The sequence below is a fragment of the Shewanella sp. cp20 genome (assembly GCF_000832025.1).
In the GTDB taxonomy this organism is placed as follows: domain Bacteria; phylum Pseudomonadota; class Gammaproteobacteria; order Enterobacterales; family Shewanellaceae; genus Shewanella.
The window spans coordinates 1-57671 of sequence record NZ_JPII01000009.1; the positions used below are offsets into that span (position 1 = coordinate 1).

Genomic DNA, 57671 nt, shown 5'->3' on the forward strand with positions numbered 1-57671 from the left:
ATCCCATCCCGAACTCAGAAGTGAAACGCAATCGCGCCGATGGTAGTGTGGGGTCTCCCCATGTGAGAGTAGGTCATTTCCAGGCGCCTAATTTGGGCCTAGCCCAAAGGAGCGGTAGTTCAGTTGGTTAGAATACCGGCCTGTCACGCCGGGGGTCGCGGGTTCGAGTCCCGTCCGCTCCGCCAACATTAAGACGAAAGCCCTAGCAGCAATGCTAGGGCTTTTTTCGTTTGTTCTCGTTTGTTTTCGTTTGGCATCGTGGGTTATTTTGTTTTAGTAGGAGAAAGCTGCTGCAATTAAAGGAGAGGCATTTCAGTTGGTTAGACTCTTACAGGAAGCGGCCTGTCTCGCGTGCCGAAGGCACACGGGCCAATGCCGGACCGTCGGTCCCGTCCTCCCCGGCTCGTTTCACTTCGCGCGCATGAGCACATCGCTTCGCGATATGCGCCCACCAACATTAAGATGAAAGCCCTAGCAGCAATGCTAGGGCTTTTTTCGTTTTGGCCGTTCTCAATTTGGATGTAGGCATTCGAGATAGTCCCTCGTCAGCATGGCCCTGCACTCGTCGTCCTAGCTAATCTCTATATGCTTATAGCTAAATGCAATAATGTTTAGCCACTAAGTAACTTAAATGTGGCATAATCGGCACAAACACACGCAGTAGATCCTGTATTGATAAGATGTGTTACGTCTGACGACCCTTTTCTTTAGGTGTAGTGACTTTGCTGAAATTTGTCTCGCGTCCCTCGCTCATGCTCTTCGCACCTCTGGTGTGTGTCTTGTTGTTCGCGTTTTTCATAACCAGTAGTTATTTTGTCGAGCGACAGCAGCGTCGAGACCAAGTATCCACCTCCCAGGTCGAGTTTCTGTCTCAGGAGCTGATGCGGATGAATCATCTGGTGGCGATGGCCGCTAAGGCGCAAGACTTCACCCGGGTAGAAGAGGAGCTTGCCTTGCTTGGCAGCGACATTCGGCTATCTGTGTATACGCTTATCGATGGCAAAGGAGACATACGCTTTGCCAATCATGGTGTATGGCGTGACAGCTCGGCACAGTTAGTGATCGATGGTTATGATAGTCAGGCGCATCGAGACAGGGTCGCCGAGGGTAAGTCTAGGATTTACTTCAATGACAAGCGTCAGTCGATACAGGCCTACTATCCCATTACACCTCTACTCTCATCTCTGTCGGTGGAACGTCCCGAGCTTATTTATCTCGAATATGACATGGCGCCCATGCTGGCCGCCAGCGATGAAACCGTATTCGTCGGCCTGATGAGAATGGGGGCAATCGCCTTGGCGACCACCTTTGTCTTGCTCGGCCTGTTTTACTACTTTGTGTTGTCGCCGATTCGTCATCTGAGCCGCCAGGCGGCGGCTTTGGGTCAGTCAGAGCCTGAGCCAGGGAATAAGAGGATCGAGTCCCCCTTCATCGAACTGCATAGTTTAGAGCAGAATCTCCAGCGCTTTAAGGATAGATTCCAACAAGGGGCGAAACAGCTTAAGGATAGTGAGCAGAGATGGCTGTTTGCCGTAGAGGTCTCTCGCTATGGCATCTGGGACTGGAACCTAGAGGATGACAGTGTATTTCTCTCGGATCGTTGGAAAGATATGTTGGGCTACGGGCCCGAAGAGCTGATGCCCGAGTTAGAAACCTGGGAGAGTCGGTTACATCCTGAGGACAAGGAAGGAATCCTCAAGAGCCTCAACGCCTACCTCAATGGCGAAACCGAGGAGTTTGAGAGCGTTCATCGACTCCGTCATCAGCAGGGCCATTATATCTGGGTGCTGGATCGCGGCATGACGGTTGCGTGGAATGAGAAGGGTAAGCCGCTACGCATGATAGGCACACTATCCGATGTGACCGAGGATATTCGCAATCAGAAGGCGGCGATGCATCAGGCCAAGCATGACCCTCTCACGGATCTGGCTAATCGTCGCGCCTTGATGGATGGACTCTATAAGCAGCAGGATGAGTCGGGAAGCTGTGCCGCCCTGTTTATGCTGGATCTGGATAACTTCAAGGTGGTTAATGATGCCCTGGGGCATCATGGTGGTGACAGGCTGCTGATTCAGATAGCGGCTAGGCTATCTAGTTATTTCTCTTCTAATTCACTTATCGCACGTGTGGCGGCCGACGAGTTTGTGGTTTTGGTGAAGAAGCTGCCGGAAGATCTTCTCAGTGCTCGACGTCGTGCTCAGGCGTTGGCAAGCCAGATGCGTCAGCTCATCGCTCGCAGCTTTCATATCAGCGGTCATACTTTTAATCTCTCCGCGAGCGTTGGAATTGCCATCATAGATCCGAGTGAGGCCACACCACCGGAACAGCAACTAAAACGGGTTAACATGGCCTTGGCTCAGGCGAAGGAGAGTGGCCGCGATGCCTGTGTGGTCTACAGCAGTGAGATGGATAAGCGTGCGGCGCAAAACCTGATGATCCGAACCGAGCTGGTGCATGCCGCCTCTCGCCATCAGTTGTCTCTCTTCTACCAGCCCTTGTTAAATGCCAAGGGCGAGATCGCCTCGGTCGAGGCCTTGCTGCGTTGGCATCATCCACAGCATGGGGCGATCTCTCCGGCTGACTTTATTCCGGTTGCCGAGGGTAGCGCCCTGATTATCGAGTTGGGTGAGTGGGTGCTGCTGGAGGCTTGTCGCTTTATTCGTGAGTTGAAGGCACAGAATATCTGTCCGCCCATGGTATCTATTAACGTCAGCGCCCGTCAGTTCCATCAGGATGAGTTTGCGCCTAAGTTACTGGCCACGCTGCAGGAGCAAGGGATCAGTCCTGCCCATATTGAGCTGGAACTGACCGAGCATGTGTTATTGACCGATCTTCAACAGGTGCGTCAAACCATGACTCTGCTGAGGGAGGCAGGGATCAGTATCGCGGTGGATGATTTCGGTACCGGTTACAGCTCGCTGAGCTATCTGCAGGAGCTGCCGCTAAATCGCCTTAAATTAGATGCCAGCTTTATCAGAGACATGGGCAATGGTGAGGCGTCCGCCTCGATCGTTAAGGCCATGATCGATATGTCTCATAGCCTGAACCTGGAGTTTGTTGCCGAGGGAGTCGAGATCCAGTCTCAGTTCGAGCAGCTTAAGGTCTATCGCTGTGACCTATATCAAGGCTATCTGTTCCACCGGCCTATGCCGGGAGAAGAGCTGAGCCGCCTGCTGGTTAGGCTGGATGAATCACCCGTGATATCAAGCGTGTAGGCTGAGAAAGTCTGCCAGTTGATTCAGTGCCTGGTTTCGGGCGCTATCTCTTTCCATAAAGATCTCATGACGGGCATGGGCGACCCTAAAGAGGTGGCAATGCTCCCCCTTGGCGGCATCTTGGGCGCGATTATCGACGATGGAGTCTTCTTCTGCCTGCAAGATCAATATCGGTGTCTGTGCGTGTTTCGCGGCCTGGACGGCTTGCTCACAGGCATCGAGAGACTCGGTTAACCAGCGATTGGTTGGCGAGCCTAGCTTCAGCTGCGGATAGGTCTCATATAGCTTACGATAGTCTTGATAGCGAGTAGCGCTATGGGTTAGGTCGTTCTCCTCAAAAGGGGCGGCAATATAATCTTTTCCACCTAAGACATAGTTGGGCTTATTGTTCGAGCCATTGTCCAGGTGTCCCGCCAACCAACGCACGAAGGGCTTAGGCATAGGCAGGCAGATGCCGTACATGGGAGCCGAGAGCACGGCCGCATCGAATACTTCTGGCGCCTGTTGCAGATACAAAGTGGCTATGGTCCCGCCCATGGAATGCGCCACTAGATATAGTCGGTCATGTTGCTTGGGGGTGACAATCGTATCGATGAAGTGACTAAAGTCACTCACATAGTCGGCAAACTTTTCTACGTGCCCCTGGTGCGGATTATCGGTCAGCCTGGTTGAAAGTCCCTGGCCTCTGTGGTCCAAGGCATAGACGCTATATCCTAACTGATAGAGATCGAAGATCAGTTCTTGGTATTTTAGATAGGCCTCTACGCGACCACTGCTGATCACAATCGCCCGGGTCGAGTCGGGGTGTGTGGCCATACAGTAGGCCAGCTTGAGCCCATCGCTACTTGTCAGATAGCCTTGCTCCACGCCCTGCCAGAAAATATCTAGCTGCTGTCGATTGTCTTCTAATTCGCTGGAAAAAACCGGTAGTGTTGTGGCGATGATGCCACTGCTTGTAGAGACTGGGGCTGCGGACATGGGCAATCTGAATTAGGAACAAGATGCCTGAGTGTAGCACGATATGTTATCGCGATTAATGGCTTAAGAGGGGCTAAGTGTCTCTGGCGCCACTATCGTGAGACTTGGACGCCAGAGGAGGATTACTACTTAGCGGCCGCCTGTGCGGCGATGAAGTCGTCTATCTGCTGTTCGAGCAGCGCCATGGGCACTGAGCCATTGGCTAAGACGGCGTCGTGGAAGGCGCGGATATCGAACTTCTCCCCCAGGGCCTTCTCCGCCTTGGCGCGCAAACGCTTGATGGTGAGTTCGCCTATCTTGTAAGACAGGGCTTGACCCGGCCAGGAGATATATCTGTCTATCTCAGTGGTGACATTGTGTAGCGACAGTGCCGTGTTACTGGCCATATAGTCGATGGCCTGCTGCCTAGTCCAACCCTTGGCGTGCATGCCGGTGTCGACAACCAGACGGGCGGCGCGCCACATTTCATAGGTCAGGCGGCCGAAGTTGCTGTAGAGATCTCGATAGAAACCACCTTCCAGCCCGAGATATTCTGAGTAGAGTCCCCAGCCTTCTCCGAATGCCGAGATGTAGCTGTAACGGCGGAAGTTAGGCAGGGAGGTCAGCTCAGTGTTGAGGGAGATCTGCAGGTGGTGACCCGGCACGGCCTCGTGTAGGGTCAGGGCCTCCAACTCATACAGAGGACGTTTATCCAGGGCATAGGTGTTTACCCAGTAATAGCCGGGTTGGTCGTCACCACTGGCGCCGGAGTAACGCCCAGTGGTGTATTTAGGGGCGATCTCAGCGGGCACTTCCTGGATGCCATAGGGCGTGCGTGGCAGTTTGCCGAAGAATTTCGGTAGCATGGCATCGGCCTTCTTGGCGATAAAGGCAGCCTCTTTCAGGAGCTGCTCTGGAGTCTTGGCGTAGAACTGAGGATCCGTGCGCAGGAAGTGTAAGAAATCGGCGAAGCTGCCCTGGTAGCCTAACTTATCTATGATCGCCTGCATCTCGGCGCGAATGCGTTTGACCTCTTTGAGCCCGAGTTGATGCACCTCGTCGGCCGTCATCGGCAGCGTAGTGTAGTGGCGCACGCGATTCTCATAGAAGGCCTCACCGTCGGGGAGATCGTAGGCGGCAATACTTTGGCGTGCACCTGGGATATATTCCTGGGTCATGAAGTTATAGAAGGCCTGGTAGCTAGGCAAGACATTCTGTTCAATCAGGGCCTTGCCTTGCGCCGTTAACTCGTTTTTCTGAGCCTCGGTGAAGTGCTTGGGAAAGTGTGTGAAGGGCTTGAAGTAACCGCTCTGCTCAACCGGCACTATGTAGGCGCTGATACTCTCCTCGAAGCCGTTTAAGACTACCTTGGCGGGCGTGATGCCCTTAGCGAGTCCCTGCTTTAGCCAATAGGTTTGCTGGGCAAAATAGTGAGGTAGCGCCTCAAGCTTGCTCAGGTAGTGCTGATAATCGGCTTGGTTGTTGAAGTTACCCTTGGCGATGGAGGCGATATAGGCGTGAAAGCCACTCTCGGCTGTGATGGGTAAGTAACGGTCGTGAAATCGGTACTGGTCGACGCTGTTTTGTAGCTGATAGGCGAGTATCTGGGCGTTTATGCGATCGGCCTTGTCGAGCGATGCCATGTCTAGTGCTTTGAGGCGAGCCAACAGGGCATTTTCAGCCTGATTGTGACTAGCCAGTGCCTCAGGGGAGAGATCGTCCAGTTTACCCGCCGCCGTCTCGTCGCCCTGTGAGTAGGCCATTTCTGGACTAGACTCTAATCTAAGTTGCCAGGCATCGTCTATGATGCGCTGCAATTGCTGATGACTCTGGCTGACAGTGGTTTGCGGTGTCGTGCCGACATCTGCCGTGGGTGCCATTTGGCAGGCCGTGAGGCTGAGTATGAGTAGGCAAGGGGCTAAGGGTTTATGCATGGGTGATCCTGTTGTCATTATTATGGGCCTAGGTATAAGCTCAATGATTATGCAATATTCAATTTGGTGGGTCACCCATGGCACAAGATAAATTGTCAGCAGGTATTGCAACGGACTTTGGTCGAAAGCTGAACATAAGTCATGCATATCGTTAAAAAATGCGTGTTATAGTTGCAACAACTTCAGACCAGATAAAAAACAATATTGGCTGAGGGGTTCAAATAGGGGTTAAATATGATTGATACATCCATTCCGTTGGTGGATCTGCATCGTCATCTTGATGGTAACGTCAGGGTGGAAACGATTTGGGACCTGGGCCACCAACACAATATTGCTTTACCTGCCGACACCTTGGAAGGTTTAGCGCCTTTCGTTCAAATTCAGGGGAAAGAATCCAGCCTGGTCGCTTTTTTGAAGAAGCTAGACTGGATGGTTGCCGTACTGGCGGATCTTGATGCGGTAAAACGTGTGGCTTACGAGAATGTTGCCGATGCGGCGATCTCTGGCCTGGATTACGCCGAGCTGAGATTCAGTCCTTACTATATGGCGATGAACCATAAGCTGTCGATCGAGGGGGTTGTCGAAGCCGTCATCGATGGTGTTAAGGCCGGCCTCAAGGATCATCAGGTGAAGATCAACCTTATCGGCATCATGTCGCGCTCCTTCGGTCAGGACGCCTGCATGCAGGAGCTAGATGCCTTGCTGGCACACAAGCAGCACCTGGTGGCGATGGACTTGGCGGGGGATGAGCTAGGCTTCCCAGGCGCCCTGTTTAACGATCACTTTAAGAAGGTGCGTGACGCCGGACTGGCGATTACGGCGCATGCCGGTGAGGCGGCTGGTGCCGAGAGCATGTGGCAGGCTATTCAGGAGCTCGGTGCGACCCGTATCGGCCATGGGGTCAATGCCATCCACGATCCTAAGCTGATGGAGTATCTGGCTGTCAATAAGATAGGCATAGAGTCTTGTCCAACCAGTAACCTGCATACGTCTACAGTGACCAGTTATCAGGAGCATCCGCTGCGTACCTTCATGGAGGCCGGGGTGTTGATCGGCCTCAACACAGATGATCCTGGCGTGAGCGCCATCGACATCAAGCATGAGTACGACACTGTGAAGCAGGAGATGGGCTTTAGCGATGCCGAGTTGGCGCAGCTGCAACGCAACGGCGTGGAGATGGCCTTTATCTCCGACAGCGAGCGCAAGGCGCTCTATGCCGCCAAGGCTTAAAGCGCAAACTTAAAGCACTAACTCAAAGCACTATCTTAAAGTGCTATGGCGTAAAGTATTAGCCACAAAAAAGCCGATGATAATTCATCGGCTTTTTTATGTTTAGGGTTTAGATAACCCGTGAGAACTGCTGCTGACGAGCCTTGTCACGATAATAAACATCGAAACAGATACAGATATTACGGATCAGCAGACGGCCTGTTTCGCCTACGGTGATCTTTCTGTCTTTCACTTCGACCAGCTTGTCGTCGATAAAGGTTTGTAGCAGTTTGAGATCTTCGGCGAAGTATTCTTCAAACTTGATACCTAGCTGCTTATCTATCTTGTCCATATCCAGGTCGAAGTGACAGATCAGCTGCTTAATCACGACACGGCGGATCTCGTCGTCACGATTGAGCTTACAGCCTTTCCACAGGGCGTGCCCTTTCTCGTCCACCGACTCGTAGTAGGGGCGGATATCTTTCTGGTTCTGGGCGTAGCAGTCGCCAATCTGGCTGATAGAGGAGACACCTAGGCCCAGCAGGTCACACTCTTCCTGGGTGGTGTAACCCTGGAAGTTACGGTGCAGGCGTCCTTCGTTCTGTAAGATGGCGAGTTCGTCATCTGGCTTGGCGAAGTGATCCATGCCTATGTACTGATAGCCGGCGCCCGTCAGCGTCTCGATGGTCTGGTGCAGCATCTCCAACTTCTGTTGTGGGGTCGGCAGGTGCTCGTCTTTAATCTTACGCTGGGCGGCGAAACGTGCCGGCAGGTGAGCGTAGTTAAACACAGAGAGTCTGTCGGGAGACAGATCCAGTACGCGTTGCATGGTTTCGGCGAAGCTTTCTGGCGTCTGGTGTGGCAGGCCGTAGATCAGGTCGATGTTGGTCGACACGAAGCCCATCTCTTTCGCCTTGGCAATCAGGTCGAAGATAAACTGCTCGTCCTGTTCGCGGTTAACGGCAATCTGCACCTCTTTGTTGAAGTCCTGTACGCCAACCGAGATACGGTTGAAGCCGGCTTCTTTAAGGGTGTCTAGCATAGAGAGTTCGATCTCGCGTGGATCGACCTCAATAGAGTATTCGCCCTCGTCTGCAATATTAAAGTGCTCTCTTAGCAGCGCCGACAGCCTGAGGATCTGCTCTGGGCTGAGGAAGGTTGGCGTGCCGCCACCCCAGTGGATCTGGGTTACCTGGTAATGCTTAAACAGCGGTGCACGTTTGACGATCTCTGCCGCGAGATATTCGATATATTGGTCGGCCTTGTGCTGGTGACGGGTGATCACCTTGTTGCAGCCGCAGTAGTAGCAGAGCTTGGCGCAGAAAGGAATGTGTAAATACAGCGATAGTTTATTGCTCTTACTGTTGGCAATAGAGGTGAGCAGGTCTTCTTCGGTGAAGGAGGCGTCAAATTCTAGTGCGGTCGGGTAAGAGGTATAACGAGGACCGCTGTAATTATATTTTTCGATCATTGACTGATCCCAACTAATTTGGGTGGGCTGCTTCAAGGCGTGTCCTCCGAGGGTGGTAAATTAGCAACTAGCGAAGTATGCAATGTTATTGAGCGAATAACATTGATCCAGGTTGCAAATTAGCACTGCAATTTATGTTAGCTGATGAATATCCTTGTTTTCGACTTAAATGTCTTGGTGTTAAGCCGTTTTTGTGCACCGACTCACGTCAATGGCTGAGGTGGGCATAGGCCTTGGCAAGCACAGCTACCTCGGCCATGATCTCGGCTTCGAGCGCTGATTCGGACTTCATTCTCTCTAAGTCTAGCTTCATCCGTTGCTGTTTCGCCAGTGCCTTACGCTGCTCCATAATGGGGTGAGATTCTATGACCTCAAAATGCTTAAAGAGCGCCGGATACTGGTGCTTTACCTGTTCGTCGTGGCCGAGGATATTAAATAGTTTTCCGATACGCATCACCCCCTCTGAGAGTTCGCAGCGCTCCTCGAGCATGGCGGCGGCGATATAGTGGATATTGCCCAGCAGCTCCAGCTCTTTGGCATCTTTGGCTGCCTGTTGGGCCTCGCGCTGGGCCTTTTGTTGGGCGGTTTGCTGTTTTAGCTTGAGTAGCAGGCTGGCGGCGTAGGCGGCCAGGCTTAAGATGATGATGGCGCCTAGGATGAGGAGTGTCGTGGTCATAATCATTCCGAGGTTTTGGGTTGCTAGTTGTGTGCTTTCGCTGGGTGTTTGCTTTCGCTAGGTGATAGTGGCTAGGTATTGGTTACCTGGCGTAGATAGCGAAATGGCATCGAATCGATGCCATTTGGGTTAGCCGCGGGGCTAGTCTTTATCCTGGTAATCTTTGAGCAGATCGGCGCCAGATTCAAACTTCTCCAGGAGATCGTCGTCTGAGCCGACCGTGGTCTTCATGACATGCTCGAGATCGTCCTCTTCCGTGATGCCCAGGCGATCCATCAGGCGCTCTATCTCTGTCAGTTGCTTCTCTAACCAGGCCTGGTCCGCCTCGTTGAGATCGCGACCCTCTTCGAGCATATCCAGCAGCTTGTTGAGTCTAGGATCTTCCTCTAGCTTCAGCAGCTTCTGTTCATCGCTCATCTTAGGTGCCTTGGGCTGCTTGGCTACAGGCGCCTGAGTCGGCAACTCCAGCGCGATAGGCTTCTTGCTGCCGTGGCGAGGATCTTTCGCCTGGGCCGTGCCCGATTGCTTCTGTTGGATCTGTTTTTCGTTATGACGACTGCCCGCTTTATTGCCTGACTTCTGCTTCTTGCCCGTGAGGGCACGGTCTTCTTTCTTGGTTCTAGGCGGACGTTTTGGCGCATTCTCATTGATCTTGCGCGTTTTCTTACGTGTCATAGCGTTAATCTCAACTACAAAAAATCGTGAACCTACCTAACCCTGAGTCAGATAAGTGAACTTGGGTCGCGTGTTATACCAGATCCTGTTGGTTTTTGCACCAAAATGAGATCTTTCGAGGCGAATAATAGCCTAAAGTCAGCCTGGGCTGCCAAATATTGGAAGGTGGCCTCCTGATAAAAGCTGACATGGGTCAGATTGTTCTTATGATGCCACTTGGGAAAGCCCTGAAGTTCGGTGAGCAGCTGGGTGCTGATTGCCATCCAGCCACCGGGTTTGAGCAGAGAACAGAGCAGCTGCCACTCTTTACCTGGAAAGCGAAAGTGTTCGAAGACACGATAGCAACAGATGAAGTCGTACTTGAGCCTTAGCAGGGTATGATCCGGAGCGAAGTGTGGATCATATTGGTTGAGCTGGTGACCTCGGGCCATGATGGCGTCGATGGCCGGTTGGCCTAGCAGTCGCCCGAAGTTGAGTCCTAGCAGTGGTCCCTGAACCTGTTGTTCACACTGAGTGATCAGGCTCGACAAGAATTGTTGCAGCGGTTTGTCTTTACTATTGGCCGAGCGGTAGCGTTTTACCTCGGCGCTGGGGGGCAGATGAGAGCTGGCATCGGCAAAAAGCAGCATGCAGCGTTTACAGCGATAGATTGCTCGTTTTCTATCTTGATAGAAGGGGGCGGTAGCTTCGCTGGTGCACAGGGGGCATCTTCGCATGGCTTGGGCATGACTCTCAAAGGCTGGGTTAATTGCAGTTGCCTGTTTAATTTACTGTAGGCCAGGTGGAAACAGAAGCGTATTTTTTGTTGGGTATAAAAAAAGGCGACAGTATCACTGTCGCCTTCCAAAAAGTACCAAAGGTACTCAATTCTGATTCCAAGTTTCCTTACTTGCTATGCGACTCTCCCAGTCGGATTCCATCTTATTTTTTAATCTGCTTTCCATGCATAGTTATTTTCGTTTTCGGTCTTCCAGACGCTTTTTTTCTTTCCCTGTCGCCTTCCTGACCACAGCTTCCGTAGATGGTCTTCTTGACACATCACAATCCATATCGTCATCTTTGACGCCTAATAAACCATCCCTGTTAGGTTTACGTTATAGTTCAGCAGTAAGCAGTTCAACTGTTTCCTGAACCGTAAGGAGAATGCTAATTAGCGCATTGGCCTTCCTAACCAATATCCTTACTAAGTTATTACGACCCGACTTCAGATGCGAAGTACTACTCTTATTATTTTTAGTGAGTGGTCAAAAAATTATTATTATTTTTACTTAACTTTATTCTTATATCTTAAATGTAATCACATACCGAAATCTGTTTATTGTTATTAGATAGATTTTATACAAACAGTTGGGTTTACCTCGGTACGGGCACAATTAAAACGAAATCTGTGATCTATGTCAAGCATCAATTTTCAACAGTTTACGTAAACGTAAATTTTAGGTGGTAAAAAAGGGTGGTATTGACCACCCTTTCGCTTTCCAGCGATTAATTACTTAATGCTTGAAATATATTTAGATAGTGCTTCGATATCTTCGCTGGTCAGCTTCTTGGCAACGTCTTGCATCATGCCGTTTAAGTCGTTGTTACGACTTGTATCATGAAACTTATTCAGCTGGATCTTGATATAGTTAGCGTGTTGACCCGCGATGGCTGGGAAGCCGGCTGCTTCTGAGCCTTGACCACTTGGACCGTGACAGGCGATACATGCGGTCACGCCACGTACGGCGTCGCCACCCTTGTATAGCTGCTCGCCTAGCTCAGGCACATCTTTCACTTCGCTCATTGCAAGTTTTTGTGAAGAGAAGTAAGCCGCCAAATCTTCGATATCCTGATCTGATAATGCTGCCGCCATTGGGCTCATCATTGGATCGTTACGGCCTTCTTTGCCACCTGTATGCGCCGCTTGGCGCAGCTCGGTTAGCTGCTTCTTCAGATAAGTTTCTTGTTGACCCGCAAGCTTGGGGTACATGTCGATCATGCTGTTACCATCAACACCGTGACAGGCAGAACAAATGATTGCTTTAGTTTTTCCCGCTTCAGCATCACCTGCTGCTAGAGCCGGAGTTGATAGAGTGGCTAACATTGATAGCGCAATAGCGAACTTTTTCATGGCGTTCCAACTTTTAAGTTAAATTTTTTGTCCTGAGCTTACGAGAGTGACCTGCAAGCGTGATAAAATATGATTTATGTGATCGGGGTAATATTTTACACGAAATTGTGCAAATGTAAGCAAGTCTTCGATATTTAAACTGAAGAAATAACAAATTTTGGGGTGGGTAGTGACTGATTCTCGTATCGATTTTCGACAGGCCAAGTTTTTGATCAGTGCGCCGGATATTGCGCATCTGGATGAGCACTTGCCCGGTGATGTAGGCGTCGAAATTGCCTTTGCCGGTCGTTCTAATGCCGGAAAGTCGAGCGCATTAAACCAATTAACCGAACAGAAGAACCTGGCAAGAACCAGTAAGACACCTGGGCGTACCCAGCTGATCAACGTGTTTGCGCTCGATGAGCACAGACGCCTGGTGGACTTGCCCGGTTATGGTTTTGCGCAGGTGCCCTTGGCCATGAAGAAGAAATGGCAGCAGGCACTGGGGCAATATCTGCAAGAGCGTACCTGCTTGAGTGGCCTGGTTGTATTGATGGATATTCGCCATCCACTCAAAGATCTCGATATGCAGATGATCGAGTGGGCGGTCGATTGCGATATCCCTGTGCTGGCCTTGCTGACCAAGTGTGACAAGCTGGCGCAGAGCGCCCGCATGAAGACGGTCAACGAGGTGCGTAAGGCGTTGGCGGACTTCGGCGATGGTGTGAAGGTGGAGCCATTTTCTTCCTTGAAGGGCACGGGTAAACCTAAGGTGCTCAGTATTCTCAACGAATGGTGTCATCCAGACTGGCTGGTGGAGGCCTTGGCCGACGCCGAGCAAGAGTAGCTCAGGCTAAGTGATGTGTGAATAGAGAGCGCCTCCAGATTGGGGGCGTTTTTTTTATGCCTGGTATTTAGCTGATAGGAGAGCGGGCAAAAAAAATGCCGAGGGCTACGCCATCGGCAAAAATACATTAGCTCTTTTGGGGAGAAGCTAAATTTCAACAAGACTCAAGTTCTGTTGGTCATCGACCAACAGTTCTCAGTGGCCATAGGATAGCCCGAATCCCATCTCAATTAAAGTATTTGCTCTAAAATAAATTTCAGACGAAAAAAAGCCCCAGCAAGTTACTTGCTGGGGCGCCATAATTTGGCATTTCACTTAACGTGAAATAAAAAAAGGTCTGAAAGATAGAACATCTTAACCTCTGTACCCTACGCAGAGAATAATACTTCATTGGTCGTATTATGGGAAACTGTTTTTTGTAAAAAACGACAATAATGTGAGCAACGTCTAAAAAAGTGCTCAATAAAGACACAGGTTTTTGATCTGAAATTTACAAAAAATACCTTTAAAAGAGGCGTTTAGTTTAAAATTCCACTTAAGTGAAAAAATATTACTATTTTTGACGATTTTTACGGCTTCAAGGGAGGGAAGAGGGGAAATCCCATGGTAAACAGGCCTGGCAGCATAAAAAATGCCCCGGCAGGGCCGGGGCATCTTCTTCTCTAGGTACTGTTTCCTCGAGGTAATGCTTCGTTGAGCGAATGTTTCCTTGAAGCTCGGCCTCGTTAGTACATTGTTCCTGTCGAGGCTCGTTCGCTAAGCATCCAGCCTAGTGGGCCTGCTCCCAGTTGTCGCCAATGCCAGCCTCGGCCAGCAGCTCGACATCCAGTGACGCGGCCTGCGCCATCAGTTCGCACACCTTGAGTTTGAGTGAGTCAGCCTTGTCGGCGTCAACTTCAAACACGAGTTCATCGTGTACCTGCATGATCATGGTGATCTCTCCCTGTGTCTCTGACTCAATCCACTGGGCTATGTTGATCATGGCCTTCTTAATGATATCGGCAGCCGTGCCCTGCATGGGGGCGTTGATCGCGGCGCGTTCGGCGGCCTGACGACGCATGGCGTTTCTATCTTTGATAGCCGGCAGGTAGAGTCTACGACCATAGAGGGTCGATACATAACCCTGTTCGGCCGCAGCCGCGCGGGTATCTTCCATATACTTGAGCACGCCCGGATAGCGCTTGAAGTAGATGTCGATATATTGCTGGGCCTCGTGGCGTGGAATATCGAGCTGGCGCGCCAAGCCGAAGGCCGACATGCCATAGATGAGACCGAAGTTGACCGCCTTGGCGCGGCGGCGTTGCTCGCTGGTGACCTCGCTAAAATCGACGTCGAACACCTCGGCGGCGGTGGCCCTGTGAATATCCTTGCCCTGGGCAAAGGCGCTCAATAGGCCCTTGTCCTGTGACAGATGCGCCATGATCCTGAGTTCTATCTGCGAATAGTCGGCCGCGAGGATCTTGCGTCCCTCGGGTGCCACGAAGGCGTGGCGAATACGGCGACCCTCTTCGGTACGAATGGGGATATTTTGCAGGTTAGGTTCACTTGATGACAGGCGACCCGTGGCGGCAATCGCCTGATGATAGCTGGTGTGCACGCGGCCAGTCTTGCCATCGACCATGAGCGGCAACTTGTCGGTATAGGTGCTCTTGAGTTTCGACAGACTCCTGTGTTCCAGGATGATCTTGGGCAGTGGATAATCCAGTGCCAACTCGACCAGTACCTCTTCCGCGGTGGACGGCGCGCCTTTAGGGGTCTTCTTCAATACCGGGTAGCCAAGCTTCTCGAAGAAGAGCGCCTGCAGCTGTTTGGTCGAACCTAGGTTAAAGGGCTCGCCGGCGATCTCATAGGCCTTCTGTTCCAACTCGTCTATCTTGCGAGCCAGTTCGTCGCTCTGCTGACCCAGCAACATGCTGTCGATCAACACCCCTTGACGCTCAATCTGAGACAGGGTGGTGACCAGAGGCAGCTCAATGTCGGTAAAGACGCTGGCAAGCTCGCTGGCTTTTTCCAGTCTCGGCCAGAGGTGCTGGTGTAACCTGAGTGTGATATCGGCGTCTTCGGCGGCGTAAGGCGCCGCCGTTTCCAGCGGGATCTGGTTGAAGGTCAGTTGCTTCACACCCTTGCCGGCGATCTCTTCGAAGCTGATATTCTTGTGGCCCAGGTATTTCAGTGCCAGGTCGTCCATGTTGTGCTTAGAGGCGACCGAATTAAAGACATAGGACTCGAGCATGGTATCGAAGGCCACTCCCTTGAGGGTGATGCCGACATTGGCCAGTATGCTCATGTCATATTTAAGGTTTTGCCCCACCTTGAGAAGCTTGGCGTCTTCCAGGAGTGGCTTGAGTTTGGCGAGTACCTGCTCGCTGTCGAGCTGCTCTGGTGCACCGGCATAATCGTGGGTCAGCGGTAGGTAGGCGGCCTTGCCCGGTTCGATGGCAAAAGATAGGCCGACTAGCTTGGCCTCCATGTAGTTGAGGCTGGTGGTTTCCGTATCCAAGGCAAACAGCGGCGCGGCAGCCAGGGCCTTGAGCCACTCGTCGAAGGCTTCCCAAGTCAGAATGGTATCGTACTGGGCATCTATTGCCTGGGGGGCAGGCGCTTCTTCGGCTTCTTCTAGACTGTCGCTGCCAGACTTATTGTCTAATACCTCGGCCAGCCAGCGTTTAAATTCCATCTCGCCGTAGCATTTGATTAGCTCGTCGCGATCCGCGTCTTGAATATTGAGCTGGTGCCAGTCTTGCTCCAGCTCGACGTCACACTTGATGGTTGCCAGCTCATAGGAGAGCTTAAGCATGTCACCATGTTCGGCGAGTTTGGCCGGCATCGTCTTGGAGCCTCTGAAGCCGAGCTCCGGCATCTTGTCTGGATTGGCAAGGATTGCGTCGACGCCGCCCACGCCTTGTAGCATTGCCAGCGCCGTCTTCTCACCGACGCCGGGTAGGCCGGGAATGTTATCCGCCTTATCGCCTTGCAGGGCCAGGAGATCGATGATCAGCTCTGGGCCGACACCAAATTTCTCGCTCACTTCATCGGGGCCGAGGATGGTGTTGGTCATGGTGTTGATCAGGGTGATCTTGTCATCGACCAGCTGCGCCATATCTTTATCGCCGGTACTGATCAGCACGGCTCGACCTTCCTGACTGGCCTGCCTGGCGATGGTGCCTATGACATCGTCGGCTTCGACGCCGGGGATACAGACCAAAGGAAGCCCCAGGGCACGAATGATGCGGTGTAGCGGCTCAATCTGCGTCCTGAGATCGTCTGGCATCGGCGGTCTGTGGGCCTTATATTCGGCATACATCTCATTGCGGAAGGTTTTCCCCTTGGCATCGAACACCACCGCCATCTGCGTCGGCTTATATTGGTTGAGCAGGCTGCGTAGCATGTTGATCACGCCATAAACGGCACCCGTGGCCTCACCCTTGGAGTTGGTCAGATGGGGGGGCGCATAGTAGGCGCGGTAAAGATAGGAAGAACCATCCACAAGAATGAGTGGGTTTTCAGCGATATTAGGCATAATTTTATCTATTTTTTCGGTATGCGATGATGGCGCTAGCATGCCATATTAGGGCGATTTCGGCCACGGCAAATTACTCAGCAGCCTGTGGATAAGTCTGTGAGCTAAAAAAGTTTCAGCGAGTAGGTATCACGACGACGAACATAAGCGGGTGATGTAACTTGTTGATTTGTTTTTATATTATATTTTTATGTGAACTAGGTATTACTTCCGAGTAAAAATTCCTAATTTGTGGATTTATTATTTTGTCATCCATATTAATGCTCTGACTTGGCGAAATTGTTCGGCCTTGTTAGAGTCGATGAACTAACTTAGCATGAAAAATAATCAGATCAACCCTTTTGTTATTTAGTTGTTAAAACCATTCGGTCTATTAAAGGAGTTTTTAATGAAAAAATTTGCTGTTTTATTAAGCGGCGCGGGAGTGTTCGATGGCAGCGAACTTCATGAGGCGGTATTGACTCTGCTGTCGTTGACCCAGGCCGGAGTGAGTTACCAATGTTTTGCACCTAATATCGAGCAGATGCATGTGGTGAATCATCTTACCGGTGAGGTGGCCGTGGGTGAGCATCGCAACGTGCTGGTGGAATCGGCGCGCATCGCCCGTGGCGACATTAAGGCAACGGACGAGCTAGATGTTCAGGCGTTCGATGGCCTGCTGATCCCCGGTGGGTTTGGCGCCGCGAAGAACCTGTGTAACTTTGCCGTGGTCGGTAGCGAGTGCGAGGTGGCGCCCAGCGTAAAGACTTTCATCGGTGAATTTGTCGAGGCGAACAAGCCCGTCGGCTTCATCTGTATCTCGCCTGTGATGATCCCTAAGCTCTATGGCGAGAAGGCCAAAGGCACCATAGGCCACGACAGCGAGACGGCTCATGCATTTAATCTGATGGGCGGTGAGCATGTGGACGCCAATGTCGAACAGATAGTTGTCGATGAGGGGCGCAAACTGGTGAGTACACCGGCCTATATGTTGGCCGAGAATATCGCCCAGGCTCATATCGGCATAGATAAGCTGGTGAAGAAGGTGATTGAGCTGGCGTGATCTGAGTTAATTAAATTAGGGCCCGCATGTTGCTGGGCCCTTTTTGATCTCAGCTTTGCATCAAGTCCGTCGGCGACTGTCGATAAAGCCTTGGGCTAAGCCTACCATCAAGCCGCCGATATGGGCGCCGTTAGCGATGGAGAGGCCGAACATATCGGTAAAGCCGAATACCAGCCAGATCAACATAAAGCCTATATAGGCAGGGGGCAGGCCGATGCCTTTCTCGGGACGCTTGATCCCCATGATCCAGGTGTAGCCCACCACAGCATAGACCACGCCCGAGAGGCCGCCGAAGTTGGGCCCGCCGATGGCATACTGCAGCACATTCGGTAGAGTGCCGGCGATCAACAGCAGGGTCGCCAGCGGCGTGACACCCAGCTTGTTCTCTATCTTACCCCCCAGATACCACCACCAGAGCAGGTTGAAGATGATGTGCATGGCTGAGAAGTGCATCAGGCTCGGCGTAAATACTCGCCATATCTGAGTGGTATCACTATCTGGCACGGCGCCGAAGAAGGAGAGTGCCTCGAAGATGGGGTTGGCAAAGCCGAAGATAAAGCCGAGATAGATTAGCGTGCAGCTCAGCATGACGCTCAGGGTCAAGGGGCCGGCGCCCGATAGGAACTGAGTGGCCAGCTGAAGGCCGGGGGCACCGTAATCTAGCTTGGTGCCCGTGCTGCCATTCTCCCAGGAGGCCTGAAGGTACTTGTCGTCATAGGGATCGCGAACAAAGTGCTCATATTCCTGGCGCGCCTTGGCATAGTCTTGCTCTCGGGTGACATAGAGAGTGACCCCAAGCTCGGCATGTTGCAGCCGGCAATCTATGCCCTGGCCCTTGAGGTAATCGATCAGCGCCTGGGCGGCGCGCTCATTGGGGAGACGACCAAGTTCCAACATATTCACCTCGGGTGATTAATGGGCTTCGCGCCAGGCCTGAAAGCCACCGTCCAGACTATAGACATCATCGAAACCCTGCTCGTGCAGGTATTGTGCGGCGTTCTGGCTGCTGATGCCGTGGTAGCAGATCACTACCAGTGGGCTGTCCATATCGGCCTCGGCAATGTAGCGTGCCAGGTTTTCGTTGTTGAGATTAGTGGAGCCGGGGATCTGTCCCGCCTCGAAGCTGGCGCCGTCGCGGATATCGACCACCTGTAATTCGGCATTGTCTTCCAGCATATGGATGAGTTGATTGACACTCAGGTGTTGAAAAGCAGACATAGTCAACCTGTAAAGCAAAAGAGGGATAGGATAAGTGTGCAACATGGGGCCGTGAGAGTACAGCCCCGGTTGCGGGTGGTTCGGGGGATTAATCCCAGCTGAGGATCACCTTGCCCGACTGGCCCGAGCGCATGGCGTCGAAACCTGCTTGGAAATCATCGACTTTGTAGTGATGTGTGATGATTGGGGAGATATCTAGCCCAGATTGGATCAGGCTGGCCATCTTGTACCAGGTCTCAAACATCTCACGGCCGTAGATCCCTTTGATGATGAGGCCCTTGAAGATCACCTTGCTCCAGTCGATAGCCATGTCACCGCCGGGAATACCCAGCATGGCGATCTTGCCGCCGTGGTTCATGGTATCCAGCATAGAGTGGAAGGCGGCCGGTACGCCGGACATCTCCAGACCCACATCGAAGCCTTCGGTCATGCCGAGTTCCTGCATCACATCTTCCAGCTTCTCCTTGGCCACATTGACGGCGCGGGTGGCGCCCATCTTCTTGGCCAGTTCGAGGCGGTACTCGTTCACATCTGTGATCACCACATGGCGTGCGCCAACATGACGACAGACGGCTGCTGCCATGATGCCGATAGGGCCTGCGCCCGTGATCAGTACATCTTCGCCCACGAGATCGAACGACAGCGCCGTGTGTACCGCGTTGCCGAAAGGATCGAAGATTGAGGCCAGATCGTCAGAGATATCGTCGGGGATCTTAAAGGCGTTGAAGGCTGGGATCACCAGATACTCGGCAAATGCACCTTCACGGTTAACGCCGACGCCCGAGGTGTTGCGGCACAGGTGAGTACGGCCCGCGCGGCAGTTGCGGCAATGACCACAGGTGATGTGGCCTTCGCCCGATACGCGATCGCCGATCTGGAAGCCACGGACTTCCTGGCCAATCTCGACCACCTCACCCACGTATTCGTGGCCGACCACCATAGGGACGGGGATCGTGTTTTGCGACCATTCGTCCCAGTTGTAGATATGTACGTCGGTGCCACAGATGGCGGTCTTACGAATTTTGATCAGCAGATCGTTGTGGCCAACTTCAGGTTTTGGCGCATCAACCATCCAGATGCCTTCTTCAGGCTTGAGTTTGCTTAGGGCTTTCATCGATAGACTCCTAGATAATTCCCATCTCTTTAGCGATGCGGGTGAAGGCATCGATGGCGCGATCGAGCTGCTCGCGGGTGTGGGCGGCAGACATCTGGGTACGAATACGGGCCTGGCCCTTAGGTACCACAGGGAAGGAGAAGCCGATCACATAGATGTTCTCTTCCAGCAGACGGTTAGCGAAGTCGCTGGCCAGCTTGGCATCGCCAATCATCACAGGGATGATGGCGTGGTCGGCGCCGCCTAGGGTAAAGCCTGCTTCTGTCATCTTCTCGCGGAAGTAACGGCTGTTTTCCCATACGGCTTCACGCAGTGTTTGGCCAGACTTGAGCATCTCCAGCACATGAATCGAGGCGGTGACGATAGAAGGTGCCAGTGAGTTAGAGAAGAGGTAAGGACGTGAGCGTTGACGCAGCCAGTCGATCACCTCTTTCTTGGCGGAGGTAAATCCGCCCGATGCGCCGCCAAGGGCCTTGCCCAGGGTACCTGTGATGATGTCGACTCTGTCCATCACGTCGCAATATTCGTGGGTGCCGCGGCCGTTTTGACCAATGAAGCCCACGGCGTGCGAGTCGTCCACCATGACCAGGGCGCCATATTTATCAGCCAGATCGCAAACGCCCTTAAGGTTGGCGATGACGCCGTCCATTGAGAATACGCCGTCGGTGGCGATCAGAATGTGGCGCGCACCGGCTGCCTTTGCCGCCTGCAGCTGTGCTTCCAGATCGGCCATGTCGTTGTTGGCATAGCGGAAACGCTTGGCCTTACACAGACGCACACCGTCGATGATAGAGGCGTGGTTCAGGGCATCTGAGACGATGGCGTCTTCGGCGCCGAGCAGGGTCTCGAACAGGCCGGCATTAGCGTCGAAGCAAGAAGAGTAAAGGATAGTGTCTTCCATGCCGAGGAATTCGCTTAGGCTGGCTTCGAGTTGCTTATGAATATCTTGGGTACCACAGATGAAGCGTACAGAGGCCATGCCGAAGCCGTGATCGCTCAGGCCTTGTTGGGCGGCGGCAATCAGTTCGGGGTGATTGGCCAGGCCAAGGTAGTTGTTGGCGCAGAAGTTCATCACTTCGTGGCCGTTGACTTGGATTTCAGTCTTCTGAGGAGAGGCAATAACGCGCTCGCTCTTGTATAAGCCTTCCGCTTTCACTTCAGCCAGCTGCTGATTGATTTGATCGTAGAATGAGGTCGTTGCCACCTGTAGTCTCCTTCTTTCTGTCTCGTTTTATTTTTGTATGCTTTGCTCGAGCCTGCACGCTTGGCAGATAAATTCGAGGAAAGGCGATAAGTTAGGAACCATGTTTAACGCATAAGTCAGGCTTGTCATAGCCAGGTATCGCCCCGTCGATGAATGATTAAGTCTAGTTCAGTTTCGACCATCTATTGTTGCCGACAAGCCTGTCGGAAAAGGGGACGCCTGGGATATGGATCGCGCTAGGCTGGCCGAATTCTAACCTTAAACCCGGCCGGCGCCACATTTTTTTTTGCGCTATTAACTAAGTTAGTGCATGTGCAACTTTCGCATAACAAAAAATAATGCGAAATGTTACAACTGGCGGTATCTGATGGCTGTAGATGCTGGCGCGCAGCCAATGCTCGTCTAGTCTTCCTCTTGTTCCGCCTTAGCCAAGGCCTGGTAGTGTTGCTCCAGCCTGATGAAGGTGGGTTTGGCGGAATCGCTGGCGTAAGCCTTGAAGATCATCAATACCCTTAGCAGACCCTCGTAGAGCGAGGTCTTAGTGATCTGGGTGGCTTCCGAGTGGGTGAGCTGGTTGCTGATCCAGAAACAGGCCACCATACGGATGGTGTCGGCCAATGGGGTGATCTCGGCATCTTCCAACACCACTACGCCATCTTGTTTCAACTGGCTAAGAATGCTGGTGGCCTTCTTGAGTACCTGTTCATGGGTGACGGTATAGCGTTTGTTGAGCTCTTCGTCGCGGCTGAGGATGATCACCAGGTTGGCGTACATGAAACGGAACTGCCACAGGGTATAGAAGAGGGCATCGAAGTAGCCGATCAAGAGGTCGACATCCACCTTCTTGCCTTCATAGGGCTGAAAGCCTGTCTCTAGGTGCTGCTCATAGAGGCTGAAGATGGAGCGAATAATGTCTTCTTTATTGCGGAAATGGTAGTAGAGGTTACCCGGGCTGATCCCCAGATGCGCGGCAATATGGTTGGTGGTGATGCTGCGCTCACCATGTTCGTTAAACAGGGCCAGGGCGGCATGGACGATTTTATCGCGGGTTTTCATCTTGATCCTAAGTCAGGTCGGTTATCTACCAGCGCACTCAAGCGAATAGGCGGACTGGATAATTGGCTACATTCGAGTAAAGGCTCCAGTTGCAACTTATCAGCCAGCGGGTAAAAGTCAATCTATGGCTACTCAGACCAGTTAAGATTAACACCCTGTTTTTCACTCCTTTTATCAATTTGACTGACGCTGTATCGGGTTATTGGCGTTTGCCGCCCGTCGGCGTCAGGCATATGTTACTATTAAGCCCTATGAGTAAATTGCCCCTGTCTAAGTGCCGACCCCTATGAATCGTACCCTCTATTCAATCTTGCTGTATCTGCTAAGCCCCCTGCTAATTCTTTATTTGGTGATTAGGGCGGTTAAGAGCCCGGATTACCGTGGTCGCTGGGGCGAGCGTTTCGGTTTGGCCAAGCTTTCGAAGGCAGATCTGCTGATTCATTCGGTCTCCATGGGGGAAACCCTGGCGGCGATTCCGCTCATTAAGCAGATACAGGCCGCCAACCCAGATCTTAAACTCACTATCACCACGACCAGCCCGACTGGTTCGGCCGAGGTGCTCAAGGCCTTCGGCGAGTCGGTACAGCACTGTTACCTGCCCTTCGATCTGCCCCTGTGTGTGGCGCGCTTTCTGGGCCAGCTGCAACCCAAACAAATTATCATCATGGAGACTGAGCTGTGGCCTAATCTTATCCATCAGGCCAAGCGCCGAGGGATCAAGCTGATGTTGGCTAATGCTCGTTTGTCGGAGAAGTCGGCGAATCAGTATCGCGCTAGGCCCAAGCTGTCGCAACCCATGCTGCGTTCTCTGGATCTGATCGCCGCCCAGTCGCCCCAGGCGGCGCAGCGTTTTATCGACCTGGGGGTCGATGTCGAGCGGGTAAAGGTCACAGGCAGTCTTAAGTTCGACCTCACCATAGCGCCAGACTTGCTCGAGCAGGCCAAGGGGCTACGTCAGCAGTGGCAACGTATGGAGACCCCCGTCTGGGTCGCGGGCAGTGTGCACCCGGGCGAGTTCGACATCATGCTCGCCGCGCACAAGAGTCTGTTGATGCGGTTTCCTCACGCGCTAATGGTCTTGGTGCCCCGGCATCCGGAGCAGTTTGATGCGGCGGCAAGCCGGGTCAAGGCCGCGGGGCTGGTGCTGGCGCGACGTAGTCGTCAAGAGGTGGTAAATGAGCAGACTCAGGTGCTGCTCGGCGACACCATGGGCGAGTTGTTGAGCTTCTATGGCGCGGCGGATCAGGCCTTTGTCGGTGGCACCCTGATCGAAAATGGTGGCCATAATCCGCTGGAGCCCGCGGCCATAGGTCTGCCCGTCTATGTGGGGCCTCACCATTGGGACTTTGCCGAGATCACAGGGCTGCTCAAGGAGGCGGGCTCATTGACGCTGGTGCTGGACGGTGATGAGCTGGCTCAGGCCTTGGTGCATAAGTTTGATGATAAGGCGGCCTATCTGACTGCCAGAGAGGCTGGGCTCGAGGTGGTCGAGGCCAATAAAGGGGCGTTGGTGGCCCAGTTTGCCCTGGCGAGTGAGCTGCTTAAGGGCTAATTAAGCCCCGTCGTACATTAAAAAGCAGGGGATAGGTTATGCCTTTGCATAACCCGCTAATAGCTGCTGCCAGTTTTCCTGGGTAAAGTGTAGCTCGGGTGCCTTGCCCTTCTCCTTGTTGAAGGAGCGTAGCAGGCGGTCGAGGTTGGCCTGTTGCCACCTGCTGTCAGGCTTCTTGAGGGCGCCGCGATCGAAGTCGATCAGGGTAAAGTTGTCATCGGCGAGCAGTATGTTCTTGGCATTGAGATCCGCGTGGTAGACGCCGCGGCGATGAAACTTAGCGATACATGCACCGAGCGCCTGCCAAAGCTCCGCGGACATAGGTGACTGTTTCAGCCTAGCCACAAGATCGCGCGCGCCCGGTATCCGCTTGATGATGATGTCGCCGCGGTAACAGGGGCCGCTGCGCTGGATCTGCGCCGCCACCGGCTCAGGTACGGCAAACCCTTCCTCAAACAGCTGCTCCAGCAGGGTGAATTCCGCGATTGCCCGGCAGCGTTTTAGCCCAGTATAGAGATAGGCGTCGCGGCTGAATTTCTCCATCATGCCACCACGATAATAGTGTCTGAGTACCCACTCCTCCTCGGGTGCCTGGCTCAGTGGATGAGGATTGACAAACCAGGTGGTGTAACGCCCCGTCGAAGAGCCCGTGATAGCGCCTAGCTCTTGCCAGTAATCGAAGGTAAACCAATCAGGGGTGATCGCCTTGAGCGAAGGCTGGTTAAAGACGATACAACCGGCATCGGTAGGTTTTATTTGCATAGATTTACTGGCTCAACGGGCTTGGGTGGTCGCTATGGGGAATTGTACCCGATATTGGCGCCCTGTCAGCCCTCTTTCACCAGTTGTTGCAGTACCTGGCTAAGATTCACCTGCCAAGGCTTGGCGGGCAGAATGGCTTGTGATTGGCTGCAGTCCAGCGCGCTGTAGGGAGGGCGAGGTGCTGGTGTGCCATAGTCTTGGGTGCTGGCGGGGCTAATCTTAGCCGCTTGATCTATCAGGCCCAGGTAGTCCACCCAGTAGTCGTTAGGCTGAGTCGCCTTGAGTGCCTGGACAACCTGCCCCTGGCGACCGATCACCAATATCTTTATCATCGTGCCCGGCCCATTAAGACTGCCTCACCACCCGATGGCACCAATTCACGTGCATCAGATACCAGTCCAGCGTCTTCTCAAGGCCGTTGACGAAGCTTTCACTTGGCTGCCAGCCCTATTTATCGCTGAGCTTACTGGCATCGATGGCGTAACGGGTATCGTGCCCTGCAGTGAATGGCTCTGATTTTCTTGCACGAAATCGAGATCAACCAGATGCTCCTTAAACCACCGCTTGCGAAAGGTTTCGAAAAAACAGCCGCGCTCATCGCCGAACACCTGAGGCTCGAGCAGCTTAACATCTGGAATGTTGGTATCGTGGATCTTCATAGTGTCATCCGGCCGGTAAACAGGGCCACAGGTTCTAAAGAAAGTTGGTCCCTATGACGGCCTAATCATGGAACCTAGGGACATTCTACATTAAACTCGTTGCGGATCCTTACTCCCTTACTATTTCTCAGCGGCCCCAATATGAGCTTGAATTTGCAGACTGCCCACTCTTTGTGTCTCTTACGTTTATCTGCCATCGGCGACGTGTGTCATGCGGTGGCCATGGTGCAGGCGATACAGCGCCAGTATCCCGATCTTAAGATCACCTGGGTGATCGGCAAGGTGGAATATCAGTTGCTTAAGCATCTGCCGCGTATCGAATTTGTGATCTTCGATAAGTCTCAGGGCTGGCGCGCTTACTTTAACCTGCGTAAGGCGCTTAAGGGACGTAGATTCGATGTGCTGCTACACATGCAGGTGGCGCTGAGGGCAACCATCGCATCCTTGGCCATCTCGGCCAAGGTGCGCTTGGGGTTCGATCGTGCCAGGGCCAAGGAGGGGCAGTGGCTGGTGACCAATCATAGGGTCGAGCCGCTGGCGACTCCCCATGTGCTCGAGGGCTTCATGGGGTTTGCCAAGGCCGTGGGCGTCACGGATCTTGCGCCTAAGTGGAATATTCCTGTGCCCGTCGCCGATACCGAGTTTGCGCGCGAGCTTATCCCTGATGGAGACAAAACATTGATTATCTGCGCCGCCGCCAGTAAGGCCGAGCGCAATTGGCTGCCCGAACGTTATGCCAAGGTGGCCGACCATGCGTTGGAGAAAGGTTATCGTGTGCTGCTCTGCGGTGGCCCGGTCTCTATGGAGCGTAAGCTTGCCGAAGCCATAGTTACACATGGCGATGCCCGTATCGAAAATCAGGTGGGCAAGACCTCATTGACACAACTCTTGGCGCTGCTGAAACAGGCGAGTATAGTCCTGGCGCCAGACACTGGACCGGCCCATATGGCGGTGACTCAGGGTACGCCCGTGATAGGCCTCTACGCCCACTCCAATCCTGGGCGCACCGGGCCCTACACCTGTTTAGAGAGTGTGGTCAGCGTCTATGATGAGGCCATTACCCAGCAACATTCGGGCGAGGTGCCCTGGGGCACACGTGCCAAGGGGGCGCATCTGATGGAGATGATCCAGGTGGCCCCCGTGACTGCCCAATTTGATCGTCTGGCTAAGGCAAGCGAAGGTGTTCAAGCGAGCTAGCCCTCTCAACATGCCAGCCATTAGCCACGAGTTGGCGAATAATGGTAGACTTCAGGTTTGATTGGCTCATCTGGCACCCATCAGTTGAGCCATGCAATGAGGGAAGATGGGGTTTTCCCATTTATTTTTAGGGATATCGTTGATGTCAGTGGCGCCAAAGTTTCTGTTTGTACCTGTCTCCTGTAAAGAGGGGATAGGTGAATATATGCGTTCCACCATAGTGGCCGACGAGATAATGCAGCGTTGGCCCGGGGCACAGGTTGAGTTTGTGCTCAATAGCCGTGCACCCTATGCCAAGCATTGCCCCTATCCGACACATCTGGTTAATGACACGCCCACCAAGCGGGTGAAAGAGGTCAACCAGCTGGTATCGCAGCTCAAGCCTGACTTAGTGATCTTCGATGCCGCCGGCCGTAAGGCCCAGCTTAAACATGCCAGTCGCAGCGGTGCCAAGGTGGTGTTCGTTAGCCAGCATAAACGTAAGCGGGCCCGCGGCATGAAGCTCGAAAGAGCCTTAGTGACCGACAGCCATTGGGTGGTGCAACCCGAGTTTGTGATTGGTGATATCAGTCGTTTCGAGCGCTTCAAGTTAAACCTGATTAAATGTCCCGAGCCCATCTTTACCGGTTCTATCTTCGCGCGTCCCGATACTGTCCTGCAGCAAGCCTTGCGAGAGCAGTATGGTTTAAAGCCTAAAGGTTATCTTCTCTATAGCGCCGGCTCCGGTGGGCATTATATCGGCTCGACTCTGGCGGCCGAGCGTTTCGCCCAGGTGGCACAGGCCTGTTATCGAGAGACCGGGATCCCCAGTGTCATGGTGTTTGGCCCCAACTATCCTAAGGCTCTGCCTCGGCTCGAGGGCGTCGTGGCCATAGAGCGGCTCTCTAGCCTGGAGTTTATCAATTTGCTCGATGGCGCCGCGGGTGCCGTGCTGAGTGGCGGCGACACGCTGCTGCAGGCGATCGCGCTCAAGGTGCCGACGCTGGCGGTGGCCGTCTCTAAGGATCAGCCCAAGCGGATCGACAGCTGCGTGAAGCGGGGTCTTGCCCTCAGCTGTGATATCGAGCTGGATGCCATGTGTGCTCAGGTGCAGCGCCTGCTCGAGCCGCAAACTACTCAGGAGCTTGCGGCAAAAATGGACAGAGAGGCCGAGGCTAAGGGCTTGGATATCTGCATGGCGGAGATCGCTAGACTCCTGGGACTGAGCTGTGAGCGGTAAACGTATAGCCCTCGTCATCGATAGTCTGGCGGGGGGCGGTGCAGAGAAGATTGTCCTGACCCTGGCGACGGAGATGAAACGCCTGGGTCACGAACCGCATCTCTTGGTTATCAGCCCGAATTACGACTATGTGGTACCAGAGGGCATACCTCTGCATGTCTGTTTCGATGAACGGGACAAGCACATTATCGCCTGGTGGCGACTGGGGCGCTCGGCTGCTAGGGTGAAGCAGTGGATAGAGGGGATAGAGCAGGCCCATGGCCGCTTCGATCTGATCCTCTCTAATCTGGACAAGAGCAACCTCCTGCTGACTCGGGCAGGCGTCGCGCCCCTCTATATCGTGGTGCATAACTCAATCGAAGAGGAGTTGAAGCGCGAGCGGAAGCTCGGGCCGCTGGCCTATCTCACTATGCTTAGGACCAAGAAGGCACTGGATGGTCAGGCGTTGATCACCGTCTCCAAAGGGATAGCGAGGGAGATTAGTCAGACCGGGCGAGTTGCGCCCCGTAGCATGCGCACCATCTACAACCCTTTCGATATGGATGCGATAAGGGCAAAGGCGGAAGAGGTGAATCCGGATATCCCCGAGGGGGATTACCTTATCCATGTTGGCCGGGTCGCGCGCCAGAAACGCCACGACATACTGTTTCAGGCGCTTGCCAAGATGCAAAAACCTCTGCCCTTGGTGCTGCTCTGCAATAACCCTAAGAAGGCGATGAAACTGGCCAAGAAACATGGCGTGGCCGATCGCATCATCTGTCCCGGCTTTCAGGCCAATCCCTTCCCCTGGATCAGGCGCGCTAAGCTGCTGGTTTTATCTTCCGATTATGAGGGTTTTGGAAATGTCCTCGCGGAGGGGCTGATGTGCGGTACGCCTGTGGTGAGTACTCGATGCCCCCATGGACCCGATGAGATATTGACGGGTGAGTTGGCCGATTACCTTGCGCCGCGGCGGGACAGTGAGGCCTTGAGCCGAAAGATAGATAAGGCCCTATGCCATTATCCGTCTCTTCATCAGTGCGAGATCTTCGATGAGGTCGCTATTGAGCGAATTGTTGCCGATTATCTCAGCCTCTGCGAGCCGCCTTCTCCAGTTTAGCCGCCGAGTTCGTTAATGCCTTGGGCACAGCGAATGGATCTGTCCTTCAAGGTTGCGTTAAATAGCCGATTATTGTTTGCCAGTTGGTGGCGGCAGCTTTCTTCGTGATGAAGATGAAAGGCGACCGCATAGAACTTCACCCGCTTGCGCCACTTGCCGTTGTGATACATACGCAGAGCAAACTCCTTGTCTTCCGGTCCCCATCCCTCGAATGCCTGATTAAAGCCGTTGATCGCCAAGGCATCTTGTCGCCAGAAGCCGAGATTACAGCCATGTATGCCTTCTATCGAATCGGGGGCGCCCCAGCCAGTTTTCTCGCATAGCCAGCGGCTGCGCAGTGCCAGCTCCCTTCCCCTTGCGATACCAGGCGAGAAGAGGCTCGGACGCGCATTAGTTGCCAATATCTCTCGGCTCAAGTCAGGCCCCATCTTGACGCGCTTGCCCGTCACCAGGCAGTCGGGCTCGGCGACGGCCAAGTGATCGGCGATAAATTCAGGGTGCAACACTAAGTCGCCATCGATCATTATGATGTAGTCGAAGCTGGCAAGCCCGATGGCGCGATTGCGGCTGGCGGAGAGGCGAAAGCCTCTATCCTCATGCCAGCTATGGATCAGGGGAACAGGAAAATGGGCTTTGAGTGTGTCGATAAGATCGCGAGTCGCCTTGCCAGAGCCATCGTCGGCGATGATCACCTCGTCGGGGAGGCGGGATTGTCTCTCGACGCTGGCGAGGACGGCATTTAGGGCTGCTGGCCAGTTATAGGTGGTGATAATTAAGCTAATGGACATAAAAATGAGTTAAGTGACAAACTTAAACTCTGTATACCCCATAGCATGTAACTATACGAATTTATTAGCTTTTATGTTTACTTTGCGTTGTGGCTGTAATTTTATTGTGGGGAGTGTTGCGCTTTTTTGTCGAATTTGTGCGCAAGTTATGAGCTGAGCGTAAATATAGGGGCGGTATCAAAAGCCCCTATCTTGTTGTATGGGTTATCAGTATTTTTGAGCGGGGTGTAGCAGACCAAATATCCAGCTAAGCAGAGGGATAGGGAGCTTGGTTTTTCGTTGCTGCTTGAGCATGTACCAGTGCCAGGCCTGTTGTTTATATTCTAATATTTCTGACGTTGACAGACTCTCTTTATACATGTCGCAGTAGTCGGCAATATACTTGAGTTCTCTCATGGGAATTTTCCCGCGATAGCCTCTGCCTGCATAATGAATAAAGCTTGCTTCCTGATAATTCTCATTACCTAATAGCGGCATGCGGTTAAAGCGTTTATCTACGCAAACACTTCTTATTTTGTCTCTACGAATCAGATAATTGATATAGGTTTGATCGTAAAATTTCACCTCGTTACAGATCTTCTGCATCTCTTCTGCGCTGGCGCTATCGAACAGACCTGTCTGCTTAGAGACCAAGATCATGCCTGAATTAAAATAGATCATCTTGCCTTCATCTTGAGGCCAGTCTACTTCGCCAAGCACTTGATTTATTTGCTCTGACTGTTGTGATCTGTCTATATGCGCGCCCTCATTGAACATGTAAACGGCATCTAGGTCAGGGCATTGTTCAAAGATATTTTCCGCCCAGGGAGAAATCAGCATGTCGGCGTCTAAATAGAGTACGCGATCATATTCTTTTAAGATTTCTTGCATATATAGCTTTTCAGACCATGCGGGGCTTGCATCAAACTTCTTATTGTTCACATGGAGCTTGTAGTGAAGCTGATCTGAGATGATGAGATCCGCAGAAACCTTTTCTGCATATTGTTTAAAGCTCGAAATAGCAGCCCGGTACATGGGGTTGTCGCCAATGGCGAGGGTGAAGATAGCTTTTTTCATAATGGAACCTTGGCTGTTATGAAGTTAACTTAGCGCTGACATCTGGCATTTTGGCGAGTGTTGCCATCACCTCATCGACGCCGATATCGCTGACATATCCCTTGCCTGTCGAGGCGTATAGCACTTTGGAACTCGCCGTTTCCGGCGGTGCCCAGTAGGGCTTCTTCTGTCGCATCATGGCGATAAGCGGTCGTTGACTGGCGGTGGCGAAATGCATGATGGCGGTTTCTACCGTGATCACCATGTCGGCGGCGGCAATCATAGCCGGTAGTTCGAAGAAGTTGTCTTGCACGGTAAAGAGGGCGACCTGGCTGTTTACCAGCCTTGGCTCATTGGCGATCGCCTTAGCCAGGGCATCATAATTTTCCGGCGTGCTGTTGACGATGAAACGGCTATCAGGTGCCAGCTCGGTGAGGCGAGCGATCAGCTCAAACAGCTGTGACTGATGCCAGTCGCGCTTCTTGTTGGTCGACAGGTGATTGAGAAAATAGAGCTTGCCCTGAGGCTGGTCGACAAACTGTTCATTTAGCCAGGTTTGCACCGTCTCGGCAAACTCCGGGGCTATGGTCAGCGACGGCATAAAGGCCGACTTGTCCAGCGTCAGCCCGGTAATGCTGTGTAGCAGCTGATAGTAGCGATCGGTAATGTGGTGCTGCTCGCCGAGGGCCGCTACGTCTATCTTAAAGGTCTTATCGCTGTGACGGAAAAACCAGGGATCGAGCAGGCCAGCAAATTTGGACTTGGCCAGGCTGGTGACGATAAAACCCTTGGGGCTGATGCGTCTGGCCAGGGCTGAGAATTGCTCGCTCTTGCTGCCAGAGTGAGTGATCACTAAGTCGTAGCCGAGTGTCTTGGCTGTTTCGACCTGTTGGTCCTGCATCGCCTTGCTGTCACTGCAGCCATAGCTGCGGCTAAAGGCGTGCTCGGCGGCTATCCACTGCTGCATAATCTTGCTGCGCGAGAGGCGCCAGCTGTCTTGGTTGTTGCGGTTGTCGTCGAGCCAGATGTCGACCTCCAGGTGCGGCTGTTGCTGTTTGAGTGCCGCTAGAAAGGTCTTGATATAGAGAAAATCGCCCAGTGCCAGCGGTGACATAAAGAGGAGGCGTTTTGCCTGTGCTAATCGCTCATTGGGAATAAGAGACATTGTGCCCTAGCCGATAAAATGAAAGTGGCTTAAGGATACATGGCTTTGAAGGCAGATAAAACCTTGGCCAAGGGCTATTTGCCAGAGGTTAAGCGCTGGTTTCGGATCAGTTTGTGACTCATCGCTAAGAACTCGGCGCCACTGGTCAGGCTTTCGCCTAGAGGGGTGACAAATTGGCTGTAGTATTAATGGAATGTGTTACAATCTGCGCCAGTATGCCCATTGATAGACTGAGGCTGGGTCGAGTGTTTGGTGGCAATTTGCTGTCCCTCGCGCCGGGTCATAGGTTTCTATAACCAGCGAGAAGATTGATTGTGATCTGTTTTGATGTTCTGCATCCATACTATTTGCCGCAGTATTTGCCCGTCATGCAGGAGTTGCAGGCTCGTGGGCAGCTGGTGCGTTTCGTGATCTATCGCAGTCAGGAGCAACAGGCGGCGCTCGATGCCCTAGTGGCGCAAAATGCCCTGGAGGCGCATTGGGTCGACTCGCAAGAGGAGGCGCTTGCCTACTACCTGAAAGAGAAACCTAGCTGGGTGATCTTCGGTAATAGTTTCGATGCGGCGGCCAAGCTTAAGGGGATCTGTAAGACCGCCCTGATGCAACATGGCATAGGCCCAAAGGCTTGCTATTACACTGTGTCCGAGTCGGATATGGATGTGCGTTTCGTCGAGGGGGAATACCGCCTCAAGCGCCTGCAGCAGCTCTATCCTCACAAAACTTTTATCGATACCGGTTATGCCAAACTGGATCCTATTGTGCAGGGCAATGAGACTGGGCTGGCTCTGGCGGCGTTAGGTTTAGACCCTGCCAAGCCGACCCTGCTCTATGCCCCCACCTTCTATCCCAGCAGTATTGAGAAGATGGCTAAAGATTGGCCAAGCGCCTTTAGCGAATACAACATATTGCTGAAGCCGCATTATTTTTCCTTGAGCAAGCCCAGCTATAAGAAGCAGAAGCGACTGCTGGAGCATTGGGGGGCCTTCGATAATGTCTATCTGGCCCCTGTGGAGCAGGCAAACCTTTTGCCTTTCATGGCCAGTGCCGATCTCTTGACAGTGACGCCTCATCGGCGTTATTTGAGTTTGCCGCCCTGGATAAGCCCGTGGTCTGGTGCGACTTCTATCACCTGCGCTGGAGTTATCGCGGCATCTTTAGCTTCCGTTTTAAGAATCGTATGGATGAGGATCTCTATCGCTATGCCGGTGTAGCAGCCCATGCGGCATCTTACACAGAGCTTAAGGCAGTGGTTGATCAACAGATCGCTCAGCCCGAGTCCTTTGCCGCCAAGCGCGCTCAATACACTTTAGAGTTAGCTGGTTTGGTAGATGGGAGATGTAGTGAGCGAATTGTGGACTATCTAGTTTCCTAGCGGTTCAAAGGCATTCTCGTAGGCTATTTCTAGTATTTCTGTGGGTATTTGCTCTAAAGACTCTAAAAATGTGATGCGATCTCTGCGCATCTGCTGAGCAATCGAGAGTGCATTGAAAAATTCTTCCTTGCTAATGCCTAAAGCTGCTGGTGTGCTTTTTATATTGAGTCGTTCGATTGTATTAAGAACCCTTGGGTCTAAGGTTGGTAAATCAAGTTGCTCACGTAAAAAGTGGCAATATTTGGTGCCAAGGGCTACTTGCTCGCCGTGAAGACCAGTACCAAGTTGTAGATAATCAATTGCATGGCTAATTAAATGCTCGGCTCCAGAACATGGCCTAGAATCACCTGAAAACCCCATGGCTAATCCTGACAGTATTAGCCCTTCGGCGAGTTGAGTGATTGTCGTAAGATCTGTGAGAGGTTTGTGTTCCATATTAAGGATTTCATTTGCGGCGGATTTTGCCAGTAAGTAGGAGAATCCATCGAAGTTGGCTCTGCCTTTGGCGTAATCCATATCAAGTAATGCAGAATAATTCGATAAAAGATCCCCCACACCTGCCTGAGTCAACCGCTTAGGCGCTTTCGCGCACAGTTCAGTGTCTACGACGATAAAATTGGGTATGGCCGCAGGTAAGCTAAGCTTTTTGCCCTGTTCATCAAAAATGACGGCTACAGGTGAAGAGATACAATCGCTCGATAATGCTGTAGGGACAACAATTAATTCGAATTTTCTGATTGTTGCTAATCGCTTGCATACATCTAAGACCTTGCCACCACCGAATGCGACAACAGTTTCGATATGTTCTTGAGCGCAAAGCATATCTATCTGGCGCACGTTGTCAAAATCTGCCGCAGTGACCGAGTATATGATGCTGTTGGGATTATGAAGGTGAGGTAAACTCATCTTCGCTAGCTCTCGGACTCCATCATCAATTGCCAATAACACTCTTCTTGAAGAGATTTGAGATGACAAAAACTCAGATGTTGAGATGGCTCCTTTTTGCACTATCAGTTGTGCGGGGAACTCCAATTGGCGAGTGTTTAGTTTTCCCAAAAGATTTTGCAATTATAATTCCTTGATCTGCTTGAGTAGAGCACTTGTGCTAACACTAGAATGATAGTCGGTATATGCCATGGTAACCTTTTGTTGTTGTAGGTATTCCTCGGTACAACGGATCTGTTCGAGATAAGAGTTATGTTCCCAGTCATTCCCATGCACTATGACATCGATATTATATTTTTCGATGAAAGGTTTCACGTCGAAGCTGTTTGTAATTTCGACAACAGTGACGCATGCCAAGGCGCTTAGAATGGCAGCTCTATCTTGTTCTGAATATACTGGTCTTCTCTTATATTTTTCAGTCATCTCATCTCCATTGATAAGGATAATGAGCTCGTCCCCAAAAGTTGCAGCTTTCTTTAAAAACTCAACATGACCACGATGAAACAGATCAAACACGCCGACAACTAAGACTTTCTTTGACATCTTATAACCTAAAAGAGCTGAGCCGACTCTAGTACCGAGGCAGCGGAAAAATTTAGTTTGATATGATAAAGCAAATTTAGTGGGTGAAAAACGACTTTTAAAGCCATAGTAAGCGCAACAGGTGTGACAGTTGTTAATTGCTTTTACGCATAGAGAGTTAGTTTTCGGTCACTGGTGCACATATTAGGTCTTTGATTACTATTGTCGTATCTTAGTGCTTTGTTTTTCTTAAGAGTGATGAGAATCAATAGTTTTACTTATTGTTAGCCACCCAATAACTCCAAGTTGTTGATTTTATTGTGTAAAGTTGTCGGTTAGTCTTATTGGGCTTCCAGGGCCTTTACTTACCCAGTAATAGACCAGTCTTATCTAAACAGGACACATTTATCCCGTAGCGACCATCTCTTGTGGAAGGAATCTCTTTAGCGTGTGGGTTACATTAATACTCGTAACCTAAGGTTGACAAAGAATTGCTCGACCATTATGCAGCCAATTCTGACATTGGTGACTCTTTGTAAAACTTTCTCCCATGGCATTTTTACACTAATGATACAAACCCTAGCTTCTAGCGATTTTTACCAATAAACAATTCGATGCAGGTGGTTCAATCCCGGAGGGAAACTCGTTAAACTAGGCGCCATTACGATGCGAATTAGGTCTGCTAAACATGCACACGAAAGCGATTTATCCCGGAACATTCGATCCTGTCACTAACGGTCATACCGACCTTATCGAGCGTGCGGCGAAATTGTTTAAGCAGGTGGTGATCGGCATAGCCGCTAACCCTTCAAAACAGCCTAGGTTTAGCCTTGAGGAGCGGGTCAAGCTGGTGAAGCGAGTGACCGAGCATCTGGATAATGTCGAGGTGGTAGGCTTTAGTGGCCTGCTGGTGGACTTTGCTAAGGAGCAAAATGCCAGCGTCCTGGTGCGTGGCCTGCGGGCGGTGTCAGATTTCGAATATGAGTTTCAGCTTGCCAACATGAACAGGCGCCTGAGCGCCGATCTGGAAAGCGTATTCTTAACGCCGGCCGAAGAGAACTCGTTTATCTCTTCGACCCTGGTGAAAGAGGTGGCATTACATGGTGGTGATGTCAGTCAATTTGTGCATGAAGAAGTAGCCAAAGCGCTGCAAAAAAAGGATTAATTTGCCCGTCATGATGGAAAAAATGAAAGCTTATGTTGTAGGAGGGGTCGCGGCGCTAAGCCTGTTGCTCTCCTCTTTAGCCCATGCGGCTCCCTGGGTCGATGTGTCTGATATCTATCTCAGAGCCGATATTCAGGCGCTCGCTGACGCCGGTGTCATCACAGTGCCGGTCAATACTTACCCCCTGATGTGGTCTGGGATTGGGAGCGATCTGAGCAAGGTGGAACCCTCTGTGCTGTCGCCGGGTCTCGCCACCGCGTTTGCCCGAGTGAACTTCTATTACCGTAATGCGGTAGAGAATCGCGGCAATACTCGTATTAAGGCGGGTGGCGGTAGCGATCCGGCCCGTTTCCAGCACTTTGGCTCAGATTATCGCGAGAAGGGTGAGGTGCAGGTGTCCCATGAGTATCTGGGCGACAGGTTTGCCTTTAAGCTTGCGGCCTCGGCGCACTATGATCCGCTGGATGAGAAAGAGGTGCGCCTGGATGACTCCTATTTTGCGGTGGCTCTGGGCAACTGGATGGTGACGGCCGGCGCCGTAGATCAATGGTGGGGACCGGGATTCGATACCGCGCTTCACCGCTCTAACAACGCCCGCCCGCTGCCCAGTCTGATGTTGAGCCGCAATAACGCCGCGGCGTTTGAAACCCCTTGGCTCTCCTGGATAGGCCCCTGGACATTGACCACTGGCATCAGCTATCTGGAAGAGGAGCGCGCCGTCGCCAATCCGCTGCTGTGGAACTTTCGCGGTACCATTCGCCCCCTGAGACAGCTGGAGATGGGGATCTCCTGGACTACCATGTTCTGTGGTGAGGGCGAGGAGTGTGGGCTGTCTACCCTGTTCGATGCTATCGCCGGAAATACCACCTGTATCAATGGTGAGGCCAACTGTGATCCTGCCTTGCAGTCCAAGATAGGTAACCAGATGGCGGGCTTCGATATCCGTTACGCCGATACCTGGTTCGACATTCCTGTCGGCCTCTATTTAGAGCGCACCTGTGAAGACTCAAGCGGCCCTATGCCGTGGGATCTGGCCGACTGCGCCAAGCTGTTCGGTGCCGATACCCGTTTCGAGTTCGACTCGCAGCAGTATAAGCTCTTCTTCGAGTATTCAGATACCATGGTCGCCTGTGGCGAGGACCAGAATGCCTTCAACTGTTTCTACGAGCACAGCACCTACCTGAGTGGTTCTCGTTACTATGGCCGCTCACTGGGCAGTACCTATGACAGTGACGCCAACGTCTATGTGTTGGGGCTCATCGGCCAGTTTGCCAATAGCCATGGCTTTACCTCTCTGCTGCGCTTCGCTCAGCTGAACAAGGATGGCAAAACCGTCAATAATGGTTGGGCACCTCAGCCGCGCAAGGAAGATCTGCTGATGCTAGAGCTTAGCTATCGCCTGCCGATCTGGAGGGGGATGATGAGCCTGGGTGGCACTGTGTCTCAGTCTGAATTTGAGGCCGACGATAAAGATACCAATGCGACCCTGTTTGGCACCTATGAGTATCGCTTCTAGTTTCTCGTCTTTAGCTTCTAGGCTGTGGCATAGTAAAAAAGGCTGACACTTTGTCAGCCTTTTTGCGTTTTTAGCGTTAGGATTATCTTGGCTGACAGAGGCCGCAGAAGACGGTGGCCCGTTGGCCGAGTTTTATCTCGCTCAGCAGGTGACCGCACTGGGTGCAGGTCTCGCCGCCGCGGCCGTAAACATGTAGCTTCTGGGCGAAATAACCGGGTTTTCCCTCGGCGTTGGTGAAATCTTTGAGGGTTGTTCCCCCCTGTTTGATTGCCTGAGTCAGTATCTGTTTTACCTCGGCAACCAGCACGGTTAGCCGCTCCATATCGATGCGGCCAGCCTCGGCCTGTGGATGTATGCCGGCGGCAAACAGCGCCTCGTTGGCGTAGATATTCCCCACACCTACAACTATGTGATTGTCCATCAGGCAGAGTTTTATTGCTTTCTTCTTGCCCTCCAGCGCCTTGGCTAGATAGTTGACGTTAAAGCCTGACTCTAGTGGCTCGGGCCCGAGTTTGGACAGCAAGGGGTGGGCGGCTTCTGGCAGCTCGCACCAGAGCCAGGCGCCGAAACGTCTTGGGTCGTTAAACCTGAGCACCTTGTCGCTGGCCAGTTCGAGATCGATATGATCATGCTTCTCCACGGGTGTCGACTTGGGCAGGATACGCAGGCTGCCTGACATGCCCAGGTGGACGATCGTGGTGCCGGCATCGGTATCCAGCAGCAGATACTTGGCGCGGCGGCGTATCCCTCTGATGGTCTGGCCCACTATCTGCTGGGCTACTTCGGGCACGGGCCAGCGCAGGGATGCGTTGCGCACGGTTAATCCTGTGACCTCCTGATCCAGCAGGTGAGGGGAGATCCCTTGGCGGGTCACTTCGACTTCGGGGAGTTCGGGCATATAAATCTCTTCGTTTAACTTGTTAGGGGTTATCGAGCTTGAGAATTGGCGCAAGCTGCGGGCGCAGACTCGGCGGGATCTGGTACCAATTACCGGCGGGAGAGCTGAGTAGCCCCTCGTCGGGATAGAAGAGCCAGAGCTGCGGTGTCTCTATGTCACGGATCTGCAGCACCAGTTCGTGGGCCTGTGCGCTTAGGTCTGTGGGCTTAGCGATAGGAGAGACCTGTATGCCTCCCCAGGCCTCGGCCCACTGGCGGCAGTTGAGCACCCTAGGGTCGCACTGCCAGCCAAAGCCCTGTTCGGCCAGCCATAGGTCATCATATTGCAGCTGAGCCAGCGGCGCCTGTTGATCGAACAGTGGCTGGGCGTCATCCGGGATTGTCTGGCGTTGACGATCTAAAAAGGTGAGTATCGCCACCATGGCGATGGAGGCGAAGATGATGATGTTATTCCATTTTCTTCTGGTCAGGGCCATCTCGAGTCAGCATCAATCAATGTAAGATGTGTACGAGTCTAACATCGAAAATGGCCCAGGACATCAGCCGCCGGTGGCATTCATAAAGCGCAGGATCTGGGTTTCTCCCTCGGGGCCGAAGTGGTGCTCCTTGGGTTTGTGCTTAATCCCCTCAAGAATCGCCTGTTTCAGGCGCGCGATATCGCCCGGGTATTCCCTGACAATCGCCTTGAGATCTACCGAGTTTTCATTGCCCAGGCAGAGCAGCAGGCGTCCCTCAACCGTGACACGTACCCGGTTACACTCGTGGCAGAAGTTGTTGCTGTGGGGCGAGATGAAGCCTACATGTATGCTGCTGCCGGGCATGGTGTAGTAGCGGGCCGGGCCGCCGGTGCGTTTGTTGGAGACGCTTAGCGGGTATCGCTGGCCGATGATCGCCTTGACCTCGTCGCTGCTACAGTGGCGGCTCTTCTTGCGCTCGTCGATGATCCCAAGGGGCATCTCCTCGATGAAGGCGATATCCAGTTCGCGCTCGCGGCAAAACTCGATGAGATCCAATACCTCATCGTCATTCTGACCGCGCAGGATCACGGCATTGATCTTGATGCGCTTGAAGCCAGCGGCCTTGGCTGCATCGATCCCCTGAATCACCCGCTCCAGATTGCCGTTGCGGGTCAGCTGGGTAAACAGCTCGGGTTTTAGGGTATCTAAGCTGATGTTGAGTCGGCTCAGGCCTGCCTCATGCATCTTGCCGGCAAACTTACTCAGGCGCGAGCCGTTGGTGGTCATGGACAGCTCTTTGAGGCCGGGAAGCTGGCCCAGCAGTTTGACCAACTGGTCGCAATCGGTGCGTACTAAGGGTTCGCCGCCGGTGAGGCGGATCTTCTTCACCCCTAGCTCGGTAAAGGCCTGACCTATCCAGGCCAGCTCCTCCAGGCTGAGCACCTGCTCTCTGTCGAGAAAGCAGGGATCTTCACTCATACAATAGACGCAGCGAAAATCGCATCTGTCGGTCACCGAGAGGCGGAGATATTCGACCGTACGGCCAAAGGTATCGACGATTAAACTCATATAGAATCACCTAGGGCGGCGGGTAAGGGCTGCTTGCCCGCCTGGCTGTTGCTATTTGTCGTCTATAAGAGATCGGCAAAGGGTTGAATATAAACGGTATCGCCCACGTTGAGCTGCTCGTCTTTCTCGGCGATCACGATAAGGCAGTTTCCCTTCACCATTGAGCTCAACATGCCTGAACCCTGGGCGCCCGTGCTGGTGACATGCAATCGGCCATCGCTGCCCAGATGATAGATGCCACGGGTGAACTCCGTACGGCCGCTGCGGCTGCGCAGCGCACAGTCGGCGACGGCTGGCACCAATGTCGGTGCCCATTCCTGTTCTCCTGCCAACTTGCGCAGCGCCGGTTGCACGAACTGCATGAAGGAGACCATCACGGCCACAGGGTTGCCCGGTAGGCCGAAGAAGAGGCTGTCGCCAATCTGACCGAAGGCCAGGGGGCGACCCGGACGCATGTTGATGCGCCAGAAGTTGATCTGTCCAACCTTGGCCAGCGCTAACTTGATAAAGTCAGCGTCGCCTACCGAGACGCCACCGGAGCTTATCACCACGTCGGCCTGTTGCGCCGCGCCTTGCAGAGCGTCGATCAGGGCGGCCTCGCTGTCTTCGATGATGCCGAGATCGATCACCTCACAGCCCAGCTGTTTGACCATGGACTTGATGGTGAAGCGGTTGGAGTCGTAGATGCAGTTGGGTTTCAATGGCTCGCCCGGCTGGCATACCTCGTCCCCTGTTGAGAATACCGCGACCCTAGGGCGACGATATACGGGCAGCCTGCCAAAGCCGAGCGAGGCCAGCATGCCCTGATGGGCGGCCTTGAGTCTGTTTCCGGCCCCCAGCGCCGTGTGATCCTTGGCGATATCTTCACCGGCCTGGCGAACGTGTTGTCCCAGGCTGATATTGCCCTGGAAGCTGACGGTGTCGCCGCGATCCTCTGCCATCTCTTTCATCTGCACAGTATCGGCGCCCTCAGGCATGGGGGCGCCCGTCATGATGCGCACCGCCTCGCCGGGCTTGAGTGTGCCCTGATAGCTGTGACCGGCCATCACATCGCCCACCAAGGTGTAGCTGGCTTGCATGGGATCTGAATAGGCGAAGGCGAAACCGTCCATCGCCGAGTTGGTATGCTGGGGCACGTCCACCGGCGAGATGGCATCCTCGGCCAAAACCCTGTCTGTGCTGTCATCAATGGCCACCTCTTCGGTGGCAGAGACTGGCGTGACGTAAGAAAGAATTTTATCTATCCCCTGTCTCACCGACAGCGTCTTGCTGGTATCGAGTTCGCAGCCACACTCGGGAGCGAGGGGGAGCGATGGTGCACAGGGGCGCCAGCTGTTGGCGTATTCGATAACAAAGTCGGCGATCTGGCCGACGTCGTTGATATCCAGGCGTCTAAGATCCGAGGGTAATTGAGTCTCGTCGCAGCAGGCGATGGCCTGAATGTTGTCGTCATGGGTATGGATAAAGGGTTTGCCATGGGCGGCGCGGTGCAGCTCTATCTTGGGCAGGGCCAGCTTCTTGAAGCCCTCCACCAGGACGATGTCTACCTTGTCGGCCTCGATTTGAGCCAGCAGGTGAGGTAGCTCAGGGGCATCCTCGAAAGGATCTTCTGTCATCAGGGCCCAGCGCACGTGGGAGGCGACCAGCATCTGGCGGGCACCTGCCTTGCGCATCTCGTAGCTGTCCTTGCCGGGAATATCCACATCGAAGTTGTGATGAGCGTGTTTGACAACGGCTAGACGCAGGCCCCGGCGATTGAGTTCGGGGATCAGCTTCTTCAGCAGTGTGGTCTTGCCTGTGCCACTGTAGGCGCAAAATCCGAGGACGGGGATCGGCAGTGGATTGTTAAACGGTACGCTCATGTACACCTCTATTTTTAGTGGGCAATTGCCTCGGAAAGTTGTTGTTTTTGTTCTGGCGTGTTGACGTTCACGAACGCATTGGGCTGATCGGAAAAGTCACACACGACGCAGTGGTGCTTGGCATACCAGAAATCGATCTTACGCTCGCCGGCGTCTAGGAAGGCCTTCATCGATTCTCGCAGCGCCGGTTTCATCAGTAGCACCACAGGTTGTTCCCGCTTGCCGTCGCTGGCCACGGCCATCTCGGCCCCTTGGGCCTCTATGGCGGCGAGCATGCGTGGCACCAGATCCATCGGCAGCAGCGGACAGTCACAGGGCACCACCATGAGGTAGTCGGCCTGGGTCTGCCCCAGCGCGGTGATCATGCCGGCCAGCGGCCCCAGATAACCCGAGTCTTCGTCGCTCAGTACCGGATAACCAAACTCAGCATAGCGGTCCTGATTGCGATTTGCGTTGATCAGGATCTGCTTAACCTGAGGTTTTATCCTGTCGATTGCGTGTTTTATCATCGGCTGATCGTTTAACTCGACCAGTCCCTTGTCGTTGCCGCCCATGCGTCTGGCCATGCCGCCGGCAAGGATCACGGCATCAATTTGCGGTGACATATCTCAGCTCCTGCTGTGATGGGGTGAAGGGGCGTTCATCTATGCTCGATGGGCTGACCTGAATAGCCTGGTTGTGGATCTGCCAGGTCTGCTCGCACAGGCCTGTGAGCAAGCAGCTCTGATGGCTGGAGATCAGCATGCCTGTGCCTTGCTGTTTCAGATGGCTGACCATGGTGAGCACCAGTTGTTGGGACAGCTTGTCCATGTTGGAGGTGGGCTCGTCCAGCATCAGCAGGCGCGGGCGCATGATCCAGGCGCGGGCGATGGCCAGGCGCTGACGCTCGCCGCCGGAGAGGCTGGCGGCTCTCTGGTTGAGCAGGCCGCCTAGCTGGGCCATCTCGATAGCCGTCTGGGTGCGCGAGGCGATCTCCTGCTCGGTCATGTCGCAAAATGGCTGCACATAGTTGAGGTTGTAGGCCACGCTGCCATCGAATAGATAAGGGTGTTGATGCAGATAGACAGCCTTACCGAGCAAGGGATTGGGGCGCCACCAGGGGCTAGGCGCAAAGCCTTCTGTGTGGATCTCTCCTAGGCTAGGTGTCTGCAGACCGGCCAACATCTTCATCAGAGTCGTCTTGCCGCTGCCATTGTCACCCTGCAGGTGTATGGTCTGATGTTGGGCCAGACTGAGGCGGTCGAAGCGGTATAGCAGGCGGCTGCCGAAGCGCATCTCTATGTTGTTGGCGATGATCTTGACCATGACTAAAGGCTCCTCGGTTCGGCTCTGCCCCTGAGGGTACCCAGGGTAAAGTTAAGCACCAAGGCCAGAATGAGTAGTACCAGTCCCAGGGCGATCGCCTGGGCGAAGTCGCCCTTGCTGGTTTCCAGGGCGATGGCGGTGGGGATATTTCGGGTGACGCCAGCAATGTTGCCGCCCACCATCATGGAGCAACCCACCTCGGTCAGGATGCGACTAAAGGCCGCGACTATGGCCATCAAAAGTGGCACCTTGAGTTCGCGACACACCAACCAGACAGAGCGCAGCCAGGAGGCGCCTAAGGTGCGTGAGGTCTCCCAGGCTCGCTTGTCCACGCTGGTAAAGGCGGCCTGACTCATGGCGATTAACACGGGGGCGCAGATCATCATCTGTCCTAGTATCATGCCTTTCTGGGTAAATAGCCATTTTAGGTCCCCCAGGGGACCCATGCGGGTCAGCATCAGGTAGACCAGTAGGCCGATCACCACGGTTGGGATCGACTGTGTCGTCTGTACCAGGTTAGTGGCAAACCAACGTCCGGGAAAACGGGCGAAGGCCAGCACGAAGCCCAGTACCATAGAGGGAATTAGGGTGATCGCCAGCGCCGCAAAAGAGACAGAAAAAGATACGCTGACGATAGACCAAACATCTGGGTCTAATGAAAACAGCAGGCTCAACGCCTGCTGTAATAGGGCTAACCAGCCTTCACTCATTCGCTATATGTTGCCTTAAATAGTTGCTCACCCTGTACGGTGTAGCCGTTAATCATGCCTTGGGCTTCGTTGCCGATCAGCCAGTCACTCAGGGCCTTAGCACCTTTGTGGTTCAGATCTGGGTATTTCTCTGGGTTGATCAACATGATTTGATAAGGGTTAGCCAGTGTCTGACCACCATCATAGTCAACCGCTAGATCTAACTTCGCCTTGTAGGCAACGAAAGTACCACGGTCAGACAGTGTGTAGGCTTGGAGCTCGTTTGCCATCAGCAGTGTCTTACCCATGCCTTGACCTACGGCGCGATAGCCATTGAATGTCGGCTCAACCTTGGCGCCTTTCCAGATGATCAACTCTTTCATGTTGGTACCTGAGTTGTCACCACGAGAGACGAAGCCCGCGCCAGAGTCGGCTATTTTAGCAAAGGCTTCTTCAGCTGTCTTACTGCTGCGGATCTTCGCTGGGTCATTTTTCGGGCCCAAGATCACAAAATCGTTTTCCATGATGCCGCGTGGCAGGATGCCATAGCCTTCGTTAACAAATTTAGCTTCGGCCGCTGGGGCGTGGGTCATGACGACGTCAACATCGCCCTGGCGAGCCAGCTTGAGCGCCTTACCAGTACCTGTGGCAATGACCTGTACCTTGTAGCCAGACTCTTGCTCGAACTTAGGCAGTAGGTGCTTGAGTAGGCCAGAGTTTTCTGTGCTGGTGGTGGTGGCCAGTTTAATGACCTCTTCCGCCTGGGCAGAGGTTAACGTAAGGGCACTGGCGACGATCGCTAGGCTGATTATTGATTTTAGCTTTAGCATTTTTGCTCCTTGGCATTGGCTGAATGCGTGATGTTGCCGAGATCACGCGGATCATGTGTAAATAACGAGACTGTTTCAGCAAAAACAGTGCCAGATCTATTATCTGCAAAAAAAGCTCACAAGTTGCCAACAAAGTGTGAAGCAGATCGCAAGCTCGGTAAATTGTCGCCAGACATAATGTCCCAGAGCGTGATTCTACTGGTTCAGGGTGACCAATTGGCCGAGGTTTGATGCTAGAATCTGTTCAATATGAGTCAAAATGTCCAAAAGAAGACAATATGAGCCAGCCCAATAAAGAGATGAAGCCCCTACCTTCCGCCGTATCTGTGCTTATCGTCGACGATGAGCCGGGCATGCGCAGCTTCCTGAAGAAGGCGCTGTCGAAGAAGTTTGCCCTGGTGGAAACCGCCGGCAGCGTCGAAGATGCCGAGCAGCTCAGGAGCCGCTGTCACTTCGATCTGCTGATCGTCGATATTCGCCTGCCGGGCCGTTCCGGCATCGAATGGGACGAGGCGTTGAGCGATCAGGAGCGGCGCTCAGACATCATCTTTATGACCGGCTATGCCGATATGGACGTGGCCATCAAGGCGCTGCGCGCCGGCGCCTCCGACTTCATCATGAAGCCGTTCCACCTTGAACAGATGATGAAGGCGGTGGATCGCTGTATCGAGCGTCGCCTGCTTAAGCGCGAAAACCTCATGCTGCGCCGTGAGGTCTCCATCGGTCAGTCTTCCACCATCATAGGCAGCAGCGATGCCATGATGGAGGTGAAACACGTTATCGAGCGGGTGGCACCCACCAACGCGGTTATCCTGATCGAGGGCGAGTCGGGCACGGGTAAAGAGCTGGTGGCCAGGCAGCTGCATCTGCTCAGTGGTCGTCAGGGGCCATTCGTGCCGGTCAACTGTGGTGCCATCGCCCCGGAATTACTGGAGAGCGAGCTCTTCGGCCATGCCGCCGGTTCCTTTACCGGCGCCAAGGGCAATCGCGAGGGCCTGTTCAGCTTCGCTTCTGGCGGTACCATCTTTCTCGACGAGATCGGCGAGATGCCGCTCAAGATGCAGACGGCCCTGCTCAGGGTGCTGGAGCAACGCACCATACGTCCCGTGGGCAGCGAGAAAGAGATCAATATCGATGTCCGGGTGTTGGCGGCCACCAACCGCAAGCTGGCGGACGAGGTGGAGGCCGGTAACTTCAGACGCGATCTCTTCTATCGACTCAATGTGCTCGACATAGTGATCCCGCCGCTACGCGAACGCCCGGAAGATGTGGTGGAACTGACCCATCACTTCACCCGCCTGCTGGCCGCCGAGCTGGGGGTCAAGGAGGTGGTATGGAGCCACGAGGATATGCTCAAGCTGCAACAGCATGAGTGGCCGGGCAACATACGTGAGCTGCGCAACATGATAGAGCGTTGCATCCTCCTGGGTAAGCCGCCGGCGGAATATTGGAAGCAGCAGCCTAAGTCAGAGGTGGCGGGCGAGCTGGGTTATCCCCTTGACTGGTCGCTTAAAGAGGTGGAGAAACACCATGTGACCTCGGTAGTCGACCTGCATCAGGGCAACAAGTCTGCCGCCGCACGCGATCTCGGGGTTTCCCGTAAGACACTGGATCGTAAATATAAAGAGTGGTTCGAACTCAATAACCTCGAGGAAGAATAACGGTGTCTTTTTTCTCGCGTTTCTTTGGTGTCAACTGGCAGCAATTACAGGCAAAGGTGCGTTATCGCATCCTGATCCTGACTCTGCTGCCCATCTTGCTCACCCTGGTGAGCCTGGTGTTTATCACCATCTACTGGAACATCAGCTACACGGGCAAGCAACTCTTCATGAAGGTGAAGGCCGACCTGACCGTGGCCAGCAACACGCTCATCTCTGTGCAGGAGAAGCAGGAAAATCAGCTGGAGCTGGTGCGCGCCTCCTGGGAATTTCAGAACGAATTTCGCGATCTCGATGGAGACACTAAGGCCGCCAGAGCCAAGCTGGCCGAGCTGCTGAAGCAGAAACAGGCCGAGCTGGATCTGGACTTTCTGCGCCTGGTCAGCGTCGCCGAGGCGGCGCAGGACCCAGACCTTAGGGTCATGCTGCCTAAGATACAGGACAACCAACCCTTCTCCGGCTTGATGGTGCTCCAGCCACAACGTCTGGCCCGGTTGTCGCCCAACCTCGAGCAGGAGGCGGTGATCACCCTGGTTGATACTCCAAGGTCTCAGAAACCGAGTAAGGATGTCGAGAAGCGCGGCATGTTGAGCCGCAGTCTGCTACCTATCCTGGGCCGCGATGGCAAGGTGGGCTGGTATCTGGACGGCGGCATCTTACTCAATCGCGACATTCGTATCGTGGATCATATTCGCGATCTGGTGTACGACAAGGGCACCCTGCCAGAGCGTTCCATCGGCACGGTAACCATCTTCCTCGACAACACCCGCATCAGCACCAATGTACCGCTTAACTTCTTCCCTCAAGACAGCGAGAAACGCGGCCGAGCCCTGGGTAGTCTGGTGTCGGAAGAGGTGCGGCAGAAGGTGTTGGTGCAGGGCCTGCTATGGGTCGATCGTGCCTTCGTCTACAACGACTGGTTCATCTCGGCCTATGCCCCGCTCAAAGATATTCGCGGCGAGCGCATCGGCATGATTTACACGGGATTTTCCGAGTCGCCCTTTATCCATAACTACCTGCTCAACATCATAGAGCTGGGCACCATACTCATGTTGGTGCTGCTGGTCTCTGGCCTGTTGGTATACCGCGGCGCCTATAGCCTGCTGCAGCCGATTGAACGGATCCACCACGTGGTGAAGGCGGTGCAGTCGGGGCGCAACCTGCGCATAGGCTCCTTGGGACTGGAGCGCGACAACGAGCTGGCTAATTTGGCCGAACAGTTCGACCGCATGCTGGATCTGCTGCAGCGGCGTAACTCGCAGATCCAGGCGGCGGCCGAGCAGCTGGAGGTTAAGGTCGAGGAGCGTACCCGCAGCCTGCAGGAGAAGACGGAGGAGCTGCAGCGTAACGTGGCCCTGCTGAACGAGACACGTCAGCAACTGGTGACCAACGAGAAGCTAACCGCCTTGGGTGAGTTGACCGCAGGCATCGCCCATGAGATCAACAATCCGACGGCGGTGATCTTGGGCAACATGGAGCTGCTCAAGTCTGAACTCGGCGCCAAGGCCGAGGATGTCGAGGAAGAGATAGATATCGTCATCGAGCAGGTGGGCCGCATCAGCACCATTATTCGCAGCCTGCTGCAATACAGTCGTCCCGGCGAGTTCAACGCGCCACTGGAGATGCATCAGCTTACGCCTATCGTCGAGGAGATGACCATACTGGTACGCCACTCCATCAAGAAGCAGGAGGTGGTACTGATCCAGGATCTCAACGCCAGCTATCCAATCGAGGTGAATCGCCCTCAGCTATTACAGGTGCTGATTAACCTGGTGGTTAACGCCGCCCACGCCATGGATGGACAGGGACGCATCTGGATCCGCACCTATGACTGGGTGCAGGGTGGTGAGCCCATAGGGGTCAAGATAGAGGTGGAAGATGAGGGTAAGGGGATCCCCGAGGAACAGCTGGGGCGCATCTTCGATCCTTTCTATACCACGCGCCAGGACGGCACTGGACTGGGACTCTCCCTGAGTTACGGCATCATCAAGCGGATCGGCGGCACCATAGAGGTCAGCTCTACGGTCGGTAAGGGGACGCTGTTTACCATAGGCCTGTATCACAAGGCGATCGACGATCAGTTCAATCCGCCCTACGAGGGACTGCACTTCTCGAGTGCCCTGGACAAGAAGGCGCGGGAGGCCTAACTGTCTACTGATTGCAGCCCAAAAATCTAGGCCCTAGATAAAAAAAGAGCCGGAATATTAATATTCCGGCCACAAAGAGTGTGTGAGCAATGTTGTGCTTGCGAACTCATCATAGTAAGCAGAGATGAAGTGCTTAAAACAGACTGAGTTTTGGAACGCACCTAAATAGTAATGATTATCATTTAGGTTTGCAAGCTTTTATCGTGTAAAGATTCACGATTAACAGGCTCTAGCTCAGTAACTTGTTTAAAACCAACTTGTTATCATCGATATTGGCTGTGGAATTTTCCAGGCCGGCGATCTTGTAGCCCTGCTTTATCAGTAGCTGTAACATGCTAGCGAAGCGGTTGTAGGTCTTAACCGCCAGGGTGTTGAAGCCCTGCGCCTTGGCCCAGTGCTCCTGATCTTGCATCATCTCCTTGGCCAGCCCTAGCTGGCGAAACTCAGGCAGTATGGCACCCAGCCAGCTGTAAAACTCACCATTGGCCTCGCCATAGCCAATCTTGTAGCCTGCCAGTTCGCCCTCGATGCGGATCAGCTGCACCAGAAAGGGCTTGCCGCTCAGGCGTGATTGATAATCTGCCGCCTGATGACGCCCGTCGAATTCGGGTACCTGTTGGCTCAGGCCGATGAGGGTGTCGATGAGCTCATCGCTCAGTTGGGTGTGATGCTCAATACTTGTGGTGTACATCTTGGCTCTCCAAAGTCGGTGCTAGCATGGCGGCACTGGTGAAAATTTGAGTGCCGCGATGATAGTATAAAACAACTGGTCAGGCCAGTTCGGTCTGCGATTTTGTCTGGCCTTCTCGCAAAATTCGCTCCTGCAGTACCCTGAGCAAGACGCCGTAGGCGGGCAGGAAGAGCCCCAGGCTGACGATCAGCTTGAAACCATAGTCGACGCTGGCGATTTCAATCCAGTGCTCGGCCATGAAGGGGTCGCTCGAGGCGTAGAAGGCGACGCTGAAGAACACCAGAGTGTCGATAAGGTTACCAACGACCGTCGAGGCGGCTGGTGCGACCCACCAGGCCTTGGCCTGTCTGAGGCGGGCGAACACGGTAATATCCATCAGCTGGCCGACCAGATAGGCGGCGAAGCTGGCGAAGGCGATACGAAACACGAAGCTGTTGAACGCTTGCAAGGCGTCGCCACCCTGAAAACTGCCCTGATGGAAGAGTACGCCGATCAGATAGGAAATCACCAGCGCCGGTATCATGGCCCTTAGAATGATCTTACGCGCCGACTGTTGGCCGAAGATTCTCACCGTCAGATCTGTGGCCAGATAGACGAAGGGAAAGCTGAAGGCGCCCCAGGTGGTATGAAAACCAAATAGCTGAAAGGGCAGCTGAACCAAGTAGTTACTTGCGGTGATTATGGCAATATGAAAGCTGACAAGCAGCAGGAGCGCACGCTGAATCTGCGCCGGGGATAACATTAACATCTTGTGGCCTTTTTAGTGGGTTGACGCGGGGTGAGGGAACCCGCTTAGAAACTGGGTAAGGCTTGCGCCTCGGTTAGCCGTGTCCTGAGCCTAGCCCGGGAGACAGGGCGGCAAATTATAGTCATTAAGACCAAATGAGCAAGGATTTTGCGTCGTTTTCTCTGCCGAGCTCCCGCTTACACGGCGTAAAGAGACTACACTTGGTTGAATATCACCATGATTTCGAGGAGGGGTCGATGAGATCCTGGCGTTATCTTGTCGTCATCTTGTGTGCCTGCATGTTAGCGGGTACGCCACGGCATGCCGCATCCGAAGAGGTTGAGGAGATCACCGTGGTAACCGGTAACTGGCCCGGCTTTAGCACGCCAGACGGCAAAGGCTTTTACCTCGCGCTGATGCAAAGCGCCTTTCCCGCCCCTAAGTGGAAGCTCTCTGTCGATTTTGTGCCTTTCTCTCGCGCCCTCTACATGGTGCAGCATCACAAGGTCGATGTGGGACTGGGTTTCTATCTCGACGAAGTCAAACCCGAATACTACTGTGACCTGCCGGTGGAGGTGGATCAGGTGGATGCCGCCCTGACGCCCGAGCTGGCGGCTATCTGGCAGGACATCAACAGCCTGAAAAAGAAGAAGGTGAAGGCGCTGCTGGAGTATCGCTACGATACCTTTATCAAGGTGCCCATGTATTACGAGGAGGGGAGCGATCTGCTGCAGATGCTCAACCATGTTAACAGCGGCAAGATAGACGCCGTGCTCGACTATAAGCGTTCTTTGCTGGGGCTCGCCAGCCAGTTAAATCGGCCGCAGCAGTATGTGATAAAAGAAAATGTACTCAATGCGGAGGTATTCTTCGTCTTTCCCCAGACGCAGAAAGGCAAGCGTTTGAAGGCGATCTTTAACCGTGCCATGGCGCGCATGCTCGCCAGCGGTGAGCTGGATCGTCTGTTTCAGGCCAACGTCGGATATCGCGACCGGGTGCCGCTGGGTAAATAAGCCTGAGGCCAATTCGGCTAGTGTCTATCAGCCAGGTAGGTAAGAGCTAGACCTCGGTCAGGATCGACATTATGGTCTTGAGCTTGTTCTCCAGCTCGTTCCACTCCGCCTCGGCCTCTGAGCCCGAGACTATGCCAGCACCGGCAAACAGGTTGATGCGTCCGGGTTCAATCAGCGCGCTACGGATCGCCACCGCAAACTCGCTCTCATACTTGTTGAAATAGCCACAGGCGCCGGCATACCAGCCACGGGTATAGCCTTCGCGTTGGCGGATAAAGTTGATGGCCGAAGCCTTCGGCAGGCCGCCCACGGCCGGGGTGGGGTGCAGGGCCTGCAGGATCTGAAAATCGTTCACACCCGGCTTGAGTTCGGCGCGAATGGCGCGGTGCAGATGCTGGATATGGCTCAGCTTAAATACCTTGGCCAGCTCATCGGCGCCCACATAGTTGCTCAGCGGCGTCAGGGCATCGACGATATGTTCACGCACCAGCTGGTTCTCGTGGCTGTTCTTGGTGTCGTCCAGCAGCTGTTGCGCTAGCAAGGCATCTTCGGCTTCGTTGAGCCCACGCGTGGTGGTGCCGGCCAGCGCCTCGGTGAACACCTCCCGCTGACGGCGTCGATACAGACGCTCAGGGGTGCAAGAGATAAAGGCGCTCTCTGGGCTGAATTGAAAGCCAAATTGAAAACTGTTCTGATTGCGCCCCTGCCAGCTGGCCAGCAGCATCCAGGGATCCACCTTCTCGTTGACTTCAAGCTGAGTCAGACGCGACAGCACCACCTTAGGGGTGTCCTGAATAAACCTATCCTGAGTCACCTGATTGACCAGCTCATGCCAGCGCAGCTTGTTGGGACGGTCGCTGCGACTCAGCAGCTGGATCTTGTTTGGCGGTGCCAGCGGCTTGGGCGGTACCAGCGCGGCGAGCGCCTGTAGCGCCAGGGTGCGCTCCTGCTCGATATCGCGAGATTCTACGTTGAGATTGACCAGCAGCTTGTATTCGTCGCCGCTACGCCTGAGTTCGACCCTGGGCAGGATAAAATGGGCACGGCCATATTCGGGCCAGCACTCGGTATGACGATCGAAGGCGACGCCGCCGTAGTAGCGTATCTCCTGATTGGTCGAGAGCGATCTTTGTGTCTGATAAGCCTGAGAAAGTTGGTTGTCGTCTACCGCATCTTCGAAGATAAAATCTTTACAGCACCCCAGGGCTGCCACCTCTTCCTGGGTGTCGCGGCCATGCCAATAGATCCTGGGGTAGCAAGGTTGGCTGGCGATCCAGGCGATCATCGGCATCACACAGGCCGTCACCGACAACTGAATGATCGGTTCACCCTGGGGGTGAATATCGAGTTTTTCGAGTTTGCGGGATAGGGATTGTATGGCCTGTGGCAGCGAGGAAACGCTCAAGAAATACTCCAACCTGGTAAAAAAGTGCGTGGGTTTGAAGGCGGGTAAGGACATCAAACGCGGCGAAACTGAGACTTATCTGAATTGGTAATAAGAATCTTTACCACAAACTAATGTGCCGACTGTTAGCTGTCAAGTTACAGGCAGTTAAGCTGTGAGCTTGCCCAAGAAAAGAGAGATTTGTCATTTATTTGGGAAGTATTTCTATCCTGTGTATTTTTGTCTAATCAAGGTTTTACACTGGACAAAATGTCCCTTGTCTACTGCTGCCATCACGGCATTTGTTCAAATTTGTCGATCTGGGTTTGTTTTTGGTTTTCGTTAGCTTGTTGCTACAGGTGTAAGCCGGAAGAATGACGGCCATAGGGAAATGACACAGCGAAGTAAGCATGAAAAACAAACCAGTTAGTCTCAAATTATCACTCGTGGCAGCCGCCGTTGCCGCCAGCCCTCTGGTCATGGCCGAGGAAGTAAAACACGAACCCATCTTAGATGTAGCTGAGGTCATAGTGATCACAGGCGAGAAGCCGACGCCGCTACAGCAGACCACCAGCAGCTGGACCATAGGTGCCGATGAGATTCAGGCCATGGGTGCCCAGAGCCTGGACCAGATATTAAAGAATGCCCCCGGCGTCTATGTGCGTACCGGCGGTCAGGGGACACCTCGTGTCGACGTGCGCGGCTTCAAGGCCCGCCATGTCATCTATCTGATCAACGGTGTGCCGGCCAATGGCGCCGAAGATGGTCAGTTCGACCCTAGCGTGGTACCCGCCAGTCAGATCGAGTCGGTCACAGTTTCCATGGGGCCAACTTCTGTGCTGTACGGCCCAGGCGGCGCGGGCGGCGTGATCAACATTCGCACTAAGCAGGGCGCCGACGTGCCTGGTTTCTCCGGCCATCTCGAGGGTAGCGAAAACGATACCTTTAACGGCGACGTGACAGTTGCTGGCTCTGGCGAGCGTTGGCAGGGGCTGGTTTCGCTCTCTCGTCAGCAGACAGACGGCTGGCCCGTGTCTGGCGATCAGCCCGATACCGAGTTGCAGCAGGGCGATACCCGCTTCAACAGCGACAAGACTATCGATAACCTGTTTGCCCAGGGCAGCTACTGGCTGTCGGATAATACGCAGTTGATGGCAAACCTTAGCCTGCGCAGCGGCGATTGGGGCAAACCTACCGTCGACGGTACCACCAACGGCAAGACGAGATTTGAACGCGTCGATGACTACGACGCCCACACGGTGCAGCTGGGCTTGGCCCATAGATTTAACGATCTGCTGACCCTGAGGGGCTTCATCTATCAGAATCAGTCGGACGTGCTGGAAAACCGTTATCTGGATGACAGCTTTGTCGGTCTGCAGCAAAGCCTGGATGGCCGCTCTGTGGTGAGCGGCGGTAATGTGCAGCTCATTGCCGACTTCGATGAGGGCCACCTGTTGACCGGCGCCCTGATCGCCGAGCATCAGAGCTGGGAGTCAGAGAGCAAGAAGATAGAGACTAGCGATGCTGGTAGCGGATCAGGCAGCGGGTCTGGTTCGGGGACTGGCGGTGGTTCAGGAACCGGCGGCGGTTCGGGCTCAGGGACTGGCGGTGGTAGTGGTTCGGGCGGTGGATCGGGCTCTGGTACCGATAGCGGCTCAGGCTCTGGTAGCGGTAGCGGCGGCGGAAATGGTTCGGGTGGCGGTAATGGCTCAGGCGGCGCCGAGTCATTCGACGATTCATCCTGGCTCTATACCCTGGCGGCGGAATATCAGTATCAGCAGGACAGCGTGGGTGCCAGCTTGGGCGGTGCACTGCACGAGCAGCAGCGTGTGCGCGAAGACGAGTCCGACTACTCGGCGCAGGCTTCCGCCTACTGGCAGGCCGCAGAGGCCACTCGCCTCAATCTAGGCGTAGCCCGCAAGGTACGTTTCCCTTCGATGCGTAACCTCTATTCGCTCTCGTCGGGCAACCAGGATCTCGAGTCTGAGACCTCTAAGCACCTGGAGCTGAGTCTGGCGCAGGGGCTGGGCAGCAACACAGATCTGAGCCTGGCGGCCTACTACACGGATGCGGAAAACTATATCGCCAAGGATGTCGATGGCATCTATCAGAACATGGGGCGTTATCAGTTCAAGGGGGTCGACTTCCTGGTGCGCGATCAGAGCATCGACAACCTGTCGCTGAGCTTCGGCTACAGCTTCCTCGACAGCGAAGACAAGGATGCTGCGCCAGGGCTGGATACCTTAGAGTACCGTCCGCGCCATCAATTCAGGCTGCAGGCGGACTATGAGTTTAGCTTTGCCACCCGCATCAACCTGAATGTCGAGCACATCATGGGGCAGGTGTATCACACCGAGGAGAAGGTTGCCGGCCAGAAGCAGCTGGTGGAGAAGTCGCTGGATGATTACACACTGGTGGATCTCAAGTTGAGCCATCCTATCGCCGGTGACGCGCTATCTGTCTACCTCAGGGCCGCCAACCTGCTCGATGAGCGTTACTATCAGAGCGAAGGCTTGCCTCAGGCGGGTCGTCAGGTGTTTCTGGGCGTGAACTGGCAGCTATAGGCATAAACCATGGCCCTGGTGCGACTCAGTCAGATCCATTTTAACTTCCAGACAGCGGCGCAGCCGCTGTTTGAGGATCTCAATCTGACCATAGCTGCCGGTGAGTGTCATCTTATTCACGGCTATACCGGCTGTGGTAAGTCGACCCTGCTCAAGCTCTTGCTGGGGATCCTGGAGCGCCCCTGGGAGGGTGAGCGGGAGATAGCCGATGGGGCCACCCTTGGGGTGGTGATGCAGGACCCCAATGTGCAGCTGCTGCGCCAGACCCTGGGGGCCGAGGTGGCCTTCGCCCTCGAAAACCTAGGGGTCGCCAGCCATGAGATGTTGCTGCAGGTGCGTTCGGCGCTGCGGCGGGTCGGCCTCTACATCAGCCTGGACACGCCGATCACTAGCCTCTCGCTGGGTCAGCGCTATCGTCTGATGATCGCCGCCCAGCTGGTGCTTGAGCCGGATCTACTCTTGCTGGATGAGCCTTGGGCCCAGCTGGACGATCAGGGTGTGCAGGAGCTGTCGGCCGTACTAACCCAGCTCAGGCAGCAGGGGGTTGCCCTGTTGATCGTCGAGCACCACCAGGGGGTCTTCAAGGATCTAGTGACCCACAGATGGCAGTTAAGCCAGGGTCAGTTGCAGGCGTTATCGGCGCAAGAGATGGATACGAGCCCCGAGCAGGTGTGTTGGCGCGAGTCGCCCTGCTGGCCTCAGGGAAGCGCCGTCATCGACAGCCATGGTTTTACCCTGGCATTTCGTGAGTGTCAGAAGCTGTTCGATGCCGAGTCCCTGCTGCTCTTTCCCGGTGAGATTGCGGCGCTGGTGGGCGACAATGGCTGCGGTAAGAGCACACTGCTCAAGAGTCTGGCGGGTATCCAGGCGGGCATAGATCCCTTAGGCATCAAGGTGTTTGGTCAGCGTCCCAAGTTGGGACGCTTCGGCGCCGATCTGGCCTTGCTGCACCAGAGGCCGAGTCGGCAACTGTTTGAAAATACCGTGATTGAGGAGATGCAGTTTAGCCTCAAGCGTTACGGCCTGCCGCTGGATAGGGCCATCGCCCTGCTGGGACAACTCGGGCTGACCACCTTGGCGCGACACTCGCCCCATACGCTCTCTTACGGCCAGCAGCATCTGGTCGCCTTGGCATCTCTTGCCTGTCTCAGGCCCAAGCTGCTGCTGTTAGACGACCCCTTTGCCGGGCTCGATGCCCACTTTACCGACAAGATAGTGGCGCTGCTTCTCGAGCTGAGCCGGCAGGGCACCGCCCTGGTGATCGCCAGTCACAGGCCGATTGCGGCGCTGCCGGTGGATCGTCTCTGGTGGGTGGTCGATGCCCGTCTCGAGTGCCACTCCGCCTCACCGGTCGCCGATAGTCAGGCGTACTCTCGTGTGGGCTAGACGCGGCGTGCGTGCGCCCCTGGGGCGCCGTACTAAACGCCACTTCGCCATTAACGACACCCGCTGGTGTGCATTGTCTATCCTGCTCGCCCTGGGGTTGGCCAGTGGCGCCTTCCTCCTGCCGCTGTCCTGGCTGCATTATCTGGGGCTGATCAATCTGCTCTTGCTGGTGCAGGGCCGATATCTGGGCGGGCGGCTCAAGGGGCTACTGCTGATCTTCGTCAGCCAGTTGGTGATCACCAGCCTGTTGTATCTGCTGCTTCATGGGGTCGAGCGCCTGCCCGAGGGGCTCATCGCCGTCTGCCGTATCTTGATGGCCATGATCCCAGGCTGGTGGCTGTCGATCACTTGCTCGCCCCAGCGGATGGGGGAGGTGCTCAGCTATTGCCTGCCCCATAAGTGGGCCTTCGTGCTGGCCGCCTGTTTCGGCATTCTGCCCTATCTTGGGCAGGAGACGCGGGAGATCTATCAGATGCAGGTGATGCGCGGCGCCAATATTCGGCTCAAGTCCCTGTGGCGCCCTCAGCATTGGCGTGAGCTGATCTATTGCGTGCTCTACCCTTTGCTGATCCAGCTGTTAAAGCTATCCAAGCAGATGGCCACCGCGGCCAGACTGCGCCAGTTTGGTCGTCATCCCAAGCCGACCCATTGGCCCTATTAGTGAGAAATATCATGATGAATAATAAAGGATTCAACCTACACGACGCCCTGTTTATCGGCTTCTGTGCCACCCTCTTGGTGGCATTGAAGGGGATGCTGAGGCTAAAGCTGGGGCTGTCGGGACACTCTATGTTCCTGATGAGCTTCTTTTACCTGATCTGCTACGGCACTGTGGGTAAACGCGGTGCCATCAGCCTGTGTGGCCTGCTGGCGGGCATGATGGCCATGATCTTGGGCGTCGGCAAAGGCGGTCCCTTGCTGCTGATCAAGTTTGGCTTGCCGGCGATCGCCATGGATCTCTGTCTCCTGTTGCTGCCTAGCGTGCTGGTACTCAAGTGGCGCTGCATCATACTGGCGCTGGTGGCTACCCTGGCCTGGGCCAGTAAGGGGCTGATCGAGGGGCTGCTGGTGGGCCTGAGTCCACAAGTCGTGGCGCTGCAATTTGGTAAGAGTCTGGTGTTTGGCAGCTTCTTCGCCCTGCTGGCGGCCTTGCTCGTTCCGCCCGTGTTGGAGCGGCTGCGCAGCCACGATCTGATAGATAGAGAGGAGATTTAAGCATGGTAAGAGCATCTGGGTTGAGATCTTGGTTGGTGTGTATCGACGATACCGACGATATCGGCACTAAGGGGACCGGGGAGATCGCCGAGGAGATAGCCGAGCTACTGAGTGATAATCACCTGAGTCGCTGCGCCTTCGTCACCCGGCATCAGCTATACGTGCATCCGGATATCCCCTATACCTCACACAACAGCGCCATGTGTTTTCAGGTGCGTACCACTAAGTCGCAAGAGGAGATTTTGGATATTGCCGTGGCGCATCTGTGCAGTCAGAGCGCTGCCGCGGCCGATCCCGGCATCGCCCTGCTGGATCTGCACACCCCATTTCAGCAAGCTCCCCTCATCGCCTTCGGCGAGCAGGCCAAGGAGGAGGTGAAAACCAAGGCGCAAGCCTACGCCCTGGCCGAGGAGCTGGGCATACACCTGAGCGAACATGGCGGCACGGGGCAGGGGGTGATTGGCGCCTTAGCCGGTCTGGGGCTGAGGTTGCAGGGCAACGATGGTCGCATCAAGGGGCAGTTTAAACTGCCTGGGTTAGAGGCGGGGGAGGTG

The 57671-nt window shown here is 54.0% G+C and carries 50 protein-coding genes, 1 tRNA gene, 1 rRNA gene and 1 pseudogene (1 of these 53 running past the window's edge); 21 read left to right on the forward strand and 32 right to left on the reverse strand.

Translation table 11 applies throughout. The features are described from left to right. The 3 genes from rrf to DB48_RS02335 all read left to right on the forward strand — a co-directional run. Positions 1 to 85 (forward strand): 5S ribosomal RNA (rrf, locus tag DB48_RS19610); the annotation flags it as partial. A 23-nt stretch (positions 86 to 108) separates the two neighbouring features. After that, positions 109 to 185 (forward strand) — tRNA-Asp (locus DB48_RS02330). 531 nt (positions 186 to 716) lie between these two features. After that, positions 717 to 3215 (forward strand): putative bifunctional diguanylate cyclase/phosphodiesterase, encoded by a 2499-nt coding sequence (locus DB48_RS02335; RefSeq protein ID WP_235375324.1) that lies wholly within the window; start codon positions 717 to 719, stop codon positions 3213 to 3215. Here the strand turns inward: DB48_RS02335 and DB48_RS02340 are convergent. Both DB48_RS02340 and DB48_RS02345 read right to left on the reverse strand, forming a co-directional pair. Then, the gene (locus DB48_RS02340; RefSeq protein WP_052813627.1) at positions 3204 to 4193 is read right to left on the reverse strand and encodes an alpha/beta fold hydrolase; all 990 of its coding nucleotides are present in this window, start codon (positions 4191 to 4193) and stop codon (positions 3204 to 3206) included. The genes DB48_RS02335 and DB48_RS02340 overlap by 12 nt on opposite strands. Before the next feature lie 125 nt (positions 4194 to 4318). Then, positions 4319 to 6106, reverse strand: a complete 1788-nt coding sequence (locus DB48_RS02345) for a DUF885 domain-containing protein (protein WP_041508737.1) — start codon at positions 6104 to 6106, stop codon at positions 4319 to 4321. A 234-nt stretch (positions 6107 to 6340) separates the two neighbouring features. Between DB48_RS02345 and add the strand changes: the two genes are divergently transcribed. Beyond that, positions 6341 to 7336, forward strand: a complete 996-nt coding sequence (gene add, locus DB48_RS02350; protein WP_041508738.1) for an adenosine deaminase — start codon at positions 6341 to 6343, stop codon at positions 7334 to 7336. 109 nt (positions 7337 to 7445) lie between these two features. Here add and hemN read toward each other — a convergent pair whose 3' ends face one another. From hemN to DB48_RS02375, 5 genes are all read right to left on the reverse strand, one after another. Beyond that, positions 7446 to 8822 (reverse strand): oxygen-independent coproporphyrinogen III oxidase, encoded by a 1377-nt coding sequence (gene hemN, locus DB48_RS02355; protein WP_082035568.1) that lies wholly within the window; start codon positions 8820 to 8822, stop codon positions 7446 to 7448. Between the two features lie 172 nt (positions 8823 to 8994). Next, positions 8995 to 9462 carry a DUF2489 domain-containing protein gene (locus tag DB48_RS02360; RefSeq protein WP_041508964.1) on the reverse strand — a complete coding sequence of 156 codons (468 nt, stop codon included), beginning with the start codon at positions 9460 to 9462 and terminating at the stop codon, positions 8995 to 8997. A gap of 141 nt (positions 9463 to 9603) precedes the next feature. Continuing rightward, on the reverse strand, positions 9604 to 10137 hold the full coding sequence (gene yihI / locus DB48_RS02365) for a Der GTPase-activating protein YihI (RefSeq protein ID WP_041508740.1): 534 nt from the start codon (positions 10135 to 10137) through the stop codon (positions 9604 to 9606). 47 nt (positions 10138 to 10184) lie between these two features. After that, entirely contained in the window at positions 10185 to 10853 is a 669-nt protein-coding gene (locus DB48_RS02370) for a class I SAM-dependent methyltransferase (protein WP_041508741.1), read from the reverse strand. A gap of 773 nt (positions 10854 to 11626) precedes the next feature. Continuing rightward, positions 11627 to 12247, reverse strand: a complete 621-nt coding sequence (locus tag DB48_RS02375; RefSeq protein ID WP_041508742.1) for a c-type cytochrome — start codon at positions 12245 to 12247, stop codon at positions 11627 to 11629. A 169-nt stretch (positions 12248 to 12416) separates the two neighbouring features. Between DB48_RS02375 and yihA the strand changes: the two genes are divergently transcribed. Next, on the forward strand, positions 12417 to 13073 hold the full coding sequence (gene yihA / locus DB48_RS02380; protein WP_041508743.1) for a ribosome biogenesis GTP-binding protein YihA/YsxC: 657 nt from the start codon (positions 12417 to 12419) through the stop codon (positions 13071 to 13073). Between the two features lie 769 nt (positions 13074 to 13842). Here the strand turns inward: yihA and polA are convergent. Further along, positions 13843 to 16593: a DNA polymerase I gene (polA, locus tag DB48_RS02385; protein WP_041508744.1), complete on the reverse strand. Its 2751-nt coding sequence runs from the start codon at positions 16591 to 16593 to the stop codon at positions 13843 to 13845. 388 nt (positions 16594 to 16981) lie between these two features. On the opposite strand from polA, the gene elbB reads away from it, so the two are divergent. Further along, the gene (elbB, locus tag DB48_RS02390; protein WP_041508745.1) at positions 16982 to 17635 is read left to right on the forward strand and encodes an isoprenoid biosynthesis glyoxalase ElbB; all 654 of its coding nucleotides are present in this window, start codon (positions 16982 to 16984) and stop codon (positions 17633 to 17635) included. Positions 17636 to 17695: 60 nt separating this feature from the next. Here elbB and glpG read toward each other — a convergent pair whose 3' ends face one another. The 5 genes from glpG to DB48_RS02415 all read right to left on the reverse strand — a co-directional run bounded on the left by glpG (position 17696) and on the right by DB48_RS02415 (position 22227). Next, positions 17696 to 18532 carry a rhomboid family intramembrane serine protease GlpG gene (gene glpG / locus DB48_RS02395; RefSeq protein WP_041508746.1) on the reverse strand — a complete coding sequence of 279 codons (837 nt, stop codon included), beginning with the start codon at positions 18530 to 18532 and terminating at the stop codon, positions 17696 to 17698. A 15-nt stretch (positions 18533 to 18547) separates the two neighbouring features. After that, entirely contained in the window at positions 18548 to 18853 is a 306-nt protein-coding gene (gene glpE, locus DB48_RS02400) for a thiosulfate sulfurtransferase GlpE (protein ID WP_041508747.1), read from the reverse strand. A gap of 88 nt (positions 18854 to 18941) precedes the next feature. After that, on the reverse strand, positions 18942 to 19967 hold the full coding sequence (gene tdh / locus DB48_RS02405; protein ID WP_041508748.1) for an L-threonine 3-dehydrogenase: 1026 nt from the start codon (positions 19965 to 19967) through the stop codon (positions 18942 to 18944). Positions 19968 to 19977: 10 nt separating this feature from the next. After that, a complete protein-coding gene (locus DB48_RS02410; RefSeq protein WP_041508749.1) occupies positions 19978 to 21171 on the reverse strand; it encodes a glycine C-acetyltransferase in 1194 nt (397 codons plus the stop codon). A gap of 402 nt (positions 21172 to 21573) precedes the next feature. Then, positions 21574 to 22227 carry a TetR/AcrR family transcriptional regulator gene (locus DB48_RS02415; RefSeq protein ID WP_041508750.1) on the reverse strand — a complete coding sequence of 218 codons (654 nt, stop codon included), beginning with the start codon at positions 22225 to 22227 and terminating at the stop codon, positions 21574 to 21576. 286 nt (positions 22228 to 22513) lie between these two features. On the opposite strand from DB48_RS02415, the gene waaA reads away from it, so the two are divergent. Continuing rightward, positions 22514 to 23779, forward strand: coding sequence for a lipid IV(A) 3-deoxy-D-manno-octulosonic acid transferase (gene waaA, locus DB48_RS02420; protein WP_041508751.1), 1266 nt, complete (start codon positions 22514 to 22516; stop codon positions 23777 to 23779). Positions 23780 to 23815: 36 nt separating this feature from the next. Here the strand turns inward: waaA and DB48_RS02425 are convergent, their stop codons facing one another. The 3 genes from DB48_RS02425 to DB48_RS20590 all read right to left on the reverse strand — a co-directional run bounded on the left by DB48_RS02425 (position 23816) and on the right by DB48_RS20590 (position 25200). Next, entirely contained in the window at positions 23816 to 24541 is a 726-nt protein-coding gene (locus DB48_RS02425) for a 3-deoxy-D-manno-octulosonic acid kinase (protein WP_041508752.1), read from the reverse strand. 65 nt (positions 24542 to 24606) lie between these two features. Next, entirely contained in the window at positions 24607 to 24873 is a 267-nt protein-coding gene (locus DB48_RS02430; RefSeq protein WP_041508753.1) for a sugar nucleotide-binding protein, read from the reverse strand. Between the two features lie 54 nt (positions 24874 to 24927). Beyond that, a complete protein-coding gene (locus DB48_RS20590) occupies positions 24928 to 25200 on the reverse strand; it encodes a dTDP-4-dehydrorhamnose 3,5-epimerase family protein (RefSeq protein ID WP_443018603.1) in 273 nt (90 codons plus the stop codon). A 141-nt stretch (positions 25201 to 25341) separates the two neighbouring features. On the opposite strand from DB48_RS20590, the gene DB48_RS02440 reads away from it, so the two are divergent. The 3 genes from DB48_RS02440 (at position 25342) to DB48_RS02450 (ending at position 28715) form a co-directional block, all read left to right on the forward strand. Continuing rightward, on the forward strand, positions 25342 to 26397 hold the full coding sequence (locus tag DB48_RS02440) for a glycosyltransferase family 9 protein (protein WP_041508755.1): 1056 nt from the start codon (positions 25342 to 25344) through the stop codon (positions 26395 to 26397). Between the two features lie 142 nt (positions 26398 to 26539). Further along, complete coding sequence (locus tag DB48_RS02445; RefSeq protein ID WP_041508756.1) at positions 26540 to 27616, forward strand: glycosyltransferase family 9 protein; 1077 nt, start codon at positions 26540 to 26542, stop codon at positions 27614 to 27616. Beyond that, a complete protein-coding gene (locus DB48_RS02450) occupies positions 27606 to 28715 on the forward strand; it encodes a glycosyltransferase (protein ID WP_041508757.1) in 1110 nt (369 codons plus the stop codon). The genes DB48_RS02445 and DB48_RS02450 overlap by 11 nt, the downstream gene beginning before the upstream one ends. On the opposite strand, the gene DB48_RS02455 is transcribed toward DB48_RS02450, so the two are convergent. The 3 genes from DB48_RS02455 to DB48_RS02465 all read right to left on the reverse strand — a co-directional run bounded on the left by DB48_RS02455 (position 28712) and on the right by DB48_RS02465 (position 31703). Next, positions 28712 to 29503, reverse strand: coding sequence for a glycosyltransferase family 2 protein (locus DB48_RS02455; RefSeq protein ID WP_041508758.1), 792 nt, complete (start codon positions 29501 to 29503; stop codon positions 28712 to 28714). The two genes, DB48_RS02450 and DB48_RS02455, sit on opposite strands and share 4 nt — an antisense overlap. Positions 29504 to 29710: 207 nt before the next feature. Beyond that, entirely contained in the window at positions 29711 to 30559 is an 849-nt protein-coding gene (locus DB48_RS02460) for a glycosyltransferase (protein WP_041508759.1), read from the reverse strand. A 16-nt stretch (positions 30560 to 30575) separates the two neighbouring features. Next, a complete protein-coding gene (locus tag DB48_RS02465) occupies positions 30576 to 31703 on the reverse strand; it encodes a glycosyltransferase family 9 protein (protein ID WP_052813628.1) in 1128 nt (375 codons plus the stop codon). 314 nt (positions 31704 to 32017) lie between these two features. Between DB48_RS02465 and DB48_RS02470 the strand changes: the two are divergent. Further along, a pseudogene (locus tag DB48_RS02470) lies at positions 32018 to 33075 on the forward strand (CDP-glycerol glycerophosphotransferase family protein). On the opposite strand, the gene DB48_RS02475 reads toward DB48_RS02470, so the two are convergent. Continuing rightward, positions 33064 to 34143, reverse strand: a complete 1080-nt coding sequence (locus DB48_RS02475; RefSeq protein WP_041508760.1) for an iron-containing alcohol dehydrogenase family protein — start codon at positions 34141 to 34143, stop codon at positions 33064 to 33066. The pseudogene DB48_RS02470 and the gene DB48_RS02475 sit on opposite strands and share 12 nt — an antisense overlap. Further along, positions 34144 to 34563, reverse strand: coding sequence for an adenylyltransferase/cytidyltransferase family protein (locus DB48_RS02480; protein WP_041508761.1), 420 nt, complete (start codon positions 34561 to 34563; stop codon positions 34144 to 34146). Between the two features lie 667 nt (positions 34564 to 35230). On the opposite strand from DB48_RS02480, the gene coaD reads away from it, so the two are divergent. Both coaD and DB48_RS02490 read left to right on the forward strand, forming a co-directional pair. Continuing rightward, positions 35231 to 35707 carry a pantetheine-phosphate adenylyltransferase gene (gene coaD, locus DB48_RS02485; protein ID WP_011867486.1) on the forward strand — a complete coding sequence of 159 codons (477 nt, stop codon included), beginning with the start codon at positions 35231 to 35233 and terminating at the stop codon, positions 35705 to 35707. A gap of 22 nt (positions 35708 to 35729) precedes the next feature. Continuing rightward, on the forward strand, positions 35730 to 37223 hold the full coding sequence (locus tag DB48_RS02490) for a capsule assembly Wzi family protein (protein ID WP_443018604.1): 1494 nt from the start codon (positions 35730 to 35732) through the stop codon (positions 37221 to 37223). An 82-nt stretch (positions 37224 to 37305) separates the two neighbouring features. Here DB48_RS02490 and mutM read toward each other — a convergent pair whose 3' ends face one another. The 8 genes from mutM to DB48_RS02530 all read right to left on the reverse strand — a co-directional run bounded on the left by mutM (position 37306) and on the right by DB48_RS02530 (position 44332). Beyond that, entirely contained in the window at positions 37306 to 38121 is an 816-nt protein-coding gene (mutM, locus tag DB48_RS02495) for a bifunctional DNA-formamidopyrimidine glycosylase/DNA-(apurinic or apyrimidinic site) lyase (protein WP_041508762.1), read from the reverse strand. Between the two features lie 22 nt (positions 38122 to 38143). Continuing rightward, positions 38144 to 38596 (reverse strand): hypothetical protein, encoded by a 453-nt coding sequence (locus DB48_RS02500; protein ID WP_041508763.1) that lies wholly within the window; start codon positions 38594 to 38596, stop codon positions 38144 to 38146. Between the two features lie 63 nt (positions 38597 to 38659). Further along, the gene (gene moaA / locus DB48_RS02505; RefSeq protein WP_041508764.1) at positions 38660 to 39646 is read right to left on the reverse strand and encodes a GTP 3',8-cyclase MoaA; all 987 of its coding nucleotides are present in this window, start codon (positions 39644 to 39646) and stop codon (positions 38660 to 38662) included. Positions 39647 to 39708: 62 nt separating this feature from the next. Next, positions 39709 to 41508, reverse strand: a complete 1800-nt coding sequence (locus DB48_RS02510) for a bifunctional molybdopterin-guanine dinucleotide biosynthesis adaptor protein MobB/molybdopterin molybdotransferase MoeA (protein WP_041508765.1) — start codon at positions 41506 to 41508, stop codon at positions 39709 to 39711. Positions 41509 to 41522: 14 nt separating this feature from the next. Continuing rightward, positions 41523 to 42113 (reverse strand): molybdenum cofactor guanylyltransferase MobA, encoded by a 591-nt coding sequence (gene mobA / locus DB48_RS02515; RefSeq protein WP_041508766.1) that lies wholly within the window; start codon positions 42111 to 42113, stop codon positions 41523 to 41525. After that, positions 42097 to 42813 carry an ATP-binding cassette domain-containing protein gene (locus DB48_RS02520; RefSeq protein ID WP_041508767.1) on the reverse strand — a complete coding sequence of 239 codons (717 nt, stop codon included), beginning with the start codon at positions 42811 to 42813 and terminating at the stop codon, positions 42097 to 42099. The genes mobA and DB48_RS02520 overlap by 17 nt, the downstream gene beginning before the upstream one ends. A gap of 2 nt (positions 42814 to 42815) precedes the next feature. Continuing rightward, positions 42816 to 43523 (reverse strand): ABC transporter permease, encoded by a 708-nt coding sequence (locus tag DB48_RS02525; RefSeq protein ID WP_041508768.1) that lies wholly within the window; start codon positions 43521 to 43523, stop codon positions 42816 to 42818. Beyond that, positions 43520 to 44332 (reverse strand): substrate-binding domain-containing protein, encoded by an 813-nt coding sequence (locus DB48_RS02530; RefSeq protein WP_041508769.1) that lies wholly within the window; start codon positions 44330 to 44332, stop codon positions 43520 to 43522. Before DB48_RS02530 ends, DB48_RS02525 begins: the two co-directional genes overlap by 4 nt. A gap of 230 nt (positions 44333 to 44562) precedes the next feature. Between DB48_RS02530 and DB48_RS02535 the strand changes: the two genes are divergently transcribed. Then, positions 44563 to 45993 carry a sigma-54-dependent transcriptional regulator gene (locus tag DB48_RS02535; RefSeq protein ID WP_052813629.1) on the forward strand — a complete coding sequence of 477 codons (1431 nt, stop codon included), beginning with the start codon at positions 44563 to 44565 and terminating at the stop codon, positions 45991 to 45993. Between the two features lie 2 nt (positions 45994 to 45995). Beyond that, a complete protein-coding gene (locus tag DB48_RS02540; protein WP_041508771.1) occupies positions 45996 to 48137 on the forward strand; it encodes a sensor histidine kinase in 2142 nt (713 codons plus the stop codon). Between the two features lie 229 nt (positions 48138 to 48366). Here the strand turns inward: DB48_RS02540 and DB48_RS02545 are convergent, their stop codons facing one another. Both DB48_RS02545 and DB48_RS02550 read right to left on the reverse strand, forming a co-directional pair. Then, positions 48367 to 48828, reverse strand: coding sequence for a GNAT family N-acetyltransferase (locus DB48_RS02545; RefSeq protein ID WP_041508772.1), 462 nt, complete (start codon positions 48826 to 48828; stop codon positions 48367 to 48369). A gap of 79 nt (positions 48829 to 48907) precedes the next feature. After that, entirely contained in the window at positions 48908 to 49576 is a 669-nt protein-coding gene (locus DB48_RS02550; RefSeq protein ID WP_041508773.1) for a 7-cyano-7-deazaguanine/7-aminomethyl-7-deazaguanine transporter, read from the reverse strand. Positions 49577 to 49812: 236 nt separating this feature from the next. Here DB48_RS02550 and DB48_RS02555 point away from each other — a divergent pair, with 236 nt between their 5' ends. Continuing rightward, positions 49813 to 50568, forward strand: a complete 756-nt coding sequence (locus DB48_RS02555; RefSeq protein WP_052813643.1) for a substrate-binding periplasmic protein — start codon at positions 49813 to 49815, stop codon at positions 50566 to 50568. A gap of 46 nt (positions 50569 to 50614) precedes the next feature. Here the strand turns inward: DB48_RS02555 and DB48_RS02560 are convergent, their stop codons facing one another. Next, a complete protein-coding gene (locus DB48_RS02560; protein ID WP_041508774.1) occupies positions 50615 to 51973 on the reverse strand; it encodes an isochorismate synthase in 1359 nt (452 codons plus the stop codon). Positions 51974 to 52362: 389 nt separating this feature from the next. On the opposite strand from DB48_RS02560, the gene DB48_RS02565 reads away from it, so the two are divergent. The 5 genes in view from DB48_RS02565 to DB48_RS02585 are tightly spaced (at most 20 nt apart) and all read left to right on the forward strand, a layout consistent with a single transcriptional unit that may run on beyond the window. After that, positions 52363 to 54516, forward strand: a complete 2154-nt coding sequence (locus DB48_RS02565; RefSeq protein ID WP_041508775.1) for a TonB-dependent receptor plug domain-containing protein — start codon at positions 52363 to 52365, stop codon at positions 54514 to 54516. A 9-nt stretch (positions 54517 to 54525) separates the two neighbouring features. Beyond that, positions 54526 to 55902: an ATP-binding cassette domain-containing protein gene (locus tag DB48_RS02570; protein ID WP_041508776.1), complete on the forward strand. Its 1377-nt coding sequence runs from the start codon at positions 54526 to 54528 to the stop codon at positions 55900 to 55902. Next, complete coding sequence (locus tag DB48_RS02575) at positions 55892 to 56563, forward strand: energy-coupling factor transporter transmembrane component T (protein ID WP_041508777.1); 672 nt, start codon at positions 55892 to 55894, stop codon at positions 56561 to 56563. Before DB48_RS02570 ends, DB48_RS02575 begins: the two co-directional genes overlap by 11 nt. A gap of 14 nt (positions 56564 to 56577) precedes the next feature. Continuing rightward, positions 56578 to 57117 (forward strand): hypothetical protein, encoded by a 540-nt coding sequence (locus DB48_RS02580; RefSeq protein WP_041508968.1) that lies wholly within the window; start codon positions 56578 to 56580, stop codon positions 57115 to 57117. A gap of 20 nt (positions 57118 to 57137) precedes the next feature. Beyond that, positions 57138 to 57671, forward strand: partial view of a DNA-binding protein gene (locus DB48_RS02585; protein ID WP_041508778.1) — the 5' portion only. Its footprint extends 204 nt past the window's final position; only the first 534 of its 738 coding nucleotides appear in the window; it begins with the start codon at positions 57138 to 57140; the stop codon falls past the right edge of the window.

Excerpts from the sequence above, each read along its gene's own strand:
- DB48_RS02340 (WP_052813627.1), bottom strand. The coding sequence starts at position 4,193 with ATGTCCGCAGCCCCAGTCTCTACAAGCAGTGGCATCATCGCCACAACA.
- DB48_RS02345 (WP_041508737.1), bottom strand. The coding sequence starts at position 6,106 with ATGCATAAACCCTTAGCCCCTTGCCTACTCATACTCAGCCTCACGGCC.
- add (WP_041508738.1), top strand. The coding sequence starts at position 6,341 with ATGATTGATACATCCATTCCGTTGGTGGATCTGCATCGTCATCTTGAT.
- DB48_RS02360 (WP_041508964.1), bottom strand. The coding sequence starts at position 9,462 with ATGACCACGACACTCCTCATCCTAGGCGCCATCATCATCTTAAGCCTG.
- yihI (WP_041508740.1), bottom strand. The coding sequence starts at position 10,137 with ATGACACGTAAGAAAACGCGCAAGATCAATGAGAATGCGCCAAAACGT.
- DB48_RS02370 (WP_041508741.1), bottom strand. The coding sequence starts at position 10,853 with ATGCGAAGATGCCCCCTGTGCACCAGCGAAGCTACCGCCCCCTTCTAT.
- DB48_RS02375 (WP_041508742.1), bottom strand. The coding sequence starts at position 12,247 with ATGAAAAAGTTCGCTATTGCGCTATCAATGTTAGCCACTCTATCAACT.
- polA (WP_041508744.1), bottom strand. The coding sequence starts at position 16,593 with ATGCCTAATATCGCTGAAAACCCACTCATTCTTGTGGATGGTTCTTCC.
- elbB (WP_041508745.1), top strand. The coding sequence starts at position 16,982 with ATGAAAAAATTTGCTGTTTTATTAAGCGGCGCGGGAGTGTTCGATGGC.
- glpG (WP_041508746.1), bottom strand. The coding sequence starts at position 18,532 with ATGTTGGAACTTGGTCGTCTCCCCAATGAGCGCGCCGCCCAGGCGCTG.
- glpE (WP_041508747.1), bottom strand. The coding sequence starts at position 18,853 with ATGTCTGCTTTTCAACACCTGAGTGTCAATCAACTCATCCATATGCTG.
- tdh (WP_041508748.1), bottom strand. The coding sequence starts at position 19,967 with ATGAAAGCCCTAAGCAAACTCAAGCCTGAAGAAGGCATCTGGATGGTT.
- DB48_RS02415 (WP_041508750.1), bottom strand. The coding sequence starts at position 22,227 with ATGAAAACCCGCGATAAAATCGTCCATGCCGCCCTGGCCCTGTTTAAC.
- waaA (WP_041508751.1), top strand. The coding sequence starts at position 22,514 with ATGAATCGTACCCTCTATTCAATCTTGCTGTATCTGCTAAGCCCCCTG.
- DB48_RS02425 (WP_041508752.1), bottom strand. The coding sequence starts at position 24,541 with ATGCAAATAAAACCTACCGATGCCGGTTGTATCGTCTTTAACCAGCCT.
- DB48_RS02430 (WP_041508753.1), bottom strand. The coding sequence starts at position 24,873 with ATGATAAAGATATTGGTGATCGGTCGCCAGGGGCAGGTTGTCCAGGCA.
- DB48_RS20590 (WP_443018603.1), bottom strand. The coding sequence starts at position 25,200 with ATGAAGATCCACGATACCAACATTCCAGATGTTAAGCTGCTCGAGCCT.
- DB48_RS02440 (WP_041508755.1), top strand. The coding sequence starts at position 25,342 with ATGAGCTTGAATTTGCAGACTGCCCACTCTTTGTGTCTCTTACGTTTA.
- DB48_RS02445 (WP_041508756.1), top strand. The coding sequence starts at position 26,540 with ATGTCAGTGGCGCCAAAGTTTCTGTTTGTACCTGTCTCCTGTAAAGAG.
- DB48_RS02455 (WP_041508758.1), bottom strand. The coding sequence starts at position 29,503 with ATGTCCATTAGCTTAATTATCACCACCTATAACTGGCCAGCAGCCCTA.
- DB48_RS02460 (WP_041508759.1), bottom strand. The coding sequence starts at position 30,559 with ATGAAAAAAGCTATCTTCACCCTCGCCATTGGCGACAACCCCATGTAC.
- DB48_RS02465 (WP_052813628.1), bottom strand. The coding sequence starts at position 31,703 with ATGTCTCTTATTCCCAATGAGCGATTAGCACAGGCAAAACGCCTCCTC.
- DB48_RS02480 (WP_041508761.1), bottom strand. The coding sequence starts at position 34,563 with ATGTCAAAGAAAGTCTTAGTTGTCGGCGTGTTTGATCTGTTTCATCGT.
- coaD (WP_011867486.1), top strand. The coding sequence starts at position 35,231 with ATGCACACGAAAGCGATTTATCCCGGAACATTCGATCCTGTCACTAAC.
- DB48_RS02490 (WP_443018604.1), top strand. The coding sequence starts at position 35,730 with ATGAAAGCTTATGTTGTAGGAGGGGTCGCGGCGCTAAGCCTGTTGCTC.
- mutM (WP_041508762.1), bottom strand. The coding sequence starts at position 38,121 with ATGCCCGAACTCCCCGAAGTCGAAGTGACCCGCCAAGGGATCTCCCCT.
- DB48_RS02500 (WP_041508763.1), bottom strand. The coding sequence starts at position 38,596 with ATGGCCCTGACCAGAAGAAAATGGAATAACATCATCATCTTCGCCTCC.
- moaA (WP_041508764.1), bottom strand. The coding sequence starts at position 39,646 with ATGAGTTTAATCGTCGATACCTTTGGCCGTACGGTCGAATATCTCCGC.
- DB48_RS02510 (WP_041508765.1), bottom strand. The coding sequence starts at position 41,508 with ATGAGCGTACCGTTTAACAATCCACTGCCGATCCCCGTCCTCGGATTT.
- mobA (WP_041508766.1), bottom strand. The coding sequence starts at position 42,113 with ATGTCACCGCAAATTGATGCCGTGATCCTTGCCGGCGGCATGGCCAGA.
- DB48_RS02520 (WP_041508767.1), bottom strand. The coding sequence starts at position 42,813 with ATGGTCAAGATCATCGCCAACAACATAGAGATGCGCTTCGGCAGCCGC.
- DB48_RS02525 (WP_041508768.1), bottom strand. The coding sequence starts at position 43,523 with ATGAGTGAAGGCTGGTTAGCCCTATTACAGCAGGCGTTGAGCCTGCTG.
- DB48_RS02530 (WP_041508769.1), bottom strand. The coding sequence starts at position 44,332 with ATGCTAAAGCTAAAATCAATAATCAGCCTAGCGATCGTCGCCAGTGCC.
- DB48_RS02535 (WP_052813629.1), top strand. The coding sequence starts at position 44,563 with ATGCTAGAATCTGTTCAATATGAGTCAAAATGTCCAAAAGAAGACAAT.
- DB48_RS02545 (WP_041508772.1), bottom strand. The coding sequence starts at position 48,828 with ATGTACACCACAAGTATTGAGCATCACACCCAACTGAGCGATGAGCTC.
- DB48_RS02550 (WP_041508773.1), bottom strand. The coding sequence starts at position 49,576 with ATGTTAATGTTATCCCCGGCGCAGATTCAGCGTGCGCTCCTGCTGCTT.
- DB48_RS02555 (WP_052813643.1), top strand. The coding sequence starts at position 49,813 with ATGAGATCCTGGCGTTATCTTGTCGTCATCTTGTGTGCCTGCATGTTA.
- DB48_RS02565 (WP_041508775.1), top strand. The coding sequence starts at position 52,363 with ATGAAAAACAAACCAGTTAGTCTCAAATTATCACTCGTGGCAGCCGCC.
- DB48_RS02570 (WP_041508776.1), top strand. The coding sequence starts at position 54,526 with ATGGCCCTGGTGCGACTCAGTCAGATCCATTTTAACTTCCAGACAGCG.
- DB48_RS02580 (WP_041508968.1), top strand. The coding sequence starts at position 56,578 with ATGAATAATAAAGGATTCAACCTACACGACGCCCTGTTTATCGGCTTC.